General features: G+C 44.1%; 52 protein-coding genes (2 of these 52 cut by a window edge). 47 read left to right on the top strand and 5 right to left on the bottom strand.

Annotated elements, in window-relative coordinates; all coding sequences use genetic code 11:
* A protein-coding gene (locus M5A78_RS05685; protein WP_248734315.1) for a YwgA family protein crosses the window boundary here: on the top strand, window positions 1-84 show its 3' end. Its footprint begins 420 nt before the window's first position; 84 of the gene's 504 nt are visible here — the last part of the coding sequence; its start codon lies beyond the left edge, outside the window; it ends in the stop codon at window positions 82-84.
* Window positions 85-512: 428 nt separating this feature from the next.
* Window positions 513-737, top strand: a complete 225-nt coding sequence (locus tag M5A78_RS05680) for a hypothetical protein (RefSeq protein WP_406603668.1) — start codon at window positions 513-515, stop codon at window positions 735-737.
* A 124-nt stretch (window positions 738-861) separates the two neighbouring features.
* Here the strand turns inward: M5A78_RS05680 and M5A78_RS05675 are convergent, their stop codons facing one another.
* Window positions 862-1,047, bottom strand: coding sequence for a 2-hydroxymuconate tautomerase (locus M5A78_RS05675; protein ID WP_248734314.1), 186 nt, complete (start codon window positions 1,045-1,047; stop codon window positions 862-864).
* A 170-nt stretch (window positions 1,048-1,217) separates the two neighbouring features.
* Between M5A78_RS05675 and M5A78_RS05670 the strand changes: the two genes are divergently transcribed.
* Complete coding sequence (locus tag M5A78_RS05670) at window positions 1,218-1,868, top strand: site-2 protease family protein (RefSeq protein ID WP_248734313.1); 651 nt, start codon at window positions 1,218-1,220, stop codon at window positions 1,866-1,868.
* Window positions 1,869-1,886: 18 nt separating this feature from the next.
* A complete protein-coding gene (locus M5A78_RS05665) occupies window positions 1,887-2,396 on the top strand; it encodes a YwhD family protein (RefSeq protein WP_248734312.1) in 510 nt (169 codons plus the stop codon).
* Window positions 2,397-2,870: 474 nt separating this feature from the next.
* Here the strand turns inward: M5A78_RS05665 and M5A78_RS05660 are convergent, their stop codons facing one another.
* Window positions 2,871-4,940, bottom strand: coding sequence for a transglycosylase domain-containing protein (locus tag M5A78_RS05660; protein ID WP_248734311.1), 2,070 nt, complete (start codon window positions 4,938-4,940; stop codon window positions 2,871-2,873).
* Window positions 4,941-5,129: 189 nt separating this feature from the next.
* Between M5A78_RS05660 and speE the strand changes: the two genes are divergently transcribed.
* From speE to M5A78_RS05635, 5 genes are all read left to right on the top strand, one after another.
* On the top strand, window positions 5,130-5,957 hold the full coding sequence (speE, locus tag M5A78_RS05655; protein ID WP_066093988.1) for a spermidine synthase: 828 nt from the start codon (window positions 5,130-5,132) through the stop codon (window positions 5,955-5,957).
* A gap of 174 nt (window positions 5,958-6,131) precedes the next feature.
* Entirely contained in the window at window positions 6,132-7,004 is an 873-nt protein-coding gene (gene speB / locus M5A78_RS05650) for an agmatinase (RefSeq protein WP_248734310.1), read from the top strand.
* A gap of 422 nt (window positions 7,005-7,426) precedes the next feature.
* On the top strand, window positions 7,427-7,834 hold the full coding sequence (locus tag M5A78_RS05645) for a DUF1934 domain-containing protein (RefSeq protein ID WP_248734309.1): 408 nt from the start codon (window positions 7,427-7,429) through the stop codon (window positions 7,832-7,834).
* Complete coding sequence (gene argS / locus M5A78_RS05640; RefSeq protein WP_248734308.1) at window positions 7,831-9,501, top strand: arginine--tRNA ligase; 1,671 nt, start codon at window positions 7,831-7,833, stop codon at window positions 9,499-9,501. Before M5A78_RS05645 ends, argS begins: the two co-directional genes overlap by 4 nt.
* A 227-nt stretch (window positions 9,502-9,728) precedes the next feature.
* Window positions 9,729-9,908, top strand: a complete 180-nt coding sequence (locus M5A78_RS05635; RefSeq protein WP_248734307.1) for an H-type small acid-soluble spore protein — start codon at window positions 9,729-9,731, stop codon at window positions 9,906-9,908.
* A 354-nt stretch (window positions 9,909-10,262) separates the two neighbouring features.
* On the opposite strand, the gene cls is transcribed toward M5A78_RS05635, so the two are convergent.
* Window positions 10,263-11,465, bottom strand: coding sequence for a cardiolipin synthase (cls, locus tag M5A78_RS05630; protein WP_248734306.1), 1,203 nt, complete (start codon window positions 11,463-11,465; stop codon window positions 10,263-10,265).
* 204 nt (window positions 11,466-11,669) lie between these two features.
* Here cls and M5A78_RS05625 point away from each other — a divergent pair, with 204 nt between their 5' ends.
* The 10 genes from M5A78_RS05625 (at window position 11,670) to M5A78_RS05580 (ending at window position 26,450) form a co-directional block, all read left to right on the top strand.
* Window positions 11,670-13,766 (top strand): (Fe-S)-binding protein, encoded by a 2,097-nt coding sequence (locus M5A78_RS05625; RefSeq protein ID WP_248734305.1) that lies wholly within the window; start codon window positions 11,670-11,672, stop codon window positions 13,764-13,766.
* A gap of 298 nt (window positions 13,767-14,064) precedes the next feature.
* A complete protein-coding gene (locus M5A78_RS05620) occupies window positions 14,065-15,252 on the top strand; it encodes an acetyl-CoA C-acetyltransferase (protein ID WP_248734367.1) in 1,188 nt (395 codons plus the stop codon).
* 233 nt (window positions 15,253-15,485) lie between these two features.
* Entirely contained in the window at window positions 15,486-16,337 is an 852-nt protein-coding gene (locus M5A78_RS05615) for a 3-hydroxybutyryl-CoA dehydrogenase (RefSeq protein WP_248734304.1), read from the top strand.
* 108 nt (window positions 16,338-16,445) lie between these two features.
* Window positions 16,446-17,576, top strand: a complete 1,131-nt coding sequence (locus M5A78_RS05610) for an acyl-CoA dehydrogenase (protein ID WP_248734366.1) — start codon at window positions 16,446-16,448, stop codon at window positions 17,574-17,576.
* A 140-nt stretch (window positions 17,577-17,716) separates the two neighbouring features.
* Window positions 17,717-18,856: an acyl-CoA dehydrogenase gene (locus M5A78_RS05605; RefSeq protein WP_248734303.1), complete on the top strand. Its 1,140-nt coding sequence runs from the start codon at window positions 17,717-17,719 to the stop codon at window positions 18,854-18,856.
* Window positions 18,857-19,173: 317 nt separating this feature from the next.
* The gene (locus tag M5A78_RS05600) at window positions 19,174-19,827 is read left to right on the top strand and encodes a TetR/AcrR family transcriptional regulator (protein ID WP_248734302.1); all 654 of its coding nucleotides are present in this window, start codon (window positions 19,174-19,176) and stop codon (window positions 19,825-19,827) included.
* 146 nt (window positions 19,828-19,973) lie between these two features.
* The gene (icmF, locus tag M5A78_RS05595; protein ID WP_248734301.1) at window positions 19,974-23,219 is read left to right on the top strand and encodes a fused isobutyryl-CoA mutase/GTPase IcmF; all 3,246 of its coding nucleotides are present in this window, start codon (window positions 19,974-19,976) and stop codon (window positions 23,217-23,219) included.
* A gap of 335 nt (window positions 23,220-23,554) precedes the next feature.
* Window positions 23,555-23,734: a hypothetical protein gene (locus tag M5A78_RS05590; protein ID WP_248734300.1), complete on the top strand. Its 180-nt coding sequence runs from the start codon at window positions 23,555-23,557 to the stop codon at window positions 23,732-23,734.
* A gap of 150 nt (window positions 23,735-23,884) precedes the next feature.
* Window positions 23,885-24,463, top strand: a complete 579-nt coding sequence (gene rpoE / locus M5A78_RS05585) for a DNA-directed RNA polymerase subunit delta (RefSeq protein ID WP_248734299.1) — start codon at window positions 23,885-23,887, stop codon at window positions 24,461-24,463.
* A gap of 391 nt (window positions 24,464-24,854) precedes the next feature.
* On the top strand, window positions 24,855-26,450 hold the full coding sequence (locus M5A78_RS05580; protein WP_248734298.1) for a CTP synthase: 1,596 nt from the start codon (window positions 24,855-24,857) through the stop codon (window positions 26,448-26,450).
* Window positions 26,451-26,693: 243 nt separating this feature from the next.
* Here M5A78_RS05580 and M5A78_RS05575 read toward each other — a convergent pair whose 3' ends face one another.
* Entirely contained in the window at window positions 26,694-27,224 is a 531-nt protein-coding gene (locus M5A78_RS05575; protein ID WP_248734297.1) for a DUF2529 domain-containing protein, read from the bottom strand.
* A gap of 285 nt (window positions 27,225-27,509) precedes the next feature.
* Here M5A78_RS05575 and M5A78_RS05570 point away from each other — a divergent pair, with 285 nt between their 5' ends.
* From M5A78_RS05570 to prmC, 11 genes are all read left to right on the top strand, one after another.
* Window positions 27,510-27,881, top strand: a complete 372-nt coding sequence (locus M5A78_RS05570; RefSeq protein WP_248734296.1) for a response regulator — start codon at window positions 27,510-27,512, stop codon at window positions 27,879-27,881.
* A 215-nt stretch (window positions 27,882-28,096) separates the two neighbouring features.
* Window positions 28,097-28,954 carry a class II fructose-bisphosphate aldolase gene (locus M5A78_RS05565; RefSeq protein WP_248734295.1) on the top strand — a complete coding sequence of 286 codons (858 nt, stop codon included), beginning with the start codon at window positions 28,097-28,099 and terminating at the stop codon, window positions 28,952-28,954.
* Window positions 28,955-29,185: 231 nt separating this feature from the next.
* A complete protein-coding gene (gene fsa / locus M5A78_RS05560) occupies window positions 29,186-29,836 on the top strand; it encodes a fructose-6-phosphate aldolase (protein WP_248734294.1) in 651 nt (216 codons plus the stop codon).
* A 543-nt stretch (window positions 29,837-30,379) separates the two neighbouring features.
* Window positions 30,380-31,666, top strand: a complete 1,287-nt coding sequence (locus M5A78_RS05555; RefSeq protein WP_248734293.1) for a UDP-N-acetylglucosamine 1-carboxyvinyltransferase — start codon at window positions 30,380-30,382, stop codon at window positions 31,664-31,666.
* Between the two features lie 92 nt (window positions 31,667-31,758).
* Window positions 31,759-32,718 carry a class II fructose-bisphosphatase gene (glpX, locus tag M5A78_RS05550; RefSeq protein WP_248734292.1) on the top strand — a complete coding sequence of 320 codons (960 nt, stop codon included), beginning with the start codon at window positions 31,759-31,761 and terminating at the stop codon, window positions 32,716-32,718.
* 308 nt (window positions 32,719-33,026) lie between these two features.
* Window positions 33,027-34,292 carry a transcription termination factor Rho gene (gene rho, locus M5A78_RS05545; RefSeq protein ID WP_248734291.1) on the top strand — a complete coding sequence of 422 codons (1,266 nt, stop codon included), beginning with the start codon at window positions 33,027-33,029 and terminating at the stop codon, window positions 34,290-34,292.
* Window positions 34,293-34,517: 225 nt separating this feature from the next.
* Window positions 34,518-34,724 (top strand): 50S ribosomal protein L31, encoded by a 207-nt coding sequence (gene rpmE, locus M5A78_RS05540; RefSeq protein ID WP_248734290.1) that lies wholly within the window; start codon window positions 34,518-34,520, stop codon window positions 34,722-34,724.
* 117 nt (window positions 34,725-34,841) lie between these two features.
* A complete protein-coding gene (locus tag M5A78_RS05535) occupies window positions 34,842-35,432 on the top strand; it encodes a thymidine kinase (RefSeq protein WP_248734289.1) in 591 nt (196 codons plus the stop codon).
* Between the two features lie 301 nt (window positions 35,433-35,733).
* A complete protein-coding gene (locus tag M5A78_RS05530; protein ID WP_248734288.1) occupies window positions 35,734-36,204 on the top strand; it encodes a hypothetical protein in 471 nt (156 codons plus the stop codon).
* Window positions 36,205-36,430: 226 nt separating this feature from the next.
* On the top strand, window positions 36,431-37,504 hold the full coding sequence (gene prfA / locus M5A78_RS05525) for a peptide chain release factor 1 (protein ID WP_248734287.1): 1,074 nt from the start codon (window positions 36,431-36,433) through the stop codon (window positions 37,502-37,504).
* Window positions 37,464-38,462 (top strand): peptide chain release factor N(5)-glutamine methyltransferase, encoded by a 999-nt coding sequence (gene prmC, locus M5A78_RS05520; RefSeq protein ID WP_319942256.1) that lies wholly within the window; start codon window positions 37,464-37,466, stop codon window positions 38,460-38,462. Before prfA ends, prmC begins: the two co-directional genes overlap by 41 nt.
* 163 nt (window positions 38,463-38,625) lie before the next feature.
* On the opposite strand, the gene M5A78_RS05515 is transcribed toward prmC, so the two are convergent.
* On the bottom strand, window positions 38,626-39,189 hold the full coding sequence (locus tag M5A78_RS05515) for a CBO0543 family protein (RefSeq protein ID WP_248734285.1): 564 nt from the start codon (window positions 39,187-39,189) through the stop codon (window positions 38,626-38,628).
* Window positions 39,190-39,574: 385 nt separating this feature from the next.
* On the opposite strand from M5A78_RS05515, the gene spoIIR reads away from it, so the two are divergent.
* From spoIIR to atpB, 17 genes are all read left to right on the top strand, one after another.
* On the top strand, window positions 39,575-40,423 hold the full coding sequence (spoIIR, locus tag M5A78_RS05510; RefSeq protein WP_248734284.1) for a stage II sporulation protein R: 849 nt from the start codon (window positions 39,575-39,577) through the stop codon (window positions 40,421-40,423).
* A 303-nt stretch (window positions 40,424-40,726) separates the two neighbouring features.
* Window positions 40,727-41,173, top strand: a complete 447-nt coding sequence (locus M5A78_RS05505; protein ID WP_248734283.1) for a GNAT family N-acetyltransferase — start codon at window positions 40,727-40,729, stop codon at window positions 41,171-41,173.
* Window positions 41,174-41,357: 184 nt separating this feature from the next.
* Window positions 41,358-42,422 (top strand): L-threonylcarbamoyladenylate synthase, encoded by a 1,065-nt coding sequence (locus tag M5A78_RS05500; protein ID WP_248734282.1) that lies wholly within the window; start codon window positions 41,358-41,360, stop codon window positions 42,420-42,422.
* 259 nt (window positions 42,423-42,681) lie between these two features.
* A complete protein-coding gene (locus M5A78_RS05495; protein WP_248734281.1) occupies window positions 42,682-43,239 on the top strand; it encodes a manganese efflux pump MntP in 558 nt (185 codons plus the stop codon).
* 161 nt (window positions 43,240-43,400) lie between these two features.
* Window positions 43,401-44,885, top strand: a complete 1,485-nt coding sequence (locus M5A78_RS05490; protein ID WP_248734280.1) for a C39 family peptidase — start codon at window positions 43,401-43,403, stop codon at window positions 44,883-44,885.
* A 193-nt stretch (window positions 44,886-45,078) separates the two neighbouring features.
* Window positions 45,079-45,519, top strand: a complete 441-nt coding sequence (locus M5A78_RS05485; RefSeq protein WP_248734279.1) for a low molecular weight protein arginine phosphatase — start codon at window positions 45,079-45,081, stop codon at window positions 45,517-45,519.
* Between the two features lie 117 nt (window positions 45,520-45,636).
* Window positions 45,637-46,083 (top strand): ribose 5-phosphate isomerase B, encoded by a 447-nt coding sequence (rpiB, locus tag M5A78_RS05480; RefSeq protein ID WP_248734278.1) that lies wholly within the window; start codon window positions 45,637-45,639, stop codon window positions 46,081-46,083.
* Between the two features lie 220 nt (window positions 46,084-46,303).
* Window positions 46,304-46,870, top strand: coding sequence for a TIGR01440 family protein (locus M5A78_RS05475; RefSeq protein WP_248734277.1), 567 nt, complete (start codon window positions 46,304-46,306; stop codon window positions 46,868-46,870).
* 295 nt (window positions 46,871-47,165) lie between these two features.
* The gene (glyA, locus tag M5A78_RS05470) at window positions 47,166-48,407 is read left to right on the top strand and encodes a serine hydroxymethyltransferase (protein WP_248734365.1); all 1,242 of its coding nucleotides are present in this window, start codon (window positions 47,166-47,168) and stop codon (window positions 48,405-48,407) included.
* A 274-nt stretch (window positions 48,408-48,681) separates the two neighbouring features.
* Window positions 48,682-50,565, top strand: coding sequence for an NTP transferase domain-containing protein (locus M5A78_RS05465; RefSeq protein WP_248734276.1), 1,884 nt, complete (start codon window positions 48,682-48,684; stop codon window positions 50,563-50,565).
* On the top strand, window positions 50,552-51,517 hold the full coding sequence (locus tag M5A78_RS05460; RefSeq protein ID WP_248734275.1) for a DMT family transporter: 966 nt from the start codon (window positions 50,552-50,554) through the stop codon (window positions 51,515-51,517). The genes M5A78_RS05465 and M5A78_RS05460 overlap by 14 nt, the downstream gene beginning before the upstream one ends.
* Window positions 51,518-51,649: 132 nt before the next feature.
* Entirely contained in the window at window positions 51,650-52,279 is a 630-nt protein-coding gene (gene upp / locus M5A78_RS05455) for a uracil phosphoribosyltransferase (protein WP_248734274.1), read from the top strand.
* 508 nt (window positions 52,280-52,787) lie between these two features.
* On the top strand, window positions 52,788-53,768 hold the full coding sequence (locus M5A78_RS05450; protein ID WP_248734273.1) for a nuclease-related domain-containing protein: 981 nt from the start codon (window positions 52,788-52,790) through the stop codon (window positions 53,766-53,768).
* 32 nt (window positions 53,769-53,800) lie between these two features.
* Window positions 53,801-56,077 carry a S8 family serine peptidase gene (locus M5A78_RS05445; RefSeq protein ID WP_248734272.1) on the top strand — a complete coding sequence of 759 codons (2,277 nt, stop codon included), beginning with the start codon at window positions 53,801-53,803 and terminating at the stop codon, window positions 56,075-56,077.
* A gap of 328 nt (window positions 56,078-56,405) precedes the next feature.
* On the top strand, window positions 56,406-56,624 hold the full coding sequence (locus M5A78_RS05440; protein ID WP_248734271.1) for an AtpZ/AtpI family protein: 219 nt from the start codon (window positions 56,406-56,408) through the stop codon (window positions 56,622-56,624).
* A gap of 6 nt (window positions 56,625-56,630) precedes the next feature.
* Window positions 56,631-57,011 (top strand): ATP synthase subunit I, encoded by a 381-nt coding sequence (locus M5A78_RS05435; RefSeq protein ID WP_248734270.1) that lies wholly within the window; start codon window positions 56,631-56,633, stop codon window positions 57,009-57,011.
* 19 nt (window positions 57,012-57,030) lie between these two features.
* Window positions 57,031-57,671: the 5' portion of a F0F1 ATP synthase subunit A gene (gene atpB / locus M5A78_RS05430; protein ID WP_248734269.1), read on the top strand. The gene runs 73 nt beyond the window's last position; the window shows 641 of its 714 coding nt (coding positions 1-641); it begins with the start codon at window positions 57,031-57,033; the stop codon falls past the right edge of the window.

The following is a 57,671-nucleotide window of genomic DNA, read 5'->3' as shown; positions in this document are numbered from 1 at the left end:
TTAAAAAGCAGCCAGCGCTACACCGAGGCAGAAATTGGTGAGGCGTTTCAATATATTGAAGCACTGAAAGAGAAAATTCAATAAGATTTTTCAAAAACCGCTTTGGGCAAATGTGAGAGTCCAGGCGGTTTTTTTATACACCAGAATTTATATCATTGGACTTTGAGAAATGTCCAGCTCCAGACGTATAGCAGGACGATAATTGTCTGTAAATGGAAAAAAAGCCATAATCAGCGGAAATTGAGCCAATAAATTGAAAAAATGAGCCAATGTTTTCAAAAAATGAGCCAATAAAGTAGAAAAATGAGTCAAAGACCTCCAAAAATGAGCCAATATGATTTTTTTAATTGAAAAATAATCATGAAGAGGACAAAAAACAGCTAAGATACATTCGAAACTCATATCTCTTCGAATAAAAAATGGTTATATCGGTATTTTTTGTAAAACCTATACTTTTTCATTAAGATATTTGCTATGATTTGTCTATTGAGTATATGGGGGAGGCATGCGTCATGATCATAGGAGTAATTGCGGTCATTATGATTTTTGGAATTCCAATTGTCGCTATTTTAACAGGCCATTCTCAGAAACAGACGATGTTAAAAGCTGATATGATTAAAGATGAGCTGGAACTGGAAAAATTGAAGCACGAAAACTATTTGATTGAAACGGAAAAAATGAAGTTGGAACTCGAAAAGATGAAAATTGATCAACCAAAACATGAAATAAAATTCTAATCAGAAATAAAGAGTGTGAAATCCTGATGATTTCACACTCTTTTGGTGCCTGACACGCTATCCCTTTTATTTATCGCTGACACCTTTGTGAAATATTCACATGGTGCCTGACACCCTATTCCTTTTATTTATCGCTTGCGCGGACGCCGCCGACGGCGTAATGGTTTTTGCTCATTTCTTCAATAAAAACGGTGATGTTTTCTTTTGGTGCGCCTGTTGTTTCGCTGACGGCATCGGTTACCTTTTCTACTAACGCCCGTTTTTGATCTTCAGAACGTCCCTCAAGCATTTTTACTGTTACGTATGGCATGCTGTTTCCTCCTTATTAAAGTCACTAACAGTAGTTTTCCACAAACAAAGTAAAAGTGCAATAACGGTTGGCACATTTGATTTTCTTTTTCAAAGCGGTTTCATGTATACTAAAAGGAAAATAGACATAGAGTGCGGTTATGAACCCGTTTTCTGAGAGGAGAAACCCTATTGGAACATTTTCTTGCCTACCCACTAAGGCTGATTCCTTATGTAGCGATCACGCTGATGTTTGCCTTTACGTTTCACGAATTTGCCCATGCTTTTGTTGCCTATAAATTCGGCGATATGACAGCGAAAAAACAGGGACGACTTACCTTAAATCCGCTCAAGCATCTGGACCCGTTCGGAACGCTATTAATTTTAATTGCGGGATTTGGCTGGGCCCGTCCCGTGCCAGTTAATCGCTTTTTCTTTAAAAAACCGCGCCTAGCCGGTGTTCTCGTTTCTGTTGCAGGACCGCTGAGCAATTTGATTTTGGCGGCGATTGGCTTTATCATTGCCTACGGATTATTGAAGTTTGGTGTAACGATTTCGGATAATTTTAGTGAATTTCTGACAGTATTTATCAATCTGAATATCGTCCTGTTTATTTTTAATATGCTGCCGCTCCCTCCACTTGACGGCTATCGGATTGTCGAGGATTTAGCCCCCAATCATGTTCGGGCTAAAATGACACAATATGAACAGTATGGGATCTTAATCTTTTTAATTTTAGTGATTACACCTTTAAATCGATATACAATTCAGCCCATTTTTGATGTGGTCATTCCCTGGGTAGGGAATGTGCTTGGTAATTTCATCTATGGTCTATTTTTATAAAGGAGGACTGCACTATCCATGGAAGATAATAAGAAAAAACTTGGATTTAATATAATAAAAAGTGACCCGACTGATGGACACAAGGGCTACGGAAAAGGTGCCCTTAGTCTTGATAATGTTTCGCCAGTTATTATTGATGTCGACGCCGGGGAAGCGGAAATCGATGTTGGCGCGATGCATGCCCGTAGCGTGGTCGAAAAAGGGATAAAATTTTTAAAAACGAAAGAAGAGGTGCCGAACGGGAAACCATACTGGCTTGTGTGGGTGACGATAGACCGCAAGCCAGAAGGTCCCTATTATGCCGGCGTTACCGCTTGTTATATGACGGTGGACCGGGAAATCCGACGCGGTTACAAATCGCTTCCTGAGCACGTCAACCGCATGGATAAATCGTTAAAGCGTCATATTATTGTCGATGATATGGATGTGAAATCGAAACGGGTGTTAGCCGAATTCTTGCAGGGCCATAATGAAGTATTGTGGAATAATTCCACGGCGGAACTGAAAAAAGGATTACTGGGAGAGTAAAATGATGAAAGTGGATAATTACTTGTGGTTTTTTTGAAAAATAGATAGTATTATAAGCAGTGTGTGAATACACGTAAAACTAGGACAAGAAAAGCTCCGGACCAGTTCCGGAGCTTTTCTATTTTATAATATAATAATTTATAACATTGGACTTAGAGAAATGTCCAGCTCCAGTCGCCATTGGCTAGTGTACTTCGCTCTTCTCCCTACGATAAGTCAACATCGGTTCGCTCCGCTCACCGTGTTTCCTTTAGCTAATCAGAATTTATTTCCTAAATTCTGAACGCATAAATTCAACTATGCCTCTGTCTTCGCCTAACGGCTTGCCAGTCGGCGAGTTTACATTTATCTCGGTCGAAGCGCTCCATAAGGAATGCTTCGGCAGCATTGGCATCGCACGAAGGAAAAGCGTTAGCTTTTCCGAAGAGGCCATACGCCGATAGGCGGGCGCCTTCCGCTTTTCTTATTAAAATGCTAGTGGTTCCATGGCATCAACTTTTTGTACCAAGGCACTTTCTTGTTGTCCTTCTGTTTCGCTGGTGCTGCATCTGAATTCTTTAAGTGATCGGTGCAATATTCGGTTGGCTCAGTTCCAGCGACAAAATAGGTGAAGCGACGAACGGGACAATCCTTGGTCGCTAGCTTGCCATTTTCCGGGTTGACGTAAACACCGACAACCCCCTCCTTCGGTGGTTTAAACGCCTTGACGGGCTTACCCTGCAAGGCCTCCTCCATAAAGTTGGCCCAGATATTTTTCGCATAGGTTTTTTCGGCAGTTAGCTCAAGTGGTTTCCCGATATCATATCCTGCCCATACAGCGGTAACGAGCTGTGGTGAGTAGCCAATCATCCAGCTATCCGTTTCCGTTGAGCCTGACTTTCCGGCATAAGGCCGGGTGAGGTCGTCAATAATCGTGCTCCCGGTTACCTTGGCATAGCCATTTAGCTTCTTATCGAAAATGCCTGTCAGCATTTGTGTCATTACAAAGGCCCTGGCTGGGTTTAAAACCTTTTCAGTTCTATCTTTTTTTTCAAAAATAACGTTGCCATTATAGTCTTCCACTCTCGTAATTAAGGTCGGATTGACCCGTTTTCCTCCATTGGCAAATAGGCTGTAGGCATTAGCCATTTCAATCACACGAACGCCAGATGTTCCTAATGCCAGTGACGGAACCTGGGCCATATTTGTCGAAATACCAAATTTCTTGGCCATTTCGATTAACGAATCCTCTCCTAAAAATAAATGCGTTTTAACAGCAAAAATATTATCAGATACGGCAAGCGCCTGGGCGAGGGTAATTTCCCCGTCAGCATACTTGTTATTAAAATTATGTGGCGTGTAATCGGCCTGACCATCATCAAAATGGAAGGTGGTAAACTCACTTCGCATCGTTGATGAAGGGGTAAAACCGTGCTCGAGTGCGGAGTAGTAGAGCAGCGGCTTGATGGTCGAGCCCGGCTGTCTCACAGCCTGAACGGCCCGGTTAAACGGACTTTTTTCATAGTCCCTGCCCCCAATCATCGCTCTCACATAGCCGTTCTTTGGATCCATCGCAACTAAGCCAACTTGAATCTCGGATGAACTGGCAACATATTGCTGGACCTGCTTCTCGGCCGCTTTCTGCTGTTTCAGGTTCAGCGTCGTAAAGACTTTTAAACCGCCGAGGGCAATCGTGCGGTCGTCAAGATGTAATTGATTTTTCAGCGCATTTTTGACGGCATCCTGAAAATAAGGGGCCAGCTTTACCTTTGGTGTCGTGTGGACGCCGACAATTGTGAGCGGCTGCTTGGCCACTGTTTTTGCGGTATCTTTTTTGATGAACCCGTTTTTCACCATCGTTTGTAAAATAATCGCCTGACGTCGTTTGGCGTTTTCCATCGAGGTGAGCGGTGAGTAGATGCCAGGTCCCTTTGGAATTCCCGCCAGCATGGTCGCTTCGTTGAGATCTAAGTCGACTGCTTTTTTACCAAAATAATAGTGACTGGCCGCTTCTATACCGTAAGCACTGTTGCCATAATAGATGGTATTTAAATAACCTTCAAGAATATCCTGTTTCGAATAATTCATTTCAAGGCGGATCGTATAAAACGCCTCGAGAATTTTCCGCTTCCACGTTTTGTCGTGTTCAAGAAAGAGATTCCGTGCATATTGCTGGGTGATCGTACTTGCGCCCTGCACCTTGGAAAATGCCTGAATATCGGCAAGAACTGCCCCGGCAATTCGTTTATAATCAAAACCATGGTGCTGGAAAAAATTTTTGTCCTCAATCGAGACGGTCGCATTCACTAAATTTGGTGAAATATCATTGAGCCCGACCCAGTAGCGCTTTTGACCGCTATGACTCTCACCAATCAGGGTCCCGTCATCGGCAAAGAATAGCGTTGATTGCGGAACAGCGAGCGGCGGAGCTCCTAAAATTTTTGCATAGGCAAGGACGCCTAGGAAGAGAACGAGCATACAAATCATGCCTATCAAACTGATGATAACAAATGCTCGCAAATATTTAATTGTCTTCCGAAACCCGTGATCAGTCATGATTTCCATTTTGTTCACCACCCCGCTTTTCCATTTTTAAAAATTTAGATAGTAATAGTATTGAAAAAATAGAGTCCTTTTAAACCATTTCTTTAGAAAAAAGAAATATTTTTTTAAAAATTGCTAGACTTTTTTTCCTGTTTGTAATTCAATAGTTTGGGTAGTCTAAAAATGAGATAAGAAGGAAGGAAGATGAATATGTCCATTTGGTTTACAGAAAAACAAACTGAGAACTTTGGAATCACGATGAAAGTTAATAAAACCTTACATACAGAGCAAACAGAATTTCAAAAGCTTGATATGATTGAAACAGAAGAATGGGGCAATATGCTGCTATTAGATGACATGGTCATGACTTCTGTAAAAGACGAATTTGTTTATCATGAAATGGTGGCACATGTTCCACTATTTACACATCCAAATCCTGAGAATGTTCTTGTTGTCGGCGGCGGCGATGGCGGAGTTATCCGTGAAGTATTAAAGCACCCAAGCGTAAAGAAAGCGACACTTGTGGATATTGATGGTAAAGTAATCGAGTATTCGAAGAAATTCCTTCCGGAAATTGCTGGTTGGCTTGAAGACGAGCGTGTGGACGTTCAAGTGGGTGACGGCTTTATGCATATTGCCGAAAGCGAAAATGCCTATGACGTGATTATGGTTGACTCAACAGAGCCGGTTGGTCCTGCGGTAAACTTATTTACAAAAGGCTTCTATGCCGGAATTTCCAAGGCGTTAAAGGAAGACGGCATTTTTGTTGCTCAGTCCGACAACCCATGGTTTAAGGCGGATTTAATTCGCAGCGTGCAGCGCGATGTGAAGGAAATCTTCCCGATTACGAATTTGTATGTGGCTAATATCCCTACTTACCCAAGCGGCCTATGGGCATTCACCATCGGTTCGAAAAAATACGATCCATTAGCAGTAAGTGAAGACCGTTTTCACGAAATTGAAACAAAATACTATACAAAAGAATTGCACAAAGCCGCATTTGTATTGCCAAAATTTGTTGGCGATTTAGTGAAGTAACATAAACGGGAACAAGAAAAGTACTCCTGTTACAGTTGTTCTATGAGACGGAACCAGAGGAAAAAGTGAGCAACCGGTCCCATAGAGAGGTTCTATGAGACCGGAACTGGGGAAAAAGCGAAAACCTGGTCATAAAGAGGTTTAAGGTAATACGTAGAAAGTGAGGGATGTTGGATGCGTTTTGATGAGGCGTATTCGGGGAATGTGTTTATTAAGAGTCACCCGAATTTTGAGGAAAGTCAGGTTGTATTGTACGGGATGCCTATGGACTGGACGGTAAGCTATCGCCCAGGTTCACGGTTTGGCCCAGCGCGAATTCGCGAGGTGTCAATTGGTCTTGAAGAGTACAGTGCCTACCTCGACCGCGAGCTTGATGAGGTAAAATATTTCGACGCCGGTGATATTCCGCTTCCGTTCGGGAATGCCCAGCGCAGCCTTGATTTGATTGAAGAATTTGTTGACCAAGTCTTGGATGCAGGCAAATTCCCGTTAGGTATGGGCGGCGAGCACCTTGTCTCATGGCCAGTGATGAAAGCTGTTTATAAGAAATATCCAGATTTAGCGATTATCCATTTTGACGCACACACCGACCTGCGTGAAAATTATGAAGGCGAGCCGCTGTCACACTCGACCCCGATTCGCAAGATTGCCGAATTAATCGGACCAAAAAACGTTTATTCTTTTGGGATCCGTTCCGGTATGAAAGAAGAATTTGAATGGGCAAAGAAAAATGGCATGCATATTTCAAAATTTGAAGTGCTTGAGCCGTTAAAGGAAATCCTGCCATCGCTAGCTGGGCGCCCAGTCTATGTCACGATTGACATTGACGTATTGGACCCTGCACATGCGCCTGGAACCGGTACGGTTGATTGCGGCGGAATCACCTCACGCGAGCTGCTTGCTTCCATTCATGAAATTGCTCGTTCTGAGGTGAAGGTCGTCGGTGGTGACCTGGTTGAGGTTGCTCCAATCTACGATTCATCTGAGCAAACAGCGAACACAGCGAGCAAATTGATTCGTGAAATGCTGCTTGGCTGGGTGAAATAGGTAAACCTTCCTGTCCGAATATAGGAAGAACCTTCCCGTTGTATAAAAAAACTCTTTTTATACTTCAGGAGACCTCTTTCTGATATATAAGAGAACTTTTCTGTTACACAGGAACAACCTTTTCTGATATCCAGAAACCATGTCAATCTGGTGCCTGTCCCATTGGGGGCGGGCATCTTTGATTTGTGCCGTTACAATGTTTATAATAGAAAAAGCATGCGTTAATGCACCTAAGTAAATGATGAAGACTAGAACTAATAAAGAGAACATACCTGAGTTCCTTTTTAAAAAAGCTCTTATTGTATTTTGCAAATTAAAGCGGCATATTCGCAAAGAAACAACGGAGATTCGCAAAAAAATTGGAATTCTTGCAAATAAACGAGAATGTTGTGTTATAAAATGAAAAGGAAGTGCTAAATCGGTTGGAAAATTCTGAAATACCCGTGAAAATCAAGGTGAAAACGACGATTGATGCTCAGGAAGCAATGGAATTAACGGTGTTTGGTCGCTACCATCAAAAAGGTGGTGCAACATTTCTGCGGTATGAGGAAGTGCTGGAGGAAGGTACTGTTCGCACGATTGTCAAGGTGGCGGGGGAAGAAGCACTAATTTTACGCGGCGGTGCGGTGAAGATGAGGCTGCCGTTTCAGGTAAATCGAAAACTAAGGGGCAGCTACGAGATGCCGTTTGGTGTTTTTGAAACGATGACGATGGCCAAGCGAATCGAGCATTCGGAAGGGCTTATCGATATTCTCTACGATTTCACAATGCAGGGCTCGCCTTCAGGTACATATCATTTAGAAATTAGCTTTCAGGAGGATCGGAAATGAATATAGTTGAACAGGTTCAAAGTAAAATAAAGGAAGAGATTCGTGCGGCTGTGCTAAAGGCGGAGCTTGCGACAGAAGAGCAGATTCCTGATGTGGTTCTTGAAATCCCGAAGGAGAAGGCCCATGGCGATTACTCAACGAATATGGCGATGCAGCTCGCTCGGGTGGCGAAGAAGGCGCCGCGGATGATTGCGGAAGCATTAGTGGCCCATTTCGACCGTTCACAGGCTTCAATTGAAAAAATTGAGCTAGCGGGGCCGGGGTTTATCAATTTTTATATGAATAATGCGTATTTAACCGACCTGATTCCTACCGTGCTTGAGGCTGGTGAAAAGTACGGTTCGACCACAGTTGGCGGCGGTCAAAAAATTCAAGTCGAGTTTGTATCGGCCAATCCTACTGGAGACCTGCACCTTGGACATGCCCGCGGTGCTGCTGTTGGCGATTCTCTGTGCAATATTTTGGCCAAGGCTGGCTATGATGTTTCTCGCGAATATTATATTAATGATGCTGGCAATCAGATTAATAATTTAGCATTGTCGGTGGAGGCACGTTATTTCCAGGCGCTTGGTCTGGAAAAAGACATGCCGGAGGACGGCTACCATGGCGCCGATATTGTCGGCATCGGGAAGACACTGGCGGAAGAGTTTGGCGACAAGTTTGTGAATGTGGCCGAGGAAGAACGATTTGATTTTTTCCGTGAGTATGGCTTGAAATATGAAATGGCGAAATTAAAGAAGGATCTTGAGAATTTCCGAGTCGGTTTTGACGTGTGGTATTCGGAAACCTCGCTTTATAAAAATGGAAAAATTGATGAAGCTCTGACTGCACTAAGGGAAAGCGGCTATGTCTATGAGGAAGATGGCGCGACCTGGCTTCGTTCGACCGATTTCGGTGATGACAAAAACCGTGTGTTAATCAAGCAGGACGGCTCTTATACGTACTTGACGCCTGATATCGCTTACCATAGGGACAAGCTGGCGCGAGGCTTTGAAAAATTGATTAACATTTGGGGTGCGGATCACCACGGCTATATCCCACGGATGAAGGCGGCAATCCAAGCTTTAGGTTATGACCGCGAGGCGCTTGAGGTGGAAATTATCCAGCTCGTTCATCTTTATAAAAACGGTGAGAAGATGAAGATGAGTAAGCGAACTGGTAAGGCGGTTACGATGCGTGATTTGGTCGATGAGGTCGGCCTTGACGCGACGCGTTATTTCTTTGCGATGCGTAGCTCGGATACGCATATGGATTTTGATTTGGATTTAGCGGTGTCGGAGTCGAATGAAAATCCGGTATATTACGCGCAATACGCCCATGCACGGATTTCGAGCATCTTACGTTCAGGCGAAGAACAAGGCGTGACGGTGGATACTGGTGCTGACTTTTCGTTAGTGGCGTCTGAAAAGGAAATCGATTTACTGAAAAAGCTTGGTGAATTCCCGTCGGCTGTTGGCGAGGCCGCACTGAAGCGTGTGCCGCACCGCATCACCAACTATATCTTTGAACTGGCGTCGACGTTTCACAGTTTTTATAATGCGGAAAAAGTGCTTGATAGTGATCAGTTGGAGCGCACGAAGGCACGCCTTGCGTTGGTGAAGGCTGTGCAAATTACGTTGAAAAATGCACTGGCGTTGATTGGCGTTTCGGCCCCGGAAAAAATGTAAATTTGATGAGGCTCCCTTCTGATTAAGGGGGGCCTTTTTCTATGTGGTTTGGCGGGGAATTTGTGTGGTTGGCGAGTAAAGGGGCATCGTTTAAAAAAAGCCCATTTTGATCGGCGCCAATTCTGCAAACGTGCCAAAATTTGTTTGAAAATAATCCATGAAATGAATATTTTCCAAAAAAACACAAATATTAATAGAGAATTTTCAGTAAGGAGTGAACCGAACGCATGAATGTAGGAAGAGCAAAAGAAATTGTTGAATCCGCTGATATGATCAATGTTACCTATGATGGAACCCCGGTAATTATTCAACACGTGGACGAGACGACGAAACTAGCGAGGATTTATTCTATAACCGATCCAGAAAACGAAAGAGATGTACCTGTGTTAAATCTTATTGAAGAATAGTAAAGGGTCTCCGATGTTGGTTCGGAGACTCTTTACGTTATTTCAAAAGATGAGGGAGTATAAAATTTTCGACTTTGAGAATTGTCCAGCTCCAGCGCCCAGCGGCTAGTGTACTTCGCCCTTTTCCCTACGATAAGTCAACATCGGATCGCTATCGCTCTCCGTGTTTCCTTTATCTCAGTCAAAGTGCTCCAGTCCATACCCCGCTTAACGGGCGCTTGCGCTTTTCTTAATAGCACTGCCGCTGATTCGCTTATAGCCGCGGATTTTGCTTAAATCCTCGACTAACTTCAGTGCGGCTTGATACTTTGCTTTCGCCTAAATCATGAAGTCTACATCGCGCCAAGAATTTTTTTATAAAAAATAAGCAATAACTCCAGCAAGAACTTCTTTCACAGATCTTAAAAAATTCGGTTTATTTAGCTCTGCCAATGTTAACGGTATGGAGTCGCGGATGTCCTTTTTAATAACGGACCTCACACGCTCAATAAAAGTAGAATTATAAATAAAACAATTGATTTCTTTGTTTAAAAACAAGCTGCGCTGATCGAAATTGGCGGTGCCGATATCGCAAATTTTGTCATCGATCATAATTGTTTTTGCATGATAAAAGCCATTTTTAAATTGATAAACCGCTACTCCCTCCTTAAGCAGTGTTCGTAAATAGTGGTAGGAGGCTTCCTGGACAAGCATATGGTCAGCGTTGTAGGGGACAACCAAGGTGATATCAACGCCTCGCTGCCGTGCTTCCATTAATGCAGCAAAAACTTTGTTACTTGGAATAAAGTAAGGAGTCCCAATGAAGATGGTGTGAACGGCCTTTTGCAGCAGTCTGATAAACATGTCTTCGAGCTGGCCGGCTTCCGTCGGAATAAATTGATGGCGAACCTCCCCCTTTGGCAGATTTGGAAAATAGACAGGATGATTCTGAAGATTTTCACCTCCGTACTCATTCCAATCAATAAAAAACTCACTCTGCAAAAAATTAACGCCTTCACCGGTCATTTTTAAATGGTAATCACGCCACGGGCTCAAGATTGGGTCTTCGTCAATATATTCCTTACCGATGTTAAACCCGCCGAGATAGCCAATTTTTCCATCAATAAGCGAAACTTTGCGGTGATTCCGGACCTGGGAAGAATAAAACAGGAATGGAAATCTAACCGAATTACTATACGCAAAATGAATCCCTGCCTCCCGCAGCTCCTTCACTGTCTGCTTCTTAATTTTCCAGCTCCCAATCCGGTCAAGCAAGAGCCGAACCTCCACGCCTTCCCGCGCCTTTGCTTTTAATAGCGAGAAAAACTCCTGGCTGATGGTGTCATCTTTGACAATATAAAATAATACATGAATATGGTGGTTCGCCTGTCTAATCTCATTGAAATAATCATGGAATAATTCCTTTCCATGGGTGAAAATTTCAAACTGACCATGAAGCATGGCTGTTTCCATCCTGCCCGCAGTGGAAAGATGCTTCTTCCTCCCTAAGCTAAAATCGACTGCTAGCCAGATCATGATGAGAAGGACAAGTCCGCTTAACGAGAGTGCAAAAATCATCTGGAATCGTTCCTCCAATCCATTTTCTTAGGTTTTCCGAAAGTGATTATTTCTATCAGTCGAATGAATTTTGCAAAAATTCGTTGACTGAATGCTCATTCATCATATAATAGAGTTATGGATAAGTTCTGAAAATTAATTATTTTCTACAACTTGCGAAAAAAAACATTAGGGGATAAAGCAAAACGAAAGGGGCTAATTTTGATGAATGGTTTATTATGGGTTAACCTCATTGCCTTCTTGGTTGTAACCGCTTACGCAATCAGTTTGTTCGTTTATGTTGTAAAAACTCGGATGGCCTTTATTAAGCTAGGGAAAAAGGTTGAGTTTGATAATAATGTCAAAGAACGGCTGCAAAAAATTTGGGTCATGGTGTTTGGACAGAAGAAGCTTTTAAAGGATAAAAAAAGTGGAGCTATCCACGTCATGTTCTTTTATGGTTTCCTGCTTGTTCAATTTGGAGCGATTGATTTTATTTGGAAAGGGATTAAACCAGGCTCGCATTTGCCACTTGGACCGTTATATCCCGCCTTCACCTTTTTCCAGGAAATTGTGACACTAACCATTTTAGTAGCTGTTATTTGGGCGTTCTATCGCCGTTATATTGAAAAATTAGTTCGCTTAAAGCGCGGTTTTAAAGCAGGTCTTGTGTTAATTTTTATCGGCGGCTTGATGGTTTCGGTATTACTTGGAAACGGCATGGGCATCATCTGGCATGGGGAAGACGTGTCATGGACAGAACCAGTTGCTTCTGTCATTTCACTGCTCTTTTCGTGGCTCGGCGAAACCGCTTCCGTCGTTATTTTCTATGTAGCCTGGTGGTTCCACTTATTATTCCTATTATCCTTTTTAGTGTATGTACCGCAAGGAAAGCATGCCCACTTAATTGCCGGACCGGTGAACGTTTATTTTAACCGTTTAGAAAAACCAGGTAAATTGAAAAAGGTAGATTTTGAAGATGAATCACAAGAATCCTTTGGAGTTGGAAAAATTGACGACTTTACCCAGCTGCAAATGATCGATTTTTATGCCTGCGTCGAATGTGGCCGCTGTACCAATATGTGTCCTGCTACCGGAACGGGTAAAATGCTGTCGCCAATGGATTTAATTGTGAAAATGCGTGACCATCTGACCCATTTTGGCGCATCGGTTACTTCGAAACAGCCGTGGGTGCCGACCTTTGCTTTTAGTAACACAAAAGGAAATCAAATTGCGCTGGCGGCAAGCGGTCAGGGTGCGGAAGAAACAGCGGCTGCTTTAGCGTATAGTCCAAGCTTAATCGGCGATATCATTACCGAAGAAGAAATCTGGGCATGTACCACGTGTCGCAACTGTGAGGACCAATGTCCAGTCATGAACGAGCACGTTGATAAAATTATCGACCTTCGTCGTTATTTAGTTTTAACAGAGGGAAAAATGGATGCAGACGCCCAGCGTGCGATGACGAATATAGAACGCCAAGGGAACCCGTGGGGCTTAAACCGTAAAGAGCGTGAGAACTGGCGCGAAGTCCGCGACGATGTTCATATTCCAACGGTGAAGGAAATGAACAAGGCGGGCGAGGAATTCGAATACCTCTTCTGGGTTGGCGCGATGGGTTCTTACGACAACCGCAGTCAGAAGATTGCATTATCGTTCGCGAAGCTGATGAACGAAGCGGGTGTGAAATTTGCCATTCTCGGTAACAAAGAAAAAAACTCAGGTGATACACCGCGCCGCCTTGGTAATGAATTCCTGTTCCAAGAGCTAGCGACAAAAAATATTGAGGAATTTGAAAAAGCGGAGATCAAGAAAATTGTCACAATTGACCCGCATGCCTATAATATTTTCAAAAATGAATACCCTGATTTTGGCTTAGAGAATGTGGAAGTGTACCATCATACGGAAATACTGTATGAGCTTGTCCGCGATAGCCGACTTGTTCCGAAACATCAGGTGAACGAAACGATTACTTTCCATGATTCCTGTTATTTAGGCCGCTATAATGACGTGTACGACCCGCCACGGGAAATTTTAAAAGCGATTCCAGGCGTGAAACTTGTGGAAATGGAGCGTAATCGCGAAAAAGGCATGTGCTGCGGTGCCGGCGGCGGCTTGATGTGGATGGAGGAAGAAACAGGCCAACGAATTAACGTGAGCCGGACCGAGCAAGCCCTTTCCGTCAATCCGTCTGTCATCAGCTCAGGCTGCCCATACTGCTTAACGATGCTTTCTGATGGAACTAAGGCGAAAGAAGTGGAAGAAAAGGTTTCGACTTACGATGTGGCTGAAATTCTTGAAAAAGCCGTTTACGGGGAATGAAAAGAGACAGCTTGATAATATTGCAGAAGTAGTAATTATTAGAACAGGAGAAGTGGAGTCAATTTACAAAAATTTTAAGAATTTTGTGTAAAACATTTCAACTTCTCCTGTTTTTTATGTAAAATAAGAGATAAGAATAAAGCGCTTACATTACCAATTTTTTTATAGACTTGGCTAGCTGTGGGTTTTAAAAAACCACATGCCTACTTTTTTCATTATTTTCGAGCGAGCGTTCAGTCGCTGGATAATTTTTTTAGAATAACATGACTGAATATTGGGAAAAGGGAGAGTGTTTGGAATGGGGAGAACGGTCATTTTAAGTGGGGTAAGAACACCTTTTGGAAAATTAGGGGGCTTCTTGAGCAGTTTTTCGGCTTCACAGCTTGGAGGCATTGCTGTTAAAGAAGCGCTGGTGCGAGCTAACGTGGAGCCAGAGTACGTCCAGGAGGTCATTCTTGGAACTGTTTTACAAGGGGGACAGGGGCAAATCCCATCACGTCAAGCCGCCCATCATGCTGGCCTGCCTTGGGAGGTCAAAACAGAAACAATTAATAAGGTTTGCGCTTCGGGGATGCGCAGCGTTACGTTGGCCGACCAGATTATTCGTGCCGGCGATGAAGAGGTGATTGTTGCTGGCGGCATGGAATCGATGAGCAACGCCCCATATATTTTACCAAAAGCAAGATGGGGCTTCCGAATGGGCGACGCGGCTGCCAAAGATTTAATGATTCATGATGGCTTGAGCTGCAGTTTTACCGGTGTTCATATGGGTACTTACGGCAATTCGACGGCCGCCGAGATGGAGATTTCACGTCAGGCGCAGGACGAGTGGGCCTTAAGGAGCCATCAGCGCGCGATTGCCGCCATGGAGGATGGAAAATTTGCAGAGGAAATTGTGGCTGTGGAAGTACCGCAGCGAAAAGGAGCTCCTGTAGTTGTCGCGGATGACGAATCACCACGAAAGGATACCTCGTTAGAACGACTGGCAAAATTAGCACCGGTATTTAATGCAACGGGAACGATCACTGCTGGAAATGCGCCTGGTGTCAATGACGGTGCGGCTGCTCTCGTGCTAATGAGTGAGGAGCGCGCTGCTCGTGAAGGTAGAAAAGCGGAAGCGGTCATCTTAGGCCACGCTGCTCTAGCTGTGGAAGCGAAGGATTTCCCACAAACGCCGGGGCTAGTCATCAATGAACTTATGCGAAAAACAGGAAAAAGTGTAGCGGATATCGATTTATTTGAAATCAATGAAGCTTTTGCTGCTGTTGCCTTGGTGAGCGAAAAAATTGCTGGCCTTGACCCAGAAAAGGTCAATGTGAACGGCGGTGCAGTCGCCCTTGGCCACCCAGTTGGTGCAAGCGGGGCGCGGATTATCATTACGCTCATGCACGAGTTGAAGCGCCGCGGCGGCGGAATCGGTGTCGCCGCGATTTGCAGCGGCGGCGGCCAGGGCGATGCTGTGATGATTGAGGTCCCGAAGGCTTAAGTTTGGTCTGGCTGGACCAGAGAATGACGGTTAGATTTTTCCGGAAAATGTCTAATGGGGAAAAAAGGACATGAAAAATAGACAAAACACCCGAAAAAATGTTCAAACCATGAGAAAAATAGACAAAACACCCGAAAAAAATGTTCAAAACCTTGAGAAAAATAGACAAAACTAATTTTCGCATAAAAAAATGGGGCGAAACTCGATTTCAGCCCCTAATTGGAGGGGAAAACATGAAGGTTTCAAAGGTAATGGTCATTGGAGCAGGGCAAATGGGCTCTGGGATTGCCCAAGTTTGTGCCCAAGCAGGCTATCAGGTTTTACTAAATGATTTAAAACAGGAATTCGTCGAACGCGGATTAGGAATCATCAACAAAAATCTTTCACGCAATGTTGATAAAGGCCGAATGACAGGCGAACAAAAACAGGAAGTGTCGGCGAGGCTGACCGCCTCAACGGATTTGAACGACGCGGCCCAGGTCGACCTTGTCATCGAAGCTGCAGTTGAAAACATGGAAATTAAAACGAAAATTTTTGCGCAGCTTGATGAAATTGCTCCGGCACATGCGATCTTGGCGAGTAACACCTCCTCGCTGCCAATTACGGAAATTGCGGCTGCAACAAAGCGGCCGGAAAAGGTCATCGGCATGCACTTTATGAATCCGGTACCAGTGATGAAGTTAGTCGAAATCATCCGTGGCCTAGCAACGGCTGATGAAGTATACCAGGTGATTGAAGATATGACGAAAACCTTGAGCAAGGTCCCGGTTGAAGTTAACGACTTCCCTGGCTTTGTTTCTAACCGCGTGCTGATGCCAATGATCAATGAAGCGGTTTTTACCTTGTATGAGGGTGTCGCCACCAAAGAAGCAATTGATGAAGTGATGAAGCTCGGCATGAACCACCCAATGGGGCCGTTAACCTTGGCTGATTTTATTGGCCTCGATACTTGCCTTTATATAATGGAAACCCTTCACGAAGGCTTCGGCGATGATAAATACCGTCCATGCCCGCTGCTGCGCAAATATGTCAAAGCAGGCTGGCTTGGAAAGAAAACGGGGCGTGGATTCTACACATACGAATAAGGCTTTCAACTTGCTGAAGCAACGAGAGCAGGAACCAATCTTTCTTCAAAATAAGGGGTTGTGAGGATGAATACTGCTACTATAGATTCTCCAAAAGGGGAGATAAGCATGAATCTTACATTTACAGCGGAGCAAGAAATGATGCGAAAAATGGTGCGCGATTTTGCCGTCAGCGAAATTGCCCCATTTATTGAAAAAATGGAAAAAGGGGAATTCCCGCGCGAAATTCTTCGGAAAATGGGTGAGCTCGGCCTTATGGGCATTCCTGTTCCGGAAAAATACGGCGGAGCTGAGATGGACTTCACCTCTTATATCATTGCCATTAATGAAATATCAAGGGTAAGTGCCACGCTTGGCGTCATTCTGTCTGTCCATACTTCTGTGGGAACTATGCCGATTCTATATTTCGGGACGGAGGAGCAGAAGCAAAAGTATGTACCGAAGCTGGCTTCTGGGGAGTATTTAGGGGCGTTTTGCTTAACGGAGCCGAGTGCGGGGTCCGATGCAGCTAGCCTAAAGTCCCGTGCCGTGAAGAAGGGCGATCATTATGTGATCAATGGCTCGAAGATGTTTATTACCAATGGTGGCGAAGCCGATATTTATATTGTTTTTGCCACCACTGAGCCGAAATTAGGAACAAAAGGGATTGCCGCATTTATTGTTGAAAAAAACACCCCCGGCTTATGTATCGGGAAGGATGAAAAGAAGATGGGGCTGCATGGTTCCAGAACGGTACAGCTGACGTTTGAGGATATGCTTGTGCCAGTGGAAAATCTTCTTGGCAGCGAAAGTGATGGTTTTAAAATTGCGATGGCAAACCTCGAGGTCGGCCGCATTGGGATTGCGACTCAAGCACTCGGGATTGCCGAAGCCGCACTGTCGGCCGCAACTACCTATGCGAAGGAGCGCCAGCAATTTGGCAAACCAATTGCCTTCCAGCAAGGGATAGGCTTTAAGCTTGCTGACATGGCGACGAGTGTGGAAGCGGCGAAACTATTAGTCTATCGCTCTGCTGATTTACGGACCCGAGGCTTAAAATGCGGTATGGAAGCGTCGATGGCGAAGCTGTTTGCCACGAGGACAGCGGTAGAAGTGTCGACGGAAGCCATTCAAGTTTTTGGCGGCTACGGCTACACCGAAGATTATCCTGTGGAGCGCTACTTCCGCGATGCAAAGGTAACCGAAATCTACGAAGGCACGAGTGAGATCCAGCGGATTGTGATTAGTAAGTATCTTTAATTAGTAGTTTATGGTGAGTCTAAACGAAAATGTCGATAAATCCTTGCGAATTGTGGATATATTCCTAAATGATATTGAAGTCTCGAAAAAGGATCAAGAAAACGTTTCAATCTAAAATATACTTATAGGAGGCTAAAAAAATGCAATTTAAACTATCTGAAGAACATGAAATGATCCGGAAAATGGTTCGTGATTTTGCACGAAACGAAGTGGCACCGTCTGCGGCCGAGCGTGATGAGGAAGAACGATTTGACCGCGAGATTTTTGACAAAATGGCGGAGCTTGGCTTAACAGGGATTCCGTGGCCGGAAGAGTACGGCGGCATCGGCAGCGATTTTCTAGCCTACTGTATCGCCGTTGAAGAGCTATCTCGCGTTGATGCATCAACAGGTGTACTTCTTTCCGCACACACCTCCCTTGCCGGCTGGCCGATTTACAAATTCGGCAGCGAAGAACAAAAGCAAACCTACCTTCGCCCAATGGCTGAGGGTAGCAAAATCGGTGCCTACGGTTTAACCGAGCCTGGAAGCGGCTCAGACGCTGGCGGGATGCGAACAACGGCCCGCTTAGAAGGCGATCACTACATCCTCAATGGTTCAAAAATTTTCATCACCAATGGCGGTGTGGCCGACATTTATGTAGTGTTTGCCTTAACAGACCCATCCAGCAAGCAAAGAGGAACCACTGCATTTATCGTCGAAAGTGACTTCCCTGGCTTCTCTGTTGGGAAAAAAGAAAAGAAACTCGGCATTCGTTCGTCGCCGACAACGGAGATTATTTTTGAAGATTGCAAGGTGCCAATGGCAAACCGTCTTGGCGAAGAAGGTGACGGCTTTAAAATCGCGATGATGACGCTTGATGGCGGCCGTAACGGCATCGCGGCCCAAGCCGTTGGAATTGCTCAAGGCGCACTTGATGCGGCAGTCGATTATGCGAAGGAACGCCACCAGTTTGGCAAACCAATCGCAGCGCAGCAAGGTATCAGCTTCAAGCTGGCAGATATGGCGACAAATATTGAAGCAGCAAGACTATTAACCTATCAAGCGGCCTGGCTTGAATCAAATGGCTTACCCTATGGTAAAGAATCAGCGATGTCCAAATTATTTGCCGGTGACACTGCGATGAAGGTGACCACGGAAGCGGTTCAGGTGTTTGGGGGCTACGGCTATACAAAGGATTATCCAGTGGAACGGTTCATGCGTGATGCGAAAATTACACAAATTTACGAAGGAACACAGGAAATACAACGCCTCGTAATTTCGAGAATGCTAACTAAATAATATGAAAGGCGGAAGCTTCCTTTGCGCGGCGTAAGGATTGGACCGGTCCGCATGAGATAAAGGAAACACGGAGAGCGAAGCGATTCGATGTTAACTTATCGTAAGGAGGAGAGGACCAAAACACAAGCCGCTGGGGGCTGGAGCTAGACAATATGAAAGGCGGAAGCGCCCGTTTAGCGGCGTATGGATTGGACCGGTCCGCATGAGATAAAGGAAACACGGAGAGCGAAGCGATTCGATGTTGACTTATCGTAAGGAGGAGAGGGCCAAAACACAAGCCGCTGGGGGCTGGAGCTAGACAAAGGCGGTCATAGAGGATGAAAAAGCGAGAAGTACAGGCCTCGGTCAAGGATGAACGCCTCGTGCAAAAAAGGCGCGACCAAATGATCAAAGGGGCCGTCACACTTTTTAAAGAAAAGGGGTTTCATCGGACGACGACGAGGGAAATTGCCAAGGCGGCGGGTTTTAGCATCGGGACGCTATACGAATATATTCGCACAAAGGAAGACGTCCTTTACCTTGTTTGTGATCAAATTTATGACCACGTTAGCGAGCGCCTGCAGCAGGACCTCGCCTTGAAAAAAGGGACATTAGAAAGCTTGAAGTTGGGGATTGCTAATTTTTTTCAAGTAATGGATGAAATGCAGGCCGAAGTACTGGTGATGTACCAGGAAGTGAAGTCACTGTCGAAGGACGCCCTTCCGTATGTGTTGAAAAAGGAAATGGAAATGGTCGCGATGTTTGAGAATCTGCTTGCACGCTGTGTCGAAAATGGTGAACTGCAACTATCAGAAAAACAAGTAGAAATCATCGCCCATAATATTTTTGTTCAGGGGCAAATGTGGGGCTTCCGCCGCTGGGCGCTAAGGAAGTTATTTACCCTGGAAGAATATATTGAGTTGCAAACCGAGCTTTTATTGTCGGGAATCATGGGAGAAGTCTCGGCGACTATAAAAGCTTCCGGAAAATAACAACGGTGGCCAGCAGTGAACCAGGTTCATTTATGGGGTTAGGTGTGAAGTCACTAAGACAATAAAAAATCCTGTTATAAGTGGGAAAAGCAGCGAACGATGAATGGGAAATGTTTTTACCAAAGTTTTTACAAAGGGGGAGCACGATGGGGAATTATCAGCCAAAGCATCATATCCGCTTTGTGACGGCGTCGAGTTTGTTTGACGGTCATGATGCTTCCATCAATATTATGCGTAGAATTCTGCAGGCGAGCGGGGCAGAGGTCATTCACCTTGGGCATAACCGCTCGGTTGAGGAAGTGGTCAATGCGGCGATTCAGGAGGATGTCCAAGGGATTGCGATTTCCTCTTATCAAGGCGGACACGTCGAATATTTTAAATACATGTATGATTTGTTAAAGGAAAAAGGGGCGCCGAATATCCGCATTTATGGCGGTGGCGGCGGGGTTATCATTCCGAGGGAAATTGCTGAACTTCACGACTATGGGATTGCTTGGATCTTCTCACCTGAAGACGGCAGAACGATGGGACTTCAAGGAATGATTGACCGCATGATAGAGGAGTGCGATTTTGCCACCGTTCCCGCGGATGCGGCCGAACAGATTGAAAAGCTGCCAACTGGCGATGTCAACGCAATTGCCAAGTTAATTACCTTAGCCGAACTTCATGTTGATAAAAGGAACGAGGCTGCGGCAACTGCCGAGCTAGTGCTAGAACAAGTAAAGACACTTGAGAAACGGATTCCGGTCGTTGGTATTACAGGTACGGGTGGGGCCGGAAAAAGTTCATTAACGGACGAATTAATCCGCCGCTTCATTAATGATCTGCCTGATAAAAAAGTCGCGATTCTCTCCGTCGATCCGACAAAGCAAAAAACAGGCGGGGCCTTGTTAGGTGACCGGATCCGAATGAATGCGATTTTCTCACCAAATGTTTATATGCGCAGTTTGGCTACAAGGCATTCGAAAAGCGAACTATCGCTGGCGATTAAGGATGCCGTTGCCGTGACGAAAGCGGCTGGCTTTGACCTTGTCATCGTGGAAACGAGTGGAATCGGTCAAGGAGATGCCGAAATCACGGAAATTTGCGATGTTTCCTTATACGTGATGACCAGTGAATTCGGGGCACCATCACAACTTGAGAAAATCGATATGATTGACTTTGCGGACTTAATTGTCATCAATAAATTTGAGCGCAAAGGCTCTGAGGATGCCAAGCGTCAGGTGCAAAGGCAGTACCAGCGCAGCCATATGCTGTTTGAAAAGGATCCGTCGGAAATGCCGGTTTACGGCACGATTGCCAGCCAGTTTAATGACCCGGGCACGAACGCCTTGTTCGCCGCTTTAGTGGAAAAAATAAATGAAAAGATGTCTTCCGATTGGCTGAGTTCTTTTAGTAAAAAGGCCCTTGTTGAAAAGCAAAACGTCATCATCCCTACCGAACGCCGTTATTATTTACGGGAAATTTCGGAAACGGTACGTGGCTACCACCGTAATGCGGAAGAGCAAGCGAATATTGCTCGGAAATTATTCCAGCTCGAAGGGGCAATTGAAGCGGTAAAAGAGCCAGAAGTGATTGCAGCATTAGAAGCAATCAGGCAAGAAACTGAAGAGCGACTGACCACGGAATCGCGGAAAATCCTCGCTTCATGGGAACAAACAAAGGCTGATTATTCGGGCGACCGGTTTATCACAAGAATCCGTGACAAAGAGATTATCACGGTGTTAAAATCTAAAAGCTTATCAGGCCTAGACATTCCTAAGGTGGCTTTGCCTAAATATAAAGATTACGGCGAAATTCTCCGCTGGGTGTACCAAGAAAATGTTCCTGGTTCTTTCCCCTATACGGCAGGGGTATTTCCATTCAAGCGTGAGGGGGAAGACCCGAAACGGCAATTCGCTGGAGAAGGCACGCCGGAACGGACGAACCGTCGCTTCCACTATTTATCGAAGGACGATTCGGCAAAACGCTTAAGTACCGCGTTTGACTCTGTAACTCTGTACGGCGAAGACCCGGATTACCGTCCGGACATTTACGGAAAAGTTGGCGAAAGCGGTGTCAGCATTTGTACGTTAGATGATATGAAAAAGCTGTATGCCGGCTTTGATTTGTGTCATCCGTCGACATCCGTTTCGATGACGATTAATGGCCCGGCACCGATTATTTTGGCGATGTTCATGAATACGGCGATTGATCAGCAGGTGCAAAAGAAAGAAGCTGAGCTTGGCCGTGTGTTAACGGTTGAAGAATTCGCAGCCGTCAGAGCATATACATTGAAAACGGTCCGCGGTACGGTTCAAGCGGATATTTTAAAAGAAGACCAAGGCCAAAACACATGTATTTTTTCAACAGAATTTGCCTTACGAATGATGGGCGATATTCAACAATATTTCATTGATCATCAAGTGCGCAATTATTATTCTGTTTCGATTTCGGGATACCATATTGCCGAAGCAGGCGCCAATCCGATTTCACAGCTTGCGTTTACGCTATCCAATGGATTTACCTATCTCGAGTATTATTTGAGTCGTGGCATGAACATTGATGATTTTGCTCCCAATCTATCGTTCTTTTTCTCGAATGGTTTGGATCCGGAATATACGGTGATCGGCCGGGTCGCGCGACGTATTTGGGCTACTGTGATGCGTGATAAATATGGTGCTAACGAACGCAGTCAAAAGCTGAAATACCATGTGCAGACTTCCGGACGTTCGCTGCATGCTCAGGAAATTGATTTTAATGATATCCGCACAACCTTGCAGGCGTTGATGGCGCTCCAGGATAATTGTAATTCCTTGCATACCAATGCTTACGATGAAGCAATTACGACGCCAACCGAGGAATCAGTAAGACGGGCAATGGCGATTCAAATGATTATTACCAAAGAGCATGGCTTAACGAAGAATGAAAATCCGCTCCAAGGTTCGTTTATTGTGGAAGAGCTGACAGATTTGGTTGAGGAAGCCGTCCTCCAAGAGTTTGAACGCTTGAACGACCGCGGCGGTGTACTCGGTTCAATGGAGACGCAGTACCAGCGCGGAAAAATCCAGGATGAGTCGATGTATTACGAAATGAAAAAGCATACCGGAGAATTGCCAATTATCGGGGTTAATACGTATTTGAATCCAAATCCTCCGTCAGAGGAAGATGTAAATAATATGGAGTTGGCCCGAGCTACAACAGAGGAAAAGGAACTACAAATTCATAATTTGCGTGCCTTCCAAGAAGCGCATGCTGTCGAGACTGCGGACGCGTTAAAGCGGTTAAAAGAAGCGGCTGTAAGCGGAGGCAATATTTTTGCTGGATTAATGGAAACCGTTCAAGTAGCTAGCCTCGGCCAAATCACCAAGGCCCTATATGAAGTCGGCGGCCAGTACCGTCGCAATATGTAACAAGAAAAGCGAAAGCGCCCGTTAAGCGGTCAATGGATTGGACCGGTCCGCATGAAATAAAGGAAACACGGAGAGCGAAAGCGATTCGATGTTGACTTATCGTAAGGGGGAGAGGGCCAATACACAAGCCGCTGGGCGCTGGAGCTAGACAATAAGAAAAGTGAACTTGAACAAAATATTTTGTTAAAAGATTCAATGACTCGGAAGGTAGCTGCGCCCGAGCCATTGTCTTTTTTTGCTAAAATTATTTTCCTAGGAGATATTAAAATAATCATTTATCTTATATAATCAATTTAGCGTACAAACTTCGGGCGATTACGGGCAGGTGTACACGAATGAAGCTTAGTCATATTATGGTTGTTTTAATTATTTTTTCCTGGCCATTATACTATCTATATGAAATTCAATTAGGTGCCATTTCATTCCTTTTACTGGCAATCTTCTTTCTTGTCGTGACGATTAAGGAGACAAAAAAGTTCAAAGAACAGAAGAAAAACAATGGCGATGAATCCTAGAAGGAAAAAATCAGCGGAAACAATTACTAGCACTAGCATAAACGGGAAGAATTTGTTTATAATGAAGAATATGCAATTTGGGAGAGATCCTTCTAAAAGCCCGTTAATCACTCATCTAAGAGTGTTAAATAGAGAAAGGAAGTGCCAATATTGAGTTTAGCACAATACTCAAAAGAGGAATTACAAGAGTTATCTCTCATTGAAATGGCTCATGAATTTTTGAAAAATAGCAAGCAACCAATCTCATTTAGTGATTTAGTCAAAGAGATTCAGGCAGCTGCAACGATTTCCGAACAGGAAATTCGCACTAGATTAGCACAATTTTATACGGACATGAATTTAGATGGCCGCTTCCTCTCATTAGGAGATAATCGTTGGGGACTTCGCCTCTGGTATCCTGTTGATACACAAGAAGAAGAAGTCGTGACAGTCATTAAGCCTAAGAAGAAAAAGGCGAAAAAGGTTGTCGACGAGGATATCGACCTTGATGATTACGATGAGAACGATGAGGAAGAGTATGATGACATCGACGATTTTGCCGATGAAGACGAACTTCTTGATGAAGAAGATGACCTCGACATTGATGAAGTCGATGAATTTGACGAAGAGGAAGATGAAGAAGTCCTTGATGATGAGGAAGAATTCGACATTGATGAAGAAGATGACCTCGACGAAGAGCTTGTGGAAGAAGACGAATTTGAGGAAGACGAAGAAGACGAAGACAAGTAATTGGCTAACTTTAGGGGCTGACCACTAAGGGAAGCTACTTAAAGAATGTGCTTTTTAGAAACAAGCTGTGCTTGTTGTGAAGTTGCTTGTGCTTTTCTAATAGTCTTGACTTTTTATCCGTGCCCTTGTATCATCTTGTTTGGGCTCCTTAAAAAAGGAACGAATCATTATTTACCTATATGCGCTCCCTTGCAATCGCGAGATGGAGCGCTTTTTATTTTGGAAAAACTCCCTTGTAGCGGTGGAGTTTTTTCGCTTTTTGGGCTTGTTTTTGTGAAAAAATGACGGCCGGATTTGATTCGTGAGCATGACCTGGTAAGTTAAAAATTTTTTGCAAAAATTCTTTAACAATCCGAATAATGTACAAACTGTATTTGAGGGGGAATTATTTATGACAAAGTATATTTTTGTAACCGGTGGTGTCGTTTCATCACTTGGAAAGGGAATTACCGCTGCATCATTAGGACGTTTATTAAAAAATCGTGGTTTGAATGTAACGATTCAAAAATTTGACCCGTATATTAACGTCGACCCTGGGACGATGAGCCCTTACCAGCACGGCGAAGTGTTCGTTACCGATGACGGTGCAGAAACCGACTTGGACTTAGGGCACTATGAGCGCTTTATCGACATCAATTTAAACAAGTACAGCAACGTAACCACCGGAAAAATCTATTCGACAGTTTTACGAAAAGAGCGTCGCGGTGACTATCTGGGCGCGACTGTCCAGGTTATTCCACATATCACCAACGAAATTAAGGAGCGCTGTTTCCGTGCTGGCAAAGAAACCAACGCCGATGTCGTAATTACCGAAATTGGCGGAACCGTTGGTGACATCGAGTCACTACCATTTTTAGAGGCAATCCGCCAGATTAAAAGTGATATTGGCAGTGAGAATGTGATGTACATTCACTGTACGTTGATTCCGTACATCAAGGCTGCCGGTGAAATGAAGACGAAGCCAACTCAGCATAGCGTGAAGGAGCTGCGCAGTCTCGGCATTCAGCCAAACATTATTGTCGTACGTACGGAACTACCTGTGTCACAGGACATGAAGGACAAAATTGCCTTGTTCTGTGATATTGATGCCAAAGCGGTCATTGAATGCCGCGATGCCGATACGCTATATTCGATTCCACTTGCCCTTCAAGAGCAAAATATGGACCAAATCGTCTGTGACCATTTGAAGCTCAATTTACCTGAAGCCGAAATGACTGAATGGAAGGCACTCGTCAGCCGCGTTCTTAACCTTTCGAACAAGACGCGCATTGGCCTTGTCGGAAAATATGTTGAGCTCCAGGATGCCTATATTTCGGTTGTTGAAGCGATGAAACATGCTGGTTATGCCTTCGATACTGATGTGGAAATTAAATGGATTAATTCTGATGAGGTAACTCGGGAGAATGTCGCTGCGTTACTGAGTGATGTCGACGGTGTCCTAGTACCTGGCGGATTTGGTGATCGCGGAATCGAAGGGAAAATTGAAGCGACTCGCTATGCCCGTGAGCAGAAGAAGCCATTCCTTGGGATTTGTTTAGGGATGCAGTTGGCAACGATTGAATATGCGCGGAACGTGTTGGGCTATGCCGAAGCCCATTCCGCTGAGTTTGTCCCTGAGACCGTTCATCCAATCATCGACTTACTTCCGGAGCAGAAGGATGTCGAAGATTTAGGCGGAACATTACGATTAGGGCTTTATCCGTGCCGTCTGCTTGAGGGGACGAAGGCTTTCACTGCCTACCAAGAAAAGGTCGTTTACGAGCGCCATCGCCACCGCTACGAATTTAACAATCACTATCGTCAAGAAATGGAAGCTGCCGGGTTTATTTTCTCTGGAACAAGCCCGGACGGCCGGTTGGTCGAAGTTATCGAACTAGCGGATCATCCATGGTTCGTTGCTTCCCAGTTCCATCCGGAATTTGTTTCAAGACCAACGCGTCCGCAGCCGTTGTTCCGTGAATTTATTAAAGCAACAATTGAAAAATAAGTTTTTGGACCAGTTCCCAGTGAGGGAGCTGGTTTTTTTCTGTATATTTTGGTAAAAAATGTTAAAAAAGCCAAAGCTGCTGAAAAATGAGCCAATAATTAAAAAAAATGAGCCAAAGCCTAAGGAAAATGAGCCAATGAACCGAAAAAATAAGCCAATGCTCCGGAAAAATGAGCCATAAACAATATAAGTGACCCACGCAAAGCCATTTATAATGTAAAACAGGACCACATCGGCCCTGTTTTACACCTCGTATTCCGCAAAAATCTCATCAATCGTAAATTTCAAGCCATAATAGACGAATAATGCCGCCATCGAAGACGGATATCCAAAGCGACCTCCGAAATCATCTGGTAGTAGGCCTTTTGTCAGCCGCAAATCGATATGGACGTCTGCAAATTCAGTCAAATCACCAATGGCTGCATCCATTACCGTCGAGACAGACACAAATGGGACCTGCTTTTCCCGAAGTATGGCCGCTATTTCTAATGCTGCTTCATCGCTGGAAGTGCGGGTGAAAATCAGCACGCGATCGGCATCGCTAAGCTCTTCCACCTCAGCCAGCGTCAGCACTTTTACTCCCTTAAACGGCTCCGCGCCATCCACCGCCTCGAATTCGACAGCCTTCATTTCCCTCGTACCATAAATATATATCAATCCGTCGCCGACAGGTGCTTGTGCTAACAGACGGGCGCCGTCTTCGAACGAAAATTCCGCTTTTTCCTCGATCCGTTTAAACAGGCCTGTTAATTGAGTAGTAAACATTTTTAACATAAAAATCCTCCCTTTCGCTCTACCATTATAGACTTTTTCCACCAATTGCAAAAATAAATGTAAATTCCTACAAAATAATACCTATTAGGGTAAAAGACAGGAAGGAATTTCCCCCTCGAGAAGCGAAGTAATACTAGTGAATGTATAGGTGTTGATAATATAGAGAGATCGCCGATTGGCGAGCCCCTACAGAGGTGTAAAATTGCATTTATGCCTAATAGGAAAATTTACTTTCCTAGCGTCCTAAAAAATTTGAATCTAACAAATTGGGAAGAGGTGGAGAGAATGAAAGAGAAAATTTTAATCGTAGACGATCAATTTGGAATTCGAATTTTGCTAAATGAGGTGTTTCAAAAGGAAGGGTACCAAACGTTTCAGGCAGCTAATGGAGTTCAGGCCCTTGACATTGTGAAAAAGCATGACCCGGACCTTGTGCTACTTGACATGAAAATTCCGGGAATGGACGGGATTGAAATTTTAAAAAGAATGAAAGTCATCGACCCGGATATTCGCGTGATTATCATGACTGCCTACGGTGAATTGGATATGATTCAAGAAGCAAAGGATTTGGGCGCCATCACTCATTTTGCCAAACCTTTTGACATTGATGATATCCGTGCAGCTGTAAGAAAATATATACCGCAAAAAACGAACTGACTAGTACGTTAATATGGGTGCGCTTTCATTATGACATTTTCTAAAACACCATCTGATTAATGGCATTTCCTCCTTTGATTTGATATGATGTATATGAAATTTTACTGACTGGCTATCATTTTTTTAAGAATACATAATTGGTAAAATAGAGGGAAAACCTTAATATGGAAAGCCCTTTTCGAAATGATAGCACCCAAAATTAAGGAGGAAGAGACATGCCTTTAGTATCTATGAAAGAAATGCTTATTAAAGCGAAGGCGGAAGGCTACGCTGTTGGGCAGTTTAACATTAATAATTTAGAATTTACTCAAGCCATTCTTCAAGCAGCAGTTGCTGAGAAATCACCAGTTATTCTTGGTGTTTCTGAAGGTGCAGGCCGTTATATCGGCGGTTTCAAAACGGTTGTCAAAATGGTAGAAGGTTTAATGGAAGATTATAACGTGACTGTTCCTGTTGCGATTCACCTTGACCACGGTTCAAGCTTTGATAAATGTAAAGAAGCAATTGATGCAGGCTTCACTTCTGTTATGATCGATGCTTCCCACCACCCGTTTGAAGAGAACATTGAAATTACTTCTAAAGTAGTGGAATATGCTCACTCCAAAGGTGTTTCTGTAGAAGCAGAATTAGGAACAGTTGGCGGACAAGAAGATGATGTGGTTGCAGAGGGCGTTATCTACGCTGATCCAAAAGAATGTGAAGAGCTTGTGAAGCGCACTGGTATCGATTGCCTTGCTCCTGCACTAGGTTCTGTACACGGTCCTTACAAAGGCGAACCAAAATTGGGCTTCGTTGAAATGGGAGAAATCGGCAAGATCACTGGCATGCCACTTGTACTTCATGGTGGAACAGGAATCCCAACAAAGGATATCCAAAAGTCAGTTTCCCTTGGAACAGCAAAAATCAACGTGAACACTGAAAACCAAATCGCCTCAGCTAAGACCGTGCGCGAAGTATTAGCAGCAAAACCGAACGAATACGATCCACGTAAATATTTAGGACCAGCTCGCGATGCCATTAAAGAAACAGTTATCGGCAAAATGCGCGAATTCGGTTCATCAGGCCGAGCGTAAGAGAAAAAACGACACTTTTTGTTATTTGTGTTAATTATGATAAAATTAAAACCGTCCTTATTGCTAGGGCGGTTTCAGTGTGTAAATGAATACTCTCACCGCCTAATTTTTTAAAAGAAAATTTGCAGTGGGGGTTTCAATGCACCGCCCTTCGCCTACATTAAGGAAGGGGTGCCCTTGCCTAAAATGGATAGAAAACTAAAATTTAGTCGAAATTTGGAGGGAAAGACGATGAAATTTTTTATTGATACTGCCAACTTAGATGAAATTCGTGAAGCACATGAACTTGGTTTATTAGCGGGAGTAACGACAAACCCTACACTTGTTGCCAAAGAAAAAGGCGTTTCTTTCCACGATCGTATAAAGGAAATTGCAGCTCTTGTTCCAGGTTCAGTTAGCGCGGAAGTAATCTCCCTTGATGCAGAGGGAATGATTAAAGAAGGCCTGGAGCTAGCGGCTATCGCTCCAAATATCACCGTGAAAGTTCCGATGACTCCTGATGGATTAAAAGCATGTCATGCTTTTTCAAAACAAGGCATTAAGACAAATGTCACGCTAATTTTTAACGCTAATCAAGCCTTGCTTGCGGCAAGAGCAGGTGCTACCTATGTATCACCATTCCTTGGCAGATTAGATGATATCGGCCAAAATGGTTTAGATCTTATTTCCACGATTGCCGAAATCTTTGCTGTTCATGGAATTGAATCTGAAATCATCGCAGCCTCTATCCGCAATCCTATCCATGTAACAGAAGCAGCCTTAAGAGGAGCGCATATTGCGACTATTCCTTACAAAGTTCTGATGGGCTTAACCCAGCATCCATTAACTGATAAAGGAATCGAAGCATTCCTAAAAGATTGGGAATCCCGTAACGAAGCCTAACAATTCATTTGTTTTTCCATTTTTGTGTAAGGTGAAACTTCCATCTGTGAGGTTTCCCTTCATCCCTCACAGATGGTTAGTTGAACCAATCGGGCTTTTATGGGCAGTGATCCGAAATAATTCTGATGGATTTCCACGAAATATTTGCTAAGGATCTTACTGCCCGTTAATGCGGGATAAGGTGAAACTTCCATCTGTGAGGTTTTCCTTCATCCCTCACAGATGGTTAGTTGAACCAATCGGGCTTTTACGGGCAGTTGATCCGAAATAATTCTGATGGATTTTCACGAAATATTTGCTAAGGATTTTACTGCCCGTTAATGCGGGATAAATTTTTTTAATTTGGATACATGAAAATTAAATTTTCGTGTAAACTATAAATTAGACAAACTGTCGGAATTTGGCTTTTTGAATTGGAAAAATATACCTAAAGCCTTGTTTGGTTACAAGTGTGCTTTTATTAGCTCAGCAAGCTGATTAGAAAGTACCGACCCATTCCATCAACCATTCATGACTTACATACGGCTTAGAAGGGAGTCGAAAATGGAAAAACTTAAAATTGCGGGCGGATATCCGTTAAAGGGAACTGTTCGAATCAGTGGAGCAAAAAATAGTGCCGTTGCCTTAATTCCCGCAACGATTTTAGCAGAATCACCAGTGACGATTGAAGGCTTGCCGGACATCTCTGATGTTGAAATCCTAAAGGACCTGCTTGAGGAAATCGGTGGAAAGGTCCAAATTACGGATGATGAAATGACCGTCGACCCTTCAAAGATGATTTCCATGCCGCTGCCAAACGGTAAGGTGAAAATGCTGCGTGCTTCCTATTACCTAATGGGAGCGATGCTTGGGCGCTTTAAAAAGGCGGTTATTGGTTTACCGGGTGGCTGCCATCTAGGTCCGAGACCGATTGATCAGCATATAAAAGGCTTCGAAGCACTTGGAGCGCAAATCACCAACGAGCAAGGGGCAATTTATTTACGGGCCGACGAGCTGCGCGGTGCCCGGATTTACCTCGATGTCGTCAGTGTGGGCGCGACCATCAATATTATGCTGGCTGCGGTACGAGCTAAAGGACGGACCATCATTGAAAATGCCGCCAAAGAGCCGGAAATCATTGATGTGGCCACACTATTAACCAACATGGGAGCGAAAATAAAAGGGGCCGGAACGGACGTTATCCGCATCGATGGTGTCGATACATTAAATGGCTGTCGTCACACGATCATTCCTGACCGAATTGAAGCAGGTACGTATATGATTATTGGTGCCGCTGTTGGGGAAGGCGTTTTGATTGATAATGTCATCCCGCAGCACTTAGAATCGTTAATTGCCAAGCTCCGTGAGATGGGCGTGCAAGTTGAATCGGGCGATGACCAAGTGTTTATTAGCGGCTCGGCTAATTTGAAAGCGGTTGATATTAAAACGCTCGTCTATCCAGGATTCCCGACTGATCTGCAGCAGCCAGTTACGACTCTTCTAACAAAGGCCACAGGCTCAAGCGTGGTCACCGATAACATTTACAGTGCCCGCTTTAAGCATATTGATGAATTAAGAAGAATGAACGCCAATATTAAGGTTGAAGGACGCTCCGCCATCATTAATGGTCCTGTCCAGCTTCAAGGGGCCAAAGTGAAGGCAAGCGACCTACGAGCCGGAGCCGCACTCGTGATTGCCGGCCTGATTGCCGAAGGAATTACCGAGGTCACCGGGCTAGAGCATATTGACCGCGGCTACAGCAATCTGGTGGAAAAATTAAACGGTCTTGGCGCGACGGTTTGGCGGGAAGCGTTAACAAATGAAGAAGTCGAACATTTAAAAAATACTTAGATAGAAAAGCGGAAGCGGCCGTCCGGGAGTTTTTGTTAGCTAATATTCAAGGTTTTGAAGGTTGCAAAAGAGAAAACAGGAGTTGGAGAATAATGGAGAGAAGTTTAACAATGGAGCTTGTCCGCGTTACTGAAGGAGCTGCCCTTGCATCAGCTCGTTGGATGGGACGCGGCAAAAAGGATGAAGCCGACGGTGCTGCCACTTCAGCGATGCGCGATGTGTTTGACACCGTTCCGATGAAAGGTACTGTTGTCATTGGTGAGGGAGAAATGGACGAGGCACCTATGCTTTATATTGGCGAAAAGCTCGGTACGGGCTATGGCCCGCGCGTCGATGTCGCCGTTGACCCGCTAGAAGGCACCAATATTTTAGCATCCGGCGGCTGGAATGCCTTAGCTGTTTTGGCGGTTGCTGACCATGGAAATCTGCTCCATGCCCCGGATATGTATATGGAAAAAATCGCTGTCGGTCCTGAAGCAGTCGGACTTGTCGATATCAATGCCTCCGTTTTGGACAACCTTAAAGCGGTGGCCAAAGCGAAAAATAAAGATATCGAGGATGTGGTCGCGACTGTCTTAAACCGTCCGCGTCATGAACATATCATTGCCCAGCTTCGTGAAGCCGGAGCACGGATTAAGTTGATTAACGACGGTGACGTCGCAGGTGCGATTAACACGGCTTTCGATAACACTGGTGTCGACATTCTTTTTGGTTCCGGCGGTGCCCCTGAGGGTGTCCTAGCAGCTGTTGCCTTGAAATGTCTCGGCGGTGAAATCATGGGGAGACTATTACCGCAAAATGATGCTGAGATTGAGCGCTGTATGAAAATGGGCTTAGATGTCAATCGCGTGCTCCGCATGGAGGACCTTGTGAAGGGCGACGACGCCATTTTTGCTGCAACCGGTGTGACCGATGGAGAATTACTGCGCGGGGTTCAATTTAAAGGAGCCTATGGTTCAACCCACTCAGTCGTCATGCGCGCCAAATCAGGAACCGTCCGCTTCATCGAAGGTCGTCACAGTTTGAAAAAGAAACCGAATTTGGTATTATAGGTGGTGTGGTGCCTGACTCCCAATGGTGTCAGGCACCAACAAAATAGAGAAACTCCGTGATCTCCAAGAGGAATCCCTTCCAGGAAAAATTTCCAAGTGATGATTTTTAAAAAATTTAGTTGATTAATTTTTTGCTCAAGGGGTAAAATAGTAGTTGTTTTTATTATGCATTTTTTCTGCAAATCTATTCATTTCTTTTCTACTTCTATTCCAATTCCTCTAATCTCTTTATTACTATCAAAAGTTGGATTTTCCGCTGGCTGCCGACACGCGGATTTGATGGAAAAATTTAAAAGTGTGGTGTACAAATGGACTTAACAATTTCAAGTTTAGAAAATATGAAGCTGAAGGAACTTTATGAACTCGCTCGTGAATTTAAAGTGACCTATTACAGCAAATTAACGAAAAAAGAATTAATTTTTGCGATATTAAAATCTCGTGCTGAGCAGCAGGGTTATTTTTTCATGGAAGGCGTTCTCGAAATCATCCAATCGGAAGGGTTCGGATTTCTACGTCCAATTAACTACTCGCCAAGTTCAGAAGATATATATATTTCGGCCTCGCAAATCCGTCGCTTTGATCTTCGTAATGGGGACAAGGTTTCTGGTAAAGTTCGTCCGCCAAAGGAAAATGAACGTTATTACGGTCTTCTGCATGTAGAAGCGGTGAATGGCGAAGATCCTGAATCGGCCAAAGAACGCGTCTACTTCCCGGCATTAACCGCTCTATATCCAAATCGAAAAATGAAGCTTGAGACCACTCAAAAACATCTTTCAACCCGGATAATGGATGTTATCGCACCGGTCGGTTTTGGCCAACGTGGGTTAATTGTCGCACCACCAAAAGCAGGTAAAACGATGCTGTTAAAAGAAATTGCGAACAGCATTACCACCAACCACCCAGAAGTGGAATTAATCGTGCTCTTGATCGATGAACGTCCCGAAGAAGTGACCGATATTGAACGGTCTGTAGCCGGCGATGTCGTCAGCTCAACGTTTGATGAAGTGCCTGAAAATCATATTAAAGTTGCTGAGCTCGTGCTTGACCGGGCGATGCGTTTAGTCGAGCACAAGCGCGATGTTGTTATTTTGATGGATAGCATTACTCGTTTGGCCCGTGCGTATAACCTTGTGATTCCGCCGAGCGGCCGGACACTTTCCGGGGGGATTGATCCGGCAGCTTTCCACCGTCCGAAACGATTCTTCGGAGCGGCCCGGAATATTGAAGAGGGCGGCAGCTTGACGATCCTCGCAACGGCATTAGTTGATACTGGTTCGCGGATGGACGATGTCATTTATGAGGAATTTAAAGGGACAGGCAATATGGAATTGCACCTGGATCGCCAGCTTGCCGAGCGTCGGATTTTCCCTGCGCTTGATATCCGCCGTTCCGGAACGCGTAAGGAAGAATTGCTCATTCCGAAGGATCATTTGGATAAATTATGGGCGATTCGGAAGTCGATGTCAGATTCGCCTGACTTTGCCGAACGCTTCTTGAAAAAATTAAGACAGACCAAGTCAAACGAAGAATTTTTCGCGCAGCTAGGTGAGGAATTAAAGACCCGCCGCTCGTAGGTACTGCAAGGTGCAGAACCTTATGAAAAAGGGCACTTTGGTCCAAGGGTAGCGGGCTAAATTTTTTAAAAATAAATGCTTATACCTAAAAATCCCAACTTGCAAAAGCAAGTGACCCTTGTTATAATGGTTGCAGTGTGTTTTAAGTATTTCAGGTGCCTGTTTTAGACAAGCACTTTAGATAACTCTGTTTCGAAAGATTCAGGGCGGAAGGAGATGAAAAGAATGAAAGCAGGAATTCATCCAAATTATAAAACAATAACGGTGACATGTGCATGCGGAAACACTTTTGAAACTGGTTCAGTGAAAAAAGAAATTCGCGTTGAAACTTGTTCAGAATGTCATCCATTCTATACTGGTCGCCAAAAATTCGCTGAAGCCGGCGGACGTGTTGACCGTTTCAACAAAAAATACGGCCTTAAGCAACAATAATTGCTCAGGAACAGGCAAGAGGAAACATCAACTTGCCTGTTTTTTATTGTGCAAAATTGATAAATTAACATATAATAACAGTTTACATGGTTCGTTTATTGGAAGGAGAGGCCGTTTATGTATTTAATGAAGCAAAGCGGATGGGTTGAGGTTATCTGTGGCAGTATGTTTTCTGGAAAATCGGAGGAATTGATTCGTCGCGTCAGACGGGCTCAATTTGCGAAACAAAAAATAGCTGTGTTTAAGCCGAAAATTGATAATCGCTATCACGAACAGTCTGTAGTCTCCCATAACGGCTCTTCTTTTCATGCGATACCAATTTCCCATTCTATAGAGATTCTTCATCATGTCGAAGCGGATATGGATATCATTGCAATTGATGAGGTTCAGTTTTTTGATGAAGGCATTGTCAGGGTGGTCCAACAGTTGGCAGACAGCGGCCACCGCGTCGTTTGTGCCGGTCTTGACATGGATTTCCGCGGCGAGCCGTTCGGACAAATGCCCGCCTTAATGGCGGTTGCTGAATCCGTGACGAAGCTTCAAGCTGTCTGCACGGTCTGTGGTTCACCATCAAGCCGTACCCAGCGCCTAATCGACGGCCGCCCAGCATCCTATCATGACCCAGTCATCCTAGTCGGCGCCTCAGAAGCGTACGAGCCTCGCTGCCGTCACCACCACGAAGTACCAAAAGCAATTCCAGTTCGGTAGCGTGGTGCCCTTTTGTGGTGCCTGACACCATAAACACTGTCTGAGAGTTGGATTCTCAGGCAGTTTTTTTGTTGAAATTTCCGTTTGGCGGAATAATTGTCCCTTTCGGCGGAATTATGTGGGGAATCAGCGGAATAAAATCAAAAAGACGCAGAATAAATATAATAATTTGCAGAATGGCCGGTTGAGTTTAGCGAAATTATCTAAAAAAGGGATAAAATTCTGCACGTAAGACAGTTTTGGAAGGATTTCACTAAGCAAGTTCAACTTTCCCATGGGCATGATAGTAATGGGGAGGTGAATGATGCTGAAAAAATGGATAGTTTTCTCGGTTGTTCTCGTGTTTATCTTAAGTGGATGCCAGAGTAATCGGAACGCGGCTAATGACGCAGGGTATGATTTGCGGACAGACCAATCAAAGACTAACTATATGTCCAACCGTGGTAAAAACCAGCAGCACTTAGTGGAAGATGATATTACCAATCAAAATCCGAACTTCCTTGACCTGGAGCAAACGGGAAGTGGCGGAGAGGCTGGCGCTGGAAATTATGGTAACGATACGAACAAAGCAAAGCAGGTCATTGCGGATATGAATGAGTTTGTTACCGATTCTGTCTGGATAAATGGTAACCGGATGTGGGTCTCTGTTTATAAAAAAGGGATGCTTTCTAATCAGGAAAGAATCAATGCCGAAGCCAGCCTCCATCGGAAATTAATGCAGGCGCTGCCACGGTATCAAATTGAAGTAAGAGTGAAGGAAGATAGAAGATAGCATGCTCTGATACTAGGGCATGTTTTTTTGCGCGATTTTTTTAGCCGTGAGTAGAGGGTTTATCTTTGAAAAATGAACCTAATTTTACATGTTTAGCCGCATATAAACTGCTATTCATTTTTAAAAAAACGACGAATAAAAATTTCTCCCTGTAATTTGGTTTTGACTGCGCTTTTTACCTATACTATAATTAGACTGTTATGGACTAAAATTGAGGTGAATACACTTGTTTGATCGTCTTCAATCTGTAGAGGATCGTTACGAAAAGTTGAATGAACTTTTGAGCGATCCGGAAATTATTAATGATACAAAAAAACTTCGTGAATATTCAAAAGAACAAGCTGATATACAAGAGACTGTACAGACCTACCGCCAATACAAAGAAGCGCGCGAACAACTTCACGATGCCAAGGTCATGCTTGATGAGAAGCTAGATGCTGATATGCGTGAAATGGTGAAGGAAGAGGTAAACGAGCTGGAAGCACAAATAGAGGAATTAGAAGCGCGCATGAAGATTCTTTTGATTCCAAAGGATCCAAACGATGACAAGAACGTTATCTTTGAAATCCGTGGTGCAGCAGGGGGCGATGAAGCGGCGCTATTTGCTGGCACTCTTTACCGTATGTACAGCCGTTTTGCGGAAGCACAGGGCTGGAAAACAGATGTAATTGATGCCAATCCGACAGGTCTCGGCGGCTTTAAGGAAATCATTTTTATGATCAATGGTGCCGGTGCTTATTCAAAATTGAAGTATGAGAATGGCGCCCATCGGGTGCAGCGTGTACCGGAAACGGAATCAGGCGGTCGGATTCACACGTCTACAGCGACGGTTGCCTGCCTGCCGGAAGCGGAAGAAGTGGAAATTGAAATTCACGACAAAGATATCCGCTTTGATGCGTTTGCCTCTAGTGGTGCCGGTGGACAGTCCGTTAATACGACAATGTCAGCTGTTCGTTTAACGCACATTCCAACGGGAATCGTGGTATCGTGTCAGGATGAAAAATCGCAGCATAAAAACAAAGACAAAGCGATGAAGGTATTACGTGCTCGTGTCTATGATAAGTTTCAACAGGAAGCACAGGCAGAATATGACCAAGTCCGTAAATCAGCGGTTGGCACTGGTGACCGCTCGGAACGGATTCGGACATACAATTTCCCGCAAAACCGGGTAACGGACCACCGGATTGGCTTAACGATTCAAAAGCTCGACCAAGTGCTGGAAGGTAAGCTTGATGAAGTGATTGATGCATTGATTCTTGATGACCAAGCGAGAAGACTGGAAAGTGCCTCAAATGAGTAAAAAAGTGTTCGAAGCTCTGAAATGGGCTTCTTCTTTTTTAATCCAAGCGAATAGAGATGAAAATGCTGGAGAGCTGCTGCTAAGGCATTTCACTGAGATGACGCGATCCCAGCTGTTTGCGAATTTACGTGAGGATTTACCGCTGTCGGTTTGGGAGGCCTATGCGAAGGCTGTCCATGAACATGTTCAGGGCGTACCGATTCAATATATCATCGGCACGGAGGAGTTTTACGGCCGAACCTTTATGGTCAATGAAGCGGTGCTAATTCCCCGCCCGGAAACAGAGGAGCTCATATACGGGACGCTCGAACGGATGAAACGGCTATTCACCGGATACGAGGAAATCCAGCTCGCAGACATCGGCACAGGTAGCGGTGCCATCGCGATTACTTTAAAGCTTGAAGAGGAAACACTGCGGGTGTCAGGCACCAATTGTCCACCAAGGGAGGACAAATGTACACGGATGGTGTCAGGCACCGACTGTCCGTCAGGGGAGGACAAATGTACATTGGTGGTGTCAGGCACCGATATTTCTGCGGATTCTCTTGCTGTTGCGAAGGAGAATGCTGTGGAGCTTGGGGCGGATGTTACTTTTGTCCAGGGGGATTTGCTGCGACCGTTTGTTGACAGCGGGGTAAAGCTTGATGTGGTCGTGTCCAATCCGCCGTATATCCCTCTCGGTGACATCACTTCGATGTCTGAGGTGGTCACGGAGCACGAGCCGCACCAGGCCCTTTTTGCTGGAGAGGACGGCTTAGATTTTTACCGACGTTTTATGATTGAGCTACCGCAGGTACTGGCGCCTAGAGCACTTGTATGTTTCGAAATTGGGGCTGGTCAAGGCGAAGCGGTAGCGGAGCTTTTTCAAAAAGCATTTGCGAATATAAAGGTTGAAATTGTCAATGATATCAATGGCAAGGACCGGATGGTGTTTGCGGAAATTGGCTTCAGGATGTAACTACCCGAAGCCTTTTCCAGCTAATAAGAAAGTATAAGTGTACAAAGGAAGGCCCCATGAGCATAATCACGACAGAAGCACATTTTCTGTGAAAATAGAAGAAATTTTCTTCTAGTGGTGTGCGTCAACAAATCATGTGTGTTTCATATTTTCCGTAAAATGATTATTGTTCAGATATAGATTTATAACTATCGATCTTACTGAACCAATAAGCCACAAAGAATAGAAATAAGTAAATACAAAAGTCATAAATGGACAACCAATTTTTTGGATCGTAAAAATGAATCAATACAAAAAATTTCATAGCCCCGTAAGCAGCTAACATTGCAAATATAACACCTTTAAAAAGTATATTTACTTTTGGCCTTATTTGAATCACAAACATAATAGACACTGGGACTAACGAAAAGTGATAAGGAAGCAATAACATTGGGGCAACAGGTGAAAATTTCATTGGATAGCGCCATAATCCTAGTGAAAGCGCAATAAGGTCAATAACAAGTGATAAAATAATGGTTATCAACCCTCCGATAAGTAGCCTTCCTGTACTGTCCTTTTTTCTAAACAGCAGCCAAATAATCCATGGAACAACAAATAATCCAATCCCGAACCACCATTGCCAGGTAAATAGAAAGTTATTAACAACTGCTTCAGCCATGATCTTATTTCCTTTGATAATCATTTCCGCGCCTTTTCTTGATTGTTCTATGCCTTCCATAAATGCCATTCTTCAATCCAACCCCTTATAACAAAATGATGTTGCATGAAAGTTGTTGTCTATATAAAAAATAAAATGAATGTTTTATACCTTCAGGATTTTGGAAGTTTTTCTATAGTTAATCTTTTGCAATTTTGCTTCCATTTATTAATATTTTTTATATTTGGAGGATATAGGACTACGTGGTCGAAAATGTTAAGAGGAATGATTGATAAAAACCAATTGGGTGCGCTCCATTTAAAAAGACAAAACCATAATGAATCATGTTCTTATCCCCAATTCGTCTGAAACCATTGAGTTATCACTTTTATTCTCCCGCAAAAATATTAAAAATTACTAGTTTAAGATACTGGCATTTTGTCCACAATGTAGATAGCGAAGGGACGGTGCTAGAATGAGAAGCAAAATCGTAGTTTGGGCTTATTTAGTGGTTTTATCATTGGGAACGATGTTGAGTTTATATATGCCAAAAACGGAAGCGGCGCAGAAGGAATCGATTGTCATTCCAGGGGAGGCAATTCGCCTCAGGATTCTTGCCAATAGTGATTTTGAAGCGGATCAGGCAATCAAGCGGAAGGTGCGCGATGCGGTTAATGCTCAGATTACCCTGTGGGTGCAGGATTTAACCTCGATGGAAAAAGCAAGAACGCTCATCAAGGCGAAGCTACCGGAGATTCAAGCGATTGCGGAAAAAGTTGTCCGTGAGCAAGCCTCAGCTCAGTCGGTGAAAGTGGAATTTGGCAAGGTTCAGTTTCCGACGAAGCTATATGGTCAGTATTTATATCCAGCAGGGGAGTACCAAGCGATTTTGATTACGCTTGGAAGCGGAGAAGGAGCAAATTGGTGGTGCGTGTTATACCCGCCGTTATGCTTCCTCGATTTTTCAAATGGTGTTGCAGTTAGCAATGGATTCGACGAAAAACAAAAGGCTGCAGCGAAAGCCCCTGAAAAAGAGGAAAAATCCTCTGAAAGGGTGGAACAAGTACCTAATTCGGTGGATGAGGAAGTTGTCGCAAAAGAGCCCCAGGAAGAGCCAACGAAAGAGTCAGTTTCCTTTGATAAGGAAAGGGCGGTTGAAATATCAGATGAAAAGTCAAAAGTCACAAAAGAACCTGCTTTAGAAAAAACAGCAAAAAAGCACGATAAGAAACAAAAGCAAGCACCTGTTTATACCGCAGCAGATGAGGAACCCGTGAAAGTGAAATTCTTTGTCGTCGAAATGTGGGAGAAGCTTTTTAATTAAGCCAGTTCCGAGCGTGGGGCTGGCCTTTTTGTGGAAACGGGGGCGAAGCTGCTCCAATTATTTTAATAATACCTTAAGTTGGATTTAAAAAAACTTAGGTAGTCTGTGCTACATGTTGGTTAGGCTTCACGCACCCAGCCTTTAATATGTTGGTTGGTTTACGACTCAAAACAGGCTTTTTTCTCTTATTGAGTTGGGAGTATGGTTTAGTAAAAAAATTTTACTAGATTCCGAATTCTGTCTGTTCTATTTTACCTACTTTTTCATATTCATAGAGTAGAATCTTAAAAAGAGGTGGATGGGATGCAGGTATTGATTCGCAAGGCTAATAAGGAAGATTTACCCTGCTTACGAGAGTTTCTTGCAAGAGCGAACCTTGGGACGGATGGACTAACGGATGAAACCGTCGGTTATTTTTTGCTGCTTGAGGATGTGGACGGTTCCTTGAAGGGAACCCTTGGCATGGAGGTAATCGAGGATTTTGGGCTGTTGCGCTCACTGGTTGTTTCGCCGGGACAAGCTGAAAAGGAAATCTTTGTTCTTTTTGATTATATGGTGCAATTAGCGAATGAAAGAGGAATGAAAAGTATATATTTAGCTACAAATAAAAGGGCGGCCCTGACGCTTTTTGATTTACTAGGGTTCCAGCGAATTGGCCGTGGAGATCTGCCGTCACCATTTTATCACTTAGAACATATTCGCCACGTTTTAAATGTGGATAACTCGTTATTTTTAAAGTTATCTATTTAATTGTGGATATATCGACAAAGTTATCCACTTTTTCTGGAAAGTTATGCACAAATTGTGGATAAAACTTGTTTTTAAGCCTACCTTCTTTTATACTTTCAAACGTATCGAGTAAAAAATATGGGTCAAGGCGACTATATTCGCCAAATTTCGATAAAGGACTCATTTGCTATAAAGGTGGATAAGAATGAACACAAAAGTCTGGAAAGTGGATAAGTATGTGGATAATTTAGAAAGTAATCCACATGTTGTGGATGCAGCACATCTAATACGAGAAAACGAAGTGGTCGCCCTGCCGACGGAGACGGTTTATGGATTGGGAGGAAACGCCGAAAGTGACGCAGCTGTGGCGAAGATTTTTGCGGCAAAGGGGAGGCCTGGAGATAATCCGCTAATCATTCACATTGCGGAAAAAGTACAGCTGAACCGCTTTGTCACGGAGATTCCTGCTAAGGCTGAGGTGTTAATGGATAAGTTCTGGCCGGGACCACTAACAATTATTTTTAACAAGAAGGATGGTGTTCTGTCGGAAAAGGCAACGGCAGGCCTGTCCACGGTTGCAGTGAGGATGCCAGACCACCCCGTTGCCCTGGCTCTGTTGAAAAAATGCGGGCTCCCCGTTGCGGCGCCAAGTGCCAATAGCTCAGGTAAACCGAGCCCGACGAAGGCGGAGCATGTAATCGATGATCTAAATGGGAAAATTGCCGGGGTGCTTGATGGCGGTTCGACTGGTGTTGGCGTCGAATCAACGGTTGTTGATTGCACGGAGGAGATACCGGTAATTTTGAGACCAGGCGGGGTTACGAAAGAGCAGCTCGAAGTCGTGATTGGTTATGTCGGCGTCGACCCAGCATTAACGGACGATGAAGCACGACCTAAAGCACCTGGCATGAAATACCGCCACTACGCCCCAAATGCACCGCTATTTATGGTGTCAGGCACCAGTAGATTTCTACAACATTTAGTAGAAGAAAAGCAGCAGGAAGGGTTGCGGGTCGGGGTACTGACGACGGAAGAACAGGTTGAGGCGTATCAGGCCGATCTTGTGCTGGCGTGCGGCAGAAGGGCGGAGCTTGAGTCAGTTGCTGCCGCGCTCTATGAAACATTACGCAGGTTCAACCAAGAAAATGTTGATATTATTTTTAGTGAAATGTTCCCAGGTACGGGTGTCGGACATGCGATTATGAACCGACTTCAGAAAGCAGCTGGGAATAGGATGATCAGTGAAAAAGCCCCGACTCCAGAAATGTAGCCGGGAATAGGATGATCAGTGAAAAAGCCCCGACTCCAGAAAGCAGCCGGGAATAGGATGATCAGTGAAAAAGCCCCGATTCCAGAAAGTAGCTGGGAATAGGATGATCAGTGAAAAAGCACCAGCCCCCTCGATATTTTGGGGCTGGTGTTTTTTGCTGAACAGCGCTACAAGTGCCTGTCATTTCCCCATAATAGCTTCTAAAACGCTTAGGACGTGCATATGCTTAGGTTAGTTAGTCCAAGGGGGCGGAAACAGGATGTCAGAAATGGTTAGCGAGGTAATTACACTGATAATAATGGCATTTGCACTGGGGATGGATGCTTTCTCGGTTGGGCTAGGCATGGGGATGTACAAGCTACGGCTGCGGAAAATCTTTAATATCGGAATTACGATTGGATTATTCCATGTGTGGATGCCACTCGTTGGCCTATTTGCCGGTAAATTTTTATCAGAAAAGTTTGGCGTCTTTGCCTCCTTTATCGGCGGTTTGCTGTTAATCGTGTTAGGAGGCCAAATGGTTTGGTCGACCCTGAAAAAGGGGGATGAAAAAGTCATTACGCCGATTGGCTTCGGCTTACTGCTGTTTGCATTGAGTGTGAGCCTTGATAGTTTTTCCATTGGCCTAACCTTAGGGATATACGGTGCGAAAACCGTTATGGTTATTTTATGCTTTGGAATTGTTGCCACGATACTAACGTGGGCTGGGTTACTGCTCGGAAGAAAGGTGCAGAGCTGGATTGGCACCTATAGCGAGGCACTAGGCGGCGCGATTTTACTAGCTTTTGGAATAAAGCTGCTCATAGCCTTCTGGTAAGGAGGACATTAAATATATCTTGCTGCCCGCCCCATTCAAGTTGGAATTTCCAAAATTATGGGGTAATTAGTTAATATTCCCTGGTAAAATATGATAGTATAGTAATTGGTAAATTTTTAACATACTAATCTATTAAATTTGATACTAGGGAGGTTAACTTGATGCAACGAAAATTATGGATTACGCTATGCTTATCATTACTCCTAATCTCACAATCTATTTTTCCGACACTAGCAATGGCAGCAACAACAACAACAGGGGCAAATGGTGAATCAGCCATTCAAATACTAGAAAAAGTCACCGACCAAACCTTGGCAATCAGAGGGAAATCCTTCGCGAATGCGGCTATCAAGGTAGAAAATAAAGCAGGACTCCTCAATTCCACACAGGCGGATAGTGATGGAGCGTTTGAAGTGGCGATTGAGAAACAGCCTGCAAACACCATCCTCAAAATAACAGCGGATGACGGGGCGGAGCATACATATTCAATCGAAGTAACCGTGGTGGCAACAGGCTGGATCCAGGATGGCGGCAAAAGGTATTATTACGGTCCTGATGGCGAAAAACAAACGGGCTGGATTACCGATAATGGTAGCCGTTATTTTCTTGATCAAAACGGTGTCATGAAAACAGGCTGGTTATTTGATAATGGCAAGTGGTATTTTTTAAAAAATAGTGGAGCAATGAAGACTGGTTGGCTGTACGACAGCTGGAAATGGTATTTTCTTACTGAAAGCGGAGCAATGGCTACCGGCTGGGTATTAGATGGTGGCAAGTGGTATTACCTCAATGGTTCCGGCACCATGCAAATCGGCTGGGTGAAAATCTCCAATCGTTGGTATTATCTTAATCGCAGTGGTGTGATGCAGACCGGCTGGTTATATAATGGGGGCAAATGGTATTACCTCAATCAAAGCGGCGTTATGGCCACCGGCTGGGTGCTTGATGGCGTAAAATGGTATTTCCTTCAAACAGACGGCTCCATGAAAAAAGGCTGGATTCAAAGCGGCAGGGATTGGTTTTACCTTGGCGGCGGCGGTGCTGTGTCAACCGTTCAGCTCGATTCCCCGCTCATAGCGCAAATGCCAGAGCTTCCGCGCGGCTGTGAAGTCACCTCACTCGCAATGATGCTTCTTAAGGCAGGCGTGCAGGCGAACAAAATGACGTTGGCATCCCAGGTGCAGAAGGATCCAACACCTTTTACAAAAATAAATGGACAAGTAAATTTTGGCAATCCGTATTCAGGCTTTGTTGGCGATATGTATACCTTTAATAAACCGGGCATCGGTGTTTACCACGGGCCAATCGCTGAACTGGCTGAAAAGTATCTGCCCAATCGTGTCGTCAATTTTACCGGAAGTAATTTTGAAGAAATTTATAAGCACCTCAATAATGGTAAACCTGTATGGGTGATTAACAACGTGTTGTTCGATACCGTGCCATCGCAATATTGGGAGACTTGGAACACGCCTACTGGAAAAATTTCCATTACCTACAAGGAACACAGTGTTCTCATCACCGGCTATGACAGTCAATATATCTATTTTAATGATCCGTTGTCGAAAACGAAAAATCGCAAGGTCAAGATAAGTGCCTTCAAACGCGGCTGGGAGCAAATGGGTAAGCAGGCGATTACATATCGGTAAATTACCAGATCTAGAGTGAATGTTTTCGGGTCACATACGATTTGGCAAAACGCCCACCTGACAGAGGTAAACGAATATTAGCCTTTTTTCCAATCATTCGAAACAAGCCCCATTTTAAAAATTGGCAAGCAGGCGTTTGAAGGGTTTGAATCGGTGGAAGTTGTTTTATAATATAGGAAAGGGGGCGGACCATATGGAGCGAATTTTGTTTGTATGTACGGGGAACACATGCCGGAGTCCAATGGCAGAAGCGATTTTGAAAAATAAAAATCTGGATGGCATCGAGGTTAAGTCAGCGGGAATCTATGCCGCCACTGGCAGCGAGGCATCAGCACATGCTAAGCAGGTGCTCGGTGACAATAAAATTTCACACCAGCATCATTCCACCCCGCTGACCAATGTGGAGGTTGAATGGGCGGACCTCATCTTAACGATGACAGCCTCCCACAAGTTTGCTATCCAGCAGCAATACCCTCAGGCAAAAGTGAAGGTTTTTACCTTAAAGGAATACAGTGGTGAAAAATACAATCATGACGTGGTCGATCCCTACGGTGGGAGCCTGGCGATATATGAAGAAACCTATCGTGAGCTTGGCGAGTTAATCAACAGAGCCATCGAAAAATTAAGGCCATAATGCCAAACAGGGCTCTCTTTTTAAAAAGAGAGCTTTTATTTTTCATTAATCTTTATATTTTTAGGTTGATATGTCAAAATTAAACTAAGATTGACGAATGAATAGGAGGATTTTTACATGAAAGTAGCTTTAGCATCAGACCATGGCGGTATACATATTCGTAAGGAAATCGCCAATTTACTGGATGAATTAAAAATTGAATATGTCGATTTTGGCTGTGAATGTGAAACATCGGTGGATTACCCGGATTATGCGCTGCCTGTTGCCGAAAAGGTGGCCAGCGGTGAGTTTGACAGAGGGATTTTGATTTGTGGAACCGGCATTGGCATGAGCATTGCGGCCAACAAGGTGAAAGGCATTCGCTGCGCCCTAGTGCATGACACATTTAGTGCCAAAGCCACAAGGGCACATAATGATTCCAACATCCTCGCTATGGGTGAGCGCGTCATCGGCCCTGGTCTGGCAAGGGATATTGCTGAAATTTGGCTGACAGAGACATTCGAAGGCGGCCGTCATGCGAATCGCGTGGGCAAAATTACCGAATATGAGGAAAAGCATCTCTAACGATGTCTTGGATTCGCAAATAAAGGATTCCTTTTCGCAGAAAGAATCGTAATGAAACTAGAGTTTTCCACAAATAAGCCGTTCAGGTATAGACCGAATAGCTTCATCCATTTTAAGGGAATTTACTGAAATCAGTTGTTTTTTGTTGAGAAATAACGATTAGTTTAGCGAACCTACTAATTGTCCGAAAACAGCCTTATGGGAAGGGTGTGGCCTATTTATGATCCACGAATGGGAAAGGGAACTAGAAGTGATTTTAACAGAATTCAAGGAGCAGGCCGCGTTCAAGCCGGGGCAGCTGTTGGTTGTTGGCTGCAGCACGAGTGAGGTTATCGGTGAACGGATTGGAACCGCGGGCAGCTTCGACGCGGCCAAAATGATTTTTCACGGCTTGAAAAAACTTCAGTCGGAAACGGGTATTCAGTTAGCGTTTCAATGCTGTGAGCACTTAAACAGGGCGCTTGTTGTCGAGCGCTCTGTTGCCGAAGCACGACAATTCGATGAGGTTTCCGTTGTCCCTGTCCGAAAGGCGGGCGGGGCAATGGCAACCTACGCCTTTGAACATCTGACAGATGCCGTTGTCGTGGAGTTTGTCAAGGCGGAGGCTGGGATTGACATCGGCCACACCTTCATTGGCATGCACATGAAACATGTGGCCGTGCCGATCCGGGTCAAGCAAAAAACCATCGGCCAGGCCCACGTTACGCTAGCGATAACCAGGCCAAAACTGATTGGCGGCGCTAGAGCTGTATATGAACGAAGCAAAGAGAATTCGAGCTGTTCTTAAAACCGTATTTGGTGTCAAACTGTCCTTGGTGTCGGCGCTATACAAAGGACCACTACCAAGGCTAAGACACCAAGGCTAGGAAACCCACGGTTAGGAGACAACACATCTAGAAGATACCAACATCCATGAAGCACCACATCCATGGACAAAGGGCTTCCAAATGTGATTGCGGCGATAATAACCGAGCAGCCGCTGGTTGTCGCGATTAAATTTTTTACTTCCTAGAAAAACATGCTAAAATGAAGAGGAAATTTTCAAATTGTTTGTGGTTTCTTACATAAAAGGGGGAAATATCATGAAGCATTTGGCTCAGGCAGACGAACAAGTTTTTCAAGCGATCCAAAAAGAATTGGGACGTCAGCGCAGTAAAATCGAATTAATTGCCTCAGAAAACTTTGTCAGTGAAGCGGTCATGGAGGCTCAAGGGTCTGTTTTGACCAATAAATATGCAGAAGGTTACCCAGGTCGCCGCTACTATGGCGGCTGTGAGTATGTGGATATAGTTGAGGACTTAGCCCGCGACCGGGCCAAGGAAATTTTCGGTGCGGAGTATGTCAACGTGCAGCCGCACTCTGGAGCACAGGCCAATATGGCAGTCTACTTCACGATCCTCGAGCAAGGTGACACAGTGCTTGGCATGAACCTTTCGCACGGCGGGCATTTAACCCATGGCAGTCCGGTCAATTTCAGTGGCATTCAATATAATTTTGTTGAGTATGGTGTCGACGAAACGACCCATCGCATCAATTATGATGTGGTTCTTGAAAAAGCCCGTGAACACAAGCCAAAGTTAATCGTTGCCGGTGCCAGCGCTTACCCACGGGAAATCGATTTTGCCAAGTTCCGTGAGATTGCTGATGAAGTTGGCGCCTTCCTGATGGTGGATATGGCCCACATCGCTGGACTGGTTGCCGCAGGTCTGCACCAAAATCCAGTGCCATATGCTGATTTTGTAACGACGACCACTCATAAAACACTGCGCGGTCCACGCGGTGGGATGATTCTTTGCAAAGAGGAATATGGTAAGAAAATCGATAAATCCATTTTCCCTGGGATTCAAGGCGGTCCGCTGATGCATGTGATTGCTGCCAAAGCGGTTGCGTTTGGTGAAGCATTGCAGCCAAGCTTTAAAGAATATGCCGGTCATATTGTCGCCAATGCCAAGCGCTTAGCTGAAAGTCTAGAAAAAGAAGGCTTAAAGCTCGTCTCCGGTGGAACTGACAACCACTTGCTGTTAGTGGATGTTCAAAACCTTGGCTTAACAGGCAAAGTAGCCGAAAAGGTGCTTGATGAAATTGGTATTACCGTTAATAAAAACACGATTCCATTCGATCCGCAAAGCCCATTTGTGACAAGTGGTATCCGCATTGGTACGGCTGCCGTCACAAGTCGAGGTTTCGGTTTAGCGGAAATGGACGAAATCGCCTCTATTATTGCGTTTACCTTGAAAAATCATGAAGATGAAGCGAAGCTTATCGAAGCAAGTGGACGTGTTGAAGCATTAACAGGAAAGTTTACCCTTTATCCGGAATATTAATTTTCGCAATCGGCCCTCTTTTAATAGAGGGCTGTTTTTTTTGGGGGGGGGGAAAAGGGGCTGAGCGCTGCAAAAAATGAATCATTGAATGCAATCAGAGTAAATATTTACGTTTTTCCCAACGATTATGCCCAGCTCACACCGCTTTTTCCATGATAGGGTAAGAGTTGAAACACATGATTGAATTGTTGAAAAATTTTCCTATACAGAGTTAATATAATATGGTAAAATTCGGTTGTTCAAAAAATGAACGGCTAGGAGTTGAGATCCCAAAATGTATCGATTTCAAATGTTAGATGCTCTTACACAGAATTCTAAAATCTCACAAAGGTCTTTAGCAGAACTATGCAGCCTTTCAGTTGGAAAAGTCAATTACATGCTAAATCAACTAGCAGATGAAAAAATGATTGTCATCAAAAAATCAGGAAAAGCCAACCATTATGAGGTAACTGAAAATGGTAAAGAGTACTTAAAAAATGAATTAGACCAGCTTCATGGAACAAAGGTCATCATTCATAATAATGAAAGAAAAATAGTCAAGCAGGCGGTCATTCTAGCTGCAGGGACAAAAGCTGAATTTGATAAACCCGCCTGTTTGTTGCCAATCAAGGATACCACCCTTTTGGAGAGAAACATCGGCATCCTTGAGAATAATGGGATTGAAAAAATCATCATCGTCACTGGCTATAAAAAAGAAGCCTTTGATAAAATAACAGCCTTGAAGGAAAATCCGGCCATTCATTTTGTGGAAAATCCACGATACCTATGGACAGGCAGCATGGCCTCGCTCGCCACCGCTTCTGAACTGCTGACTGATGATTTTATTCTTTTGGAAGATGATATTCTAATTGAAGAAAGTGCGGTCACCGAGCTTCTCAACCATGAGGAAAGAGATTGTCTGCTTGTGACACAAGAAAGCGGCTTTGGGGATGAAGCCTTTATTGAAATTCAAAATAATTACCTTTATAAAATCTCCAAGGACATTCATCAGCTAAACCGGATTGATGGGGAAATGACCGGGATTACTAAGTTTTCTTATGAAGTCTATAAGGAAATGCTGCAATTATTTGAAACCAATAAAAATCCTTATGTGAATTACGAATATATCCTCTTGGATGTATCGCGGATTATCAATGTTAGTTTTTTGAAAATTGCTGACCTCGTTTGGGCTGAAATTGATAGCTATGAACACCATTTTAAAGTTGTTGATAAGTTTTACCCAATGCTCCAGCGAAAAGAAGCAGAATTTAAGGAACGAGAATTAAAGCAAGTGATTGCTACTGCTTTGAATATGGGGATCGATGAGGTAACCTCTGTCGAAGCGCTTGGGGGATTGACGAACCGCAACTTTAAAGTGACCGTTGCCGGCCAGGAGTACGCGGCGAGAATTCCGGGAAAAGGCACGGAACAATATATCAATCGTCTTGATGAAAAGGTAAATTCAGAAATCACCAGCCTGCTAGGAATTAATCCAGAGGTGATTTATTTTAATGCTGAAACTGGCTTGAAAATTGTCAGGTTTATCCCTGATGCCGAAACACTAAATCCGAAAACAGGTACAAGAGAAGATAACCTGATTCAGGTAGCCGGTATTTTTCAAACATTGCATACATCAGGTGAAACCTTTAACGCCCGATTTGATGTGTTTGAAAAGATTACCGAATATGAAACACTCTTAGAAGTGCTAAATGGTGTATTGTTTGACGGACATGATGCAGTAAAACAGCAAGTTCTTGAGCTTGAGGAATACTACAAATCGTTAAACATTAAGCCTGTTCCCTGCCATAATGATCCACTTGCTGAAAACTTCGTTAAGAGCGGCGAAGAGAAGATGTTCCTGATTGACTGGGAATTTTCCGGTATGAACGACCCGCTTTGGGATGTAGCGGCATACATCATTGAAGCAGAACTGTCTCCGGCTGAGGAAAAGCTATTCTTGCTGGAATATTTCAATGGAGATGTCACAACAGCAGGCCTACAGCAGCTGTTATTGAATAAGATTTTCCTTGATTTCCTTTGGACCATCTGGGCACTGATGAAGGAAGCAGGTGGAGAAGATTTTGGATCCTATGCCTTCACTCGTTTTACCCGAGCACAAAATAATTTACAGGAATACCAAAATCATTATAAGGGGTATGAGATACTTGGAAAAATTTAATGCAAAGGGCGTTTCCATTGGCTTAGGTGCAGGATTAACGTGGGCAATTGATACAATTTTAATTGGCTATGCCTTATCTTCGACCACCTTTTTAAAATTTAGTGACATTGTTTTAGCAGCGCCATTATTAAGTACTTTTTTACACGATTCATTTTCTTCTCTGTGGATGATGCTGTTAATGGCAGTCAGAGGAGAACTAGGTGAATCCTTTCGCAAGCTGAAGACGAAAAGCGGCTGGTGGGTTGTACTCGCCGCCACGCTTGGCGGACCGGTCGGGATGACCTTTTATGTCCTATCCGTTCAGAAAATCGGCGCATCGTTTACCGCTTCGATTTCATCAATTTTCCCGGCAGTCGGGGCTTTGTTTGCCTTTTTAATTTTACGTGACAAGCTTTCTTTGAAAAACTGGGTAGGGCTGCTGACTAGTATTGGCTTCACCATTGCCCTCAGCTATTCCGGAAATTTAATTACCGGAACATCGGTTTCTATCGGATTTATTTTTATCATATTCTGTATTTTTGGCTGGGGAATGGAATCGGTTATTTCGGCTTATGGGATGAAGGATGATGAAGTTAGCCCCTTACAAGCCCTGTTCATTCGCCAATTAACATCAGCTGTGATCTTTGCTGTCATCATTATTCCTATCTTTGTCGGCCACTCATTAACCGTACAAGTGGCATCAACTAAGACTTTCTGGTTTATTGGACTCATTGCAATGTTTGGAACGCTTTCTTACGTATTCTATTATCAAGCCATTAAGCTCATCGGCCCCGTTCGGGCAATGTCACTGAATATCTCTTACGTTGCCTTTGCGATTTTCCTAGATGTATTATTCTTACATGGCGATTTCTCGTTGAAAAATATTGTTTTTGCAGTGTTCATCATGGCAGGTGCCGTATTGACGGTCGTGGTTGATAAAAAGGAACCAGAATTAAGTAGTAGGGTTGCATAAAGCTTGCCGACATTTGTCGGCAAGTTTTCTTTTTGAAAAAGGGGTTACGAGTTGCTCAATGCATTTTTTTTCTGTAAAATTAGACGAAGTGTTTCTTAGAGCAAATATTTTATGAAAAAAGGGGCGATTATTGTGGCAAAGGTATACGTCTTCGATCATCCACTTATCCAGCACAAACTTACTTACATACGTGATAAAAATACGGGAACGAAAGAGTTTCGCGAACTGGTTGACGAAGTGGCAACACTGATGGCGTTTGAAATCACAAGGGATATGCCGCTTGAAGATATTGAGATTGAAACACCGGTTTGCATGACAAAGTCAAAAGTTCTTTCTGGGAAAAAACTAGGACTGGTTCCGATTCTGCGCGCTGGAATTGGCATGGTCGATGGAATGTTGAAATTAATCCCGGCTGCGAAGGTAGGCCATGTCGGATTATACCGTGACCCAGAAACATTAAAGCCTGTGGAATATTATGTGAAGCTTCCAAGTGACGTCGAAGAGCGTGACTTCATCGTCGTCGACCCGATGCTAGCAACAGGCGGTTCCGCTATTGATGCAATCCATGCCTTGAAAAAGCGCGGTGCTAAACATATCAAATTCATGTGCTTGATTGCCGCACCTGAAGGCGTGGAGGCTGTGAAGGCTGAGCATCCGGATGTCGATATTTACATCGCCGCCTTGGATGAAAAATTGAACGACCACGGCTACATCGTGCCAGGCTTGGGCGATGCCGGCGACCGATTGTTTGGGACGAAATAAGTGTTTTTTGGGAAAAGCCGAGTTCGCTCGGCTTTTTTTGTTGGGAACATTAACCCCTGTGGGTGTTAATTTGTATTGGCTAGCGGCACTTTTTTTTTGAAAAAAAGAGGTGATATTTAGGTTTAATTGGTAAAAAAGCCAATGTTCCTGAAAAATGAGCCAATAACATGAAAAAATGAGCCATTCCCTACTGAGAATGAGCCAATCTAGTGAAAAAATGAGCCAAAACCTCCGAAAAATCAGCCAATCGACTTTTCAAGCTAAATAAGTGGGTCAAAAACCAGCCCATTTACCTCAGAAAATGACGATTTCTATTATCAAAAATACTGCCCCGTCAAAAATCCTTTAAAAAAAGGACTTTTCTTCCCAAATGAGCGAAAAAATTACCGTTACTTTACAAACTTCAACAAACTGAAAAACGTTCACAAAAAATTGCCAATTAAGTGGAAGGGGTTTTCCTTCTGAATAAGGAAAATTAGAGGTTGAAGACAAAAAAGGAGGAGTAGGCATGATTTTAAATGAAAGGAAGGTTCCAATACCACTTTTACAACGGGAGGCACTTCTTCGGAGGATAGATAAACTTCATTCAAGATTCAAGGATATTGAAAAGGAACTAATTAATTGGAAAACGGGATATTCGGGAGAGAAAAATGTGGATTATTATCTTTCCTATTTGCCAGATGAACCATATAGGATCATCAACGACCTTCGTCTGAAATGTAACAATACCTTTCAAATCGATAGTCTTATTTTTTCACAAATGTTTGGATTGGTTATAGAAATAAAGAATATAACAGGGACACTCTTTTTTGACAAGTATACAAAAGGCGTAGTCAGAACCTATAAAGATAGTGAAGAAGGGATCGCCAATCCACTGACACAAGCTAGGCGGCATCGAACCCAATTAATAAGTTGGATGATAAAACATAAAATTCCCCCAATGCCAATCGAGTATTTAGTTGTTTTTAGTAAAAACTCAACCATTGTAAGAACAAATGAAGGTAATGAGTCTATATTTGAACACATCATTTATGCGGAATATTTAGAGGAAAAAGTGGCTCAAATTGCTGCTAAATATAACAGCCCAGCCTTTAAAGGCAAAGCACTTAACAAACTTTGTGATTATATCCTATCGGAAAATATCCCCTCATATCCTGAAATCCTCAAAACCTATGGAATCTCCCAATCTGATATCATCCGTGGTGTACAATGCCCGACCTGTAAAGCGATTCCGATAATCAGAGTTTCTTCAGCATGGTATTGTCCCGATTGTAAAACTTACTCAAAGGATGCTCATTTACAGACAGTTAGAGATTATTTTCTGTTAATGAACTCACCCATGACATTAAAACAGTTCCAGGAATTCTTGCTGATTGAGCAAAGAGGTGTGGCCAAAAATTTACTCCATTCACTAAGTCTTCCCTCGACCGGTACAGGACGCACCACTCAATACTTTATCCCGCCCGACTGCATACTTTCTCCTTTATAAGAAAACGATATGAAAAAAGGGGAATTCGTCACATGAAACTTCTAATCGCCATCCTTCTCTCGATTCATATACCAAAAACACTCATCCACCCACCAATACCGAAACCAACTGAGGACACAATTGCAATTGTTCTCTTGGAAAAATCACAATCCGAACAAGAAATCAACCAGCTCATCAGCCCCTATAAGGACATCAAATTGCGCCGGGTATTTCGTGAAGCTCTCGACGGTTTTTCCGTACAGGGCCGCCCAGAATCAATCGCAAAGCTGGCCGAGCAAAAACAAATCCTCAACGTCGCGCCGGTTACGCAATACCAAGTGCAAACCGAGGAAAGTGTCAAAATTATCGGCGGCGATAAGGTGCGCGGTTTCTTTGACATCAAAAATAAACGACTCACCGGAAAAGGGGTGACCGTCGGCGTTATCGATACCGGGGTGGATTACACCCATCCCGACCTGAAAAGGAACTATGCTGGCGGGCATGACCTCGTCGACAATGACCGAGATCCGATGGAAACGCGGGCCATCGGGCAGGCAACCATCCACGGCACCCATGTTGCCGGAATTATTGCTGCCAATGGAAAAATAAAAGGTGTTGCGCCCGAGGCAAAAATTGTTGCCTACCGGGCGCTCGGACCAGGGGGCGGCGGGACAACGGAGCAGGTGCTGGCAGCGATTGATCAAGCCATCAAAGATAAAGTGGATATTGTCAATCTTTCGCTCGGGAACGATATCAACGGACCCGATCTGCCGATTAGTCTCGCACTAAACAAAGCGGTCGATAAAGGGATTGTTGCCGTGGCAGCGTCAGGAAATTCCGGACCGAATGTGTGGACCGTCGGTTCACCGGGGACAGCCTCAAAGGCCATCTCTGTCGGGGCCTCTACTCCCACGATAGAAATTCCATCCCTATTAATAGAAGGAACGCAGGGGATTGTCCGGATTCAGCCAATGGAGGGCTCGGCCAACTGGGTGCTTGATCGTTCCCTAGACATGGTCGACGCGGGGCTGGGCAGGAAAAGTGAATTAAAGGATGTCCTAGGGAAGATCGCTTTAATAAAAAGGGGGACATTAACCTTTGCGGAAAAGGCAGAAAATGCACGACAAGCGGGGGCCACAGCTGTTCTTATCTACAATAATATGAGTGGGGGCTTCATGGGTAACCTCGATACTCAGCTGACCATCCCTGTCGGATCACTCTCGAAAGGTGACGGAGTTTTTTTTCAAAAAGAATTAAAAAAACGAAGTCTCACAGCAAAGGTCATGGTCAGCGAAGCACGGGATTTGCTGGCGGATTTCAGTTCACGGGGGCCTGTGACGGGGACGTGGGAAATCAAACCGGACGTTGTCGCTCCGGGGGTGGCGATCAACTCGACGATTCCGGGCGGATACCTAAGCTTGCAGGGGACGAGTATGGCGGCACCGCATGTGGCCGGGGCGTGCGCGTTAATCAAGCAGGCACACCCAGACTGGACGCCTGAGAAAATCAAGGCGGCGTTGATGAATACAGCAAAACCGCTCGTGAAAAAGGCGGAACTGACGACGAAACTTGACCGGAGGAATAGCGGTACTGGGAAAAGTAGGTCCGACACCGGGAACAGCCGGGCGGCCAGTGGTGACGAACCTAGCTATTACCGCACCTTTGAGCAGGGAGCCGGCAGAATTCAGGTGGACGAGGCCATCAAGGCTTCTTCACTCGTTTCGCCGAGCAGCATCAGGTTCGGGAAGTTTTCGGACAAGAGACACTCACATAAAGCTTTTTTGCATGTTGAAAATACGAGTAACCAACCACAGCGCTATTCGTTTGCGATTCCCAAGCAGGTAGATGGGTTAAGTTGGAGGTTTCCGTTAGCGTTTGCCTTGGAGGCGAAGCAATCCAAGGATGTCACGGTGGAGTTAATGGTCGACCCGCAGATATTTAAAGGGAAAATCCATGATGGTTACCTCAGTCTACTGGCTGGTGGGAGGATCATTCAAATTCCGTATCTGTATGTGCTTGAGGAGCCGGACTATCCACGGGTGATGGGTTTTGAGTTTGCGGAGGGAGATAAACCAGGCAGGTACAGGTATGAGGTGTATTTGCCAGGCGGGGCGGAGGAGTTTGGGATTGCCTTGTTTAACCCAGAGGACTACCGATTTGTCGGCTTTTTGGATACGAGCACGAATCTGAATAAGGGGCTTATCAAAAAAGAGATACCCAGTGAACAGCTACCGGCCCCAGGGACGTACCTGGTGAAGATTTTTGCGAAGAAGGCAAATAAGGAGGATTTTATTGACAGGATGATCAGCATTGGAGAAAAAGTAGACTAGTCGGCCACTAGTCTACTTGCATCAATAAGATATTAATTAAAGATCGAAAAAACGTTCACAGAATAGACACAAATTAGCCATAAAACTTTAAAAATTTCCAATACAATAATAGTGTAAACCAGAATGTTATAATGGAAGAATTTACGGGAAATTGTTTGTGGATTAATTCACGTAAACTCATTGACATTGAAAGGTGCCTATTGTATGCTAACAAAGGGTGTAAATGATAGGGTTTTCATATTGATTTTCATATTGTGAACAGCTTTGTCATATTGCCCGAATACCTCGTTGTCCGTTGCCGATTCTCTTAAATGTGGGGGAGAAAAGGATGCAAAAAGACCGCAATTCATTTAAGGCGATGGCCCTAATGTTCGCAATTCTCTCACAATTGGTGGGAGCCACTCTTATCGGTATTTTTTCAGGAAGATGGCTGGATAGTTACTTAGGCACAGAACCAATTTTCTTAATAATCGGATTGTTCATCGGACTCGCGGCAGGTATATATTTCATATTTATATCGATCCGTCATTTCTTTACAGGAGATTAATCAACCATGCCGGAACTTCAATTAATGTTTGCAAGACAACGAAGATGGATGTTTTCTTTATTATCTATTTATGTACTCGGCTGGGGGTTCACGTCTTATCAATCTATTTTTTTAGGATTGGTGCTTGGGACGAGTTTGAGCCTTTTTAATTTGTGGTTAATGGTAAGAAAGATGGACAAGTTTGGGGATGCTGTATCACAAGGGAAAAAGGTACGATCACTCGGATCTTTTTCAAGGTTTGCGACGGCGGCATTGGCTGTAATGATTGCCATGAGGTATCCTGAGCATTTTAGTTTAATCACTATGGTTATAGGGTTAATGACATCCTATATTGTCATTATAATAGATTTTTTTTATTTCACAGCATTAAAAATACATAAAAAATGAGGAAGCGAGGTGAATATTGTTGGAACACGAAGCTCCGATAAGAACATTTCTTGGGCTCCAATTTAACATGGGAAATGTTTTGATGATAACCGTTGCAACTGTCATTGTCTTTTTAATTGCCGTTCTATCCACTCGAAAACTAGCCATGAAACCGACTGGGTTCCAGAACTTTATGGAATGGGTCATGGACTTTGTTAAGAATATTATTAACAGCACGATGGATTGGAAAGACGGTGGACGATTTCATGTTCTCGGAATAACGATCATTATGTATGTCTTTGTAGCCAATATGCTGGGATTACCATTTTCTGTCTCAGTTAACGGCGAACTTTGGTGGAAATCACCAACAGCTGATCCAGCTGTGACGTTAACGCTTGCCGTATTAGTGGTAGGGTTATCCCATTTCTATGGTGTAAAAATGAGAGGGGCAGCGGCATATGGGAAAGAATTTTTTAAGCCGTTTTGGTTTATGGTCCCAATCAAAATCATTGAAGAGTTTGCAAATACTCTGACTCTCGGTCTCCGTCTTTACGGAAACATCTACGCGGGTGAAATTTTGTTAGGTTTACTGGCAGGTGGTCTTGCAGCATCTGGTCCAGGCGGATGGATAGCCGCAATCATACCAACGCTGGCTTGGCAGGGCTTCTCAGTCTTTGTCGG

It is taken from the genome of Neobacillus rhizosphaerae (assembly GCF_937468385.1).
Lineage (GTDB): Bacteria > Bacillota > Bacilli > Bacillales > Cytobacillaceae > Neobacillus > Neobacillus rhizosphaerae.
The sequence above is the reverse complement of the archived record's forward strand: the minus strand, read 5'-3'. Positions and strand labels throughout refer to the sequence as shown.

What these genes read in the sequence shown, in the direction of transcription:
- M5A78_RS05675 (WP_248734314.1), bottom strand. Translation starts at nt 1,047, where the DNA reads ATGCCATACGTAACAGTAAAAATGCTTGAGGGACGTTCTGAAGATCAA.
- M5A78_RS05530 (WP_248734288.1), top strand. Translation starts at nt 35,734, where the DNA reads ATGATGCTGAAAAAATGGATAGTTTTCTCGGTTGTTCTCGTGTTTATC.
- M5A78_RS05665 (WP_248734312.1), top strand. Translation starts at nt 1,887, where the DNA reads ATGGAAGATAATAAGAAAAAACTTGGATTTAATATAATAAAAAGTGAC.
- M5A78_RS05465 (WP_248734276.1), top strand. Translation starts at nt 48,682, where the DNA reads ATGTATCGATTTCAAATGTTAGATGCTCTTACACAGAATTCTAAAATC.
- fsa (WP_248734294.1), top strand. Translation starts at nt 29,186, where the DNA reads ATGAAATTTTTTATTGATACTGCCAACTTAGATGAAATTCGTGAAGCA.
- rpiB (WP_248734278.1), top strand. Translation starts at nt 45,637, where the DNA reads ATGAAAGTAGCTTTAGCATCAGACCATGGCGGTATACATATTCGTAAG.
- M5A78_RS05565 (WP_248734295.1), top strand. Translation starts at nt 28,097, where the DNA reads ATGCCTTTAGTATCTATGAAAGAAATGCTTATTAAAGCGAAGGCGGAA.
- M5A78_RS05555 (WP_248734293.1), top strand. Translation starts at nt 30,380, where the DNA reads ATGGAAAAACTTAAAATTGCGGGCGGATATCCGTTAAAGGGAACTGTT.
- M5A78_RS05635 (WP_248734307.1), top strand. Translation starts at nt 9,729, where the DNA reads ATGAATGTAGGAAGAGCAAAAGAAATTGTTGAATCCGCTGATATGATC.
- M5A78_RS05570 (WP_248734296.1), top strand. Translation starts at nt 27,510, where the DNA reads ATGAAAGAGAAAATTTTAATCGTAGACGATCAATTTGGAATTCGAATT.
- glyA (WP_248734365.1), top strand. Translation starts at nt 47,166, where the DNA reads ATGAAGCATTTGGCTCAGGCAGACGAACAAGTTTTTCAAGCGATCCAA.
- spoIIR (WP_248734284.1), top strand. Translation starts at nt 39,575, where the DNA reads ATGAGAAGCAAAATCGTAGTTTGGGCTTATTTAGTGGTTTTATCATTG.
- M5A78_RS05475 (WP_248734277.1), top strand. Translation starts at nt 46,304, where the DNA reads ATGATCCACGAATGGGAAAGGGAACTAGAAGTGATTTTAACAGAATTC.
- rpmE (WP_248734290.1), top strand. Translation starts at nt 34,518, where the DNA reads ATGAAAGCAGGAATTCATCCAAATTATAAAACAATAACGGTGACATGT.
- rho (WP_248734291.1), top strand. Translation starts at nt 33,027, where the DNA reads ATGGACTTAACAATTTCAAGTTTAGAAAATATGAAGCTGAAGGAACTT.
- glpX (WP_248734292.1), top strand. Translation starts at nt 31,759, where the DNA reads ATGGAGAGAAGTTTAACAATGGAGCTTGTCCGCGTTACTGAAGGAGCT.
- M5A78_RS05580 (WP_248734298.1), top strand. Translation starts at nt 24,855, where the DNA reads ATGACAAAGTATATTTTTGTAACCGGTGGTGTCGTTTCATCACTTGGA.
- M5A78_RS05660 (WP_248734311.1), bottom strand. Translation starts at nt 4,940, where the DNA reads ATGGAAATCATGACTGATCACGGGTTTCGGAAGACAATTAAATATTTG.
- M5A78_RS05515 (WP_248734285.1), bottom strand. Translation starts at nt 39,189, where the DNA reads ATGGCATTTATGGAAGGCATAGAACAATCAAGAAAAGGCGCGGAAATG.
- argS (WP_248734308.1), top strand. Translation starts at nt 7,831, where the DNA reads ATGAATATAGTTGAACAGGTTCAAAGTAAAATAAAGGAAGAGATTCGT.
- M5A78_RS05535 (WP_248734289.1), top strand. Translation starts at nt 34,842, where the DNA reads ATGTATTTAATGAAGCAAAGCGGATGGGTTGAGGTTATCTGTGGCAGT.
- M5A78_RS05450 (WP_248734273.1), top strand. Translation starts at nt 52,788, where the DNA reads ATGATTTTAAATGAAAGGAAGGTTCCAATACCACTTTTACAACGGGAG.
- M5A78_RS05445 (WP_248734272.1), top strand. Translation starts at nt 53,801, where the DNA reads ATGAAACTTCTAATCGCCATCCTTCTCTCGATTCATATACCAAAAACA.
- M5A78_RS05500 (WP_248734282.1), top strand. Translation starts at nt 41,358, where the DNA reads ATGAACACAAAAGTCTGGAAAGTGGATAAGTATGTGGATAATTTAGAA.
- prmC (WP_319942256.1), top strand. Translation starts at nt 37,464, where the DNA reads ATGACCAAGCGAGAAGACTGGAAAGTGCCTCAAATGAGTAAAAAAGTG.
- M5A78_RS05485 (WP_248734279.1), top strand. Translation starts at nt 45,079, where the DNA reads ATGGAGCGAATTTTGTTTGTATGTACGGGGAACACATGCCGGAGTCCA.
- M5A78_RS05620 (WP_248734367.1), top strand. Translation starts at nt 14,065, where the DNA reads ATGGGGAGAACGGTCATTTTAAGTGGGGTAAGAACACCTTTTGGAAAA.
- M5A78_RS05625 (WP_248734305.1), top strand. Translation starts at nt 11,670, where the DNA reads ATGAATGGTTTATTATGGGTTAACCTCATTGCCTTCTTGGTTGTAACC.
- speB (WP_248734310.1), top strand. Translation starts at nt 6,132, where the DNA reads ATGCGTTTTGATGAGGCGTATTCGGGGAATGTGTTTATTAAGAGTCAC.
- M5A78_RS05605 (WP_248734303.1), top strand. Translation starts at nt 17,717, where the DNA reads ATGCAATTTAAACTATCTGAAGAACATGAAATGATCCGGAAAATGGTT.
- M5A78_RS05575 (WP_248734297.1), bottom strand. Translation starts at nt 27,224, where the DNA reads ATGTTAAAAATGTTTACTACTCAATTAACAGGCCTGTTTAAACGGATC.
- M5A78_RS05435 (WP_248734270.1), top strand. Translation starts at nt 56,631, where the DNA reads ATGCCGGAACTTCAATTAATGTTTGCAAGACAACGAAGATGGATGTTT.
- icmF (WP_248734301.1), top strand. Translation starts at nt 19,974, where the DNA reads ATGGGGAATTATCAGCCAAAGCATCATATCCGCTTTGTGACGGCGTCG.
- M5A78_RS05440 (WP_248734271.1), top strand. Translation starts at nt 56,406, where the DNA reads ATGCAAAAAGACCGCAATTCATTTAAGGCGATGGCCCTAATGTTCGCA.
- M5A78_RS05505 (WP_248734283.1), top strand. Translation starts at nt 40,727, where the DNA reads ATGCAGGTATTGATTCGCAAGGCTAATAAGGAAGATTTACCCTGCTTA.
- M5A78_RS05610 (WP_248734366.1), top strand. Translation starts at nt 16,446, where the DNA reads ATGAATCTTACATTTACAGCGGAGCAAGAAATGATGCGAAAAATGGTG.
- cls (WP_248734306.1), bottom strand. Translation starts at nt 11,465, where the DNA reads ATGATTTTTGCACTCTCGTTAAGCGGACTTGTCCTTCTCATCATGATC.
- M5A78_RS05495 (WP_248734281.1), top strand. Translation starts at nt 42,682, where the DNA reads ATGTCAGAAATGGTTAGCGAGGTAATTACACTGATAATAATGGCATTT.
- speE (WP_066093988.1), top strand. Translation starts at nt 5,130, where the DNA reads ATGTCCATTTGGTTTACAGAAAAACAAACTGAGAACTTTGGAATCACG.
- M5A78_RS05590 (WP_248734300.1), top strand. Translation starts at nt 23,555, where the DNA reads ATGAAGCTTAGTCATATTATGGTTGTTTTAATTATTTTTTCCTGGCCA.
- M5A78_RS05680 (WP_406603668.1), top strand. Translation starts at nt 513, where the DNA reads ATGATCATAGGAGTAATTGCGGTCATTATGATTTTTGGAATTCCAATT.
- M5A78_RS05490 (WP_248734280.1), top strand. Translation starts at nt 43,401, where the DNA reads ATGCAACGAAAATTATGGATTACGCTATGCTTATCATTACTCCTAATC.
- M5A78_RS05600 (WP_248734302.1), top strand. Translation starts at nt 19,174, where the DNA reads ATGAAAAAGCGAGAAGTACAGGCCTCGGTCAAGGATGAACGCCTCGTG.
- M5A78_RS05615 (WP_248734304.1), top strand. Translation starts at nt 15,486, where the DNA reads ATGAAGGTTTCAAAGGTAATGGTCATTGGAGCAGGGCAAATGGGCTCT.